Below are 40,952 nucleotides of genomic sequence, written 5' to 3' on the forward strand. Positions count from 1 at the left end.
TAACCAAATCTATTTTAGAGAACGATAGCTTACTGACCTTTTATGACTTTCCCGCTTCAATCCGAAGAAGCTTGTACTCCACTAATTTGATTGAGTCTTTTAACAAACAAATTAAAAAATACAGTCGGCGTAAAGAGCAATTTCAAAATGAAGAATCTATGGATCGCTTTTTAGTCTCAAATTTTGATCTGTACAACCAGAAATTTTTAACTCGAAGCCACCGCGGTTTTCAACAAGCTGAAGCAGAACTTTGGGAAATGTTTGGAGAACTAGAAGAAAGATAAGTTTTTTACAGAAGGAACTTTTTATTTACACAAACTTCTTGACGCTCTCAAGATTTTTCAGTTTATGCATAAATATATAGTATATTTATGCATCTGTTTATTCTTTAGTATACTCTACAATACGCTTAGATAAAAGTGATATGTTGATCAATCGCAATTATTTACTAAATGAAACAGCAAGAAAAGAATTGTATATTTAATTATTTTTCATTTTATATTCTTCGCTATTTAAAACCTTTTCAATTACAGCTGTATTTAACTCGGTTTGAGGTTGGGTATTTTTTAAGTAAGCCAAAAACTCTATATTCCCTTTTCCACCTGTAATAGGGGAAATTGTCAGTCCACATAATGTATATTGAAGATCGTATACAAAAGTAAGTATATCTTTCAATACTCGTTTGTGTACTGCACTATCAGTAATAATCCCATTTTTTCCTACTTCTTCTTTAAATGCTTCAAACTGAGGCTTAATCAATGCAACAACCTCGCCTTGAGGTTCCACTATTTTCTTTAAAACCGGCAATATGATTTTTAATGAGATGAAAGAAACATCTATCGTTGCAAATTGAGGTCTGCCTTTAGTGAAATCTTCCAATTTGCTGTGTCTGAAATTAGTTTGTTCCATCACCACTACACGCTCATCATTTCGCAATTTCCATGCTAACTGATTGGTTCCAACATCTAAAGCATAAACTTGTTTAGCTCTATTTTGCAAGGCAGCATCAGTAAATCCACCTGTCGAAGAACCAATATCTAATACTATTCTATCTGCTAAATCCAATTGATAAAGATTAATTGCTTTCTCTAATTTCAACCCGCCACGGCTAACATATTTTGACTGTTTCCCTTTAATATAAAGTTCCGTACCAACTGTTAGCTTTTCACCTGAAGTAAGCACTTGTACCTCGTCACGAGTATAGACTTTCCCGGACATAATGATTCTTTTTGCTTTTTCACCATCTTCTGCCCATCCCTGCTGAACCAGCAATTTATCAGCTCGTTGTTTCTTCAACAATATTCCTCCTTTCATTCAGAAATATTCGGCATTAATTTAACTCATTTATGAGTATCCATGGATAAAGAGTCAATAAACGTTAAAAGTATTTCCTCATCAAAGGATGGGGTTATTTTACTGATTTTGCGGACAGTCGCCTTCGCAGCTTCTAATTCCACACTTAATTTTTCAAAAGCTTGTTCTAATCCTAGCAAAGCAGGGTACGTACTTTTTCCTAATTTATTATCTGCACCAGTTGCTTTCCCTAATTCTTTCGCATCTCCTACAACATCTAGCAAGTCATCTCGTATTTGATAAGCTAAACCGATTTTTCTTGCTACCTCTTCCAATAAAATCAATGAGGGTTTATCTGATTCAGCGATCACTCCACCGGCAAACATAGAAAAACGTAATAATTCCCCCGTTTTTCTTGCATGAATGGATTCTAATTCATCAATAGTCAAACTATTATTTTCTCCATCTATATCAGCTTGCTGCCCCCCAATCATGCCTTCATAGCCAGAACAGATTGCGAGTTCTCTGATTAGCGTTACTTTTTTCTCAGCAGAGAGTTCTCCTATAGTCATCAAATCAAAAGCTTTCGTCAACAATGCATCCCCAGCTAGGATAGCTGTTGACTCAGAATATTTAATGTGGCTAGTAGGTTTACCTCTGCGTAAGTCATCATTATCCATCGCTGGAAGATCATCGTGTATTAATGAATAAGTATGAATATATTCCAGTGCTGCAGCTACAGGATACCCTTGTCTCAAATTTTTCCCGTATGCTTTGAGAACTGCAAGCAGCAACATCGGACGAAGTCTTTTCCCGCCTGCCATTAGCGAATATAACATAGCTTCTTCAATAATTGTTCCGCTTTTAGGTTCTATCAGATTAAGAGCATATTTTTCAAAACGATCAAATTGATTATGATAAAATTCTTGAAAATTCATTTATTCACTCCTGTTTATCCTGATTATTTATATCCTCTTCAAAAGGCTCCTCTTCGCCATTTTCATTCATAATCTTTGTCATTGTTTCTTCTGCTTCTAGCAACGTTTTTTTACATTGTCTGCTTAGTTTAATACCTTCTTGAAATTGATCTAACGCTTCTTCTAAAGGCACATCACCTTGTTCTAACTTAGAAACAATTTCTTCTAATTGCTTTAAAGCTGTATCAAAATTCACTTCTTTTTCCATACTGATCCTCACCTTCAAAAATTCGATTTATTCTTTTATATCACTAACCTCTGCTGTAAATGACCCTTCAGCCATCTGTACTGAAACTTGATCAGAAACTGATAATGAATCAGTTGATTTAATAACTTGATTGTCTTTTCTTACATACGAATAACCCCTGCCTAGAATCTTCAATGGAGACAGATGATCTAAAGATTGAATGTAGTAAGTCAATTGCTTGTCAGATTGCTGAATAAGTTGCTTTTGAGCTCTAATGAGTTGTTTTTCTAATTGATCTACATCTCTTTTATATATTCCAATTGAGTGTGTTGGATCCAGGGCTTTTAATCTTTGAGTCAATAAATTACTATCTTGATTGAATAAAAGGATTCTTTCTTTCAAGAATTGAATCAATTGTTGTTGGAGTTGGTCTACATTCTGGCTATACCCTTCATAAAGTCGCTGAGGCTGCCTAAATATATAGGAACGTTCTATTCTTTCAATTCGCTCTTTTAGCGCTACTATGTGATTCTTATAAGCCCGAAACAAGCGATGTTCTTGTTGCTCTATCTTTATTAACTCTTCTGATAAAACAGGAACCGCTAATTCTGCTGCTGCAGTAGGGGTAGCAGCTCTAATATCAGCAGCTAGGTCAGATAGGGTTGTATCTGTTTCATGTCCTACAGATGAAATAATTGGTGTCTCAGCTGCTTCTATAGCTCTTACTACAACTTCTTCATTGAATGGCCATAAATCTTCAAATGATCCTCCACCTCTAGCAACGATGAGAACATCCAAATTATTTTTTGCATCCGCAGCCTTAATATTTTCTGCAATAGATCTAGCTGCTTTTTCTCCTTGTACTAATGTCGGAAATAAAACGAGCTGAACAGAAGGGAATCTTCTATTGACTGTCGTAATAATATCTCTGATTACTGCACCGCTTTGGCTAGTAATCACTCCAATTCTTTTAGGAAATCTGGGTAAACTTTGCTTACGAGTCTGATCAAAGACACCTTCTGCCGAAAGTCTCTTTTTTGATTCTTCATAGGCTTGATATAAAGCCCCTATTCCATCAGGCTCCATATGCTCCACATATATTTGGTAGGATCCTGTTCTTTCGTAAACGGACACTCTCCCAATCACTAAAACACTCATACCTTCTTCAGGTTGGAATTTCAGTTTTTTAAAATCGCCGTAAAACATTACTGCTGATAGTTTTGATTGATCATCTTTCAGACTAAAATACTGATGACTATTTTTACGATTCCGATTAAAATTAGAAATTTCACCAGTCAGAAAAACTCTTTCCATATAAGGGTCATTATCAAATTTTCTTTTAATGTATTTAGTTAACTGCGAGATAGTTAGGTACTGTTCACTCATTTATTGCCCTCCTCTCTATAGTTGACATTTTAAAAATAGAAATAGAGCAAAGAAAAAGGAATGCTGATAGCTCATTGCACTCCTTTTTCTTCCCTCTTAATTTTGGCTTCTTTTTTAACTTACACAAAAGACTAAGCCGTAAATATTAGAAGTTAAGTTGATGTGTACATTTTGGAGTCACTACTCTTTTAGTTAGAAAATAGTTTTAAGATTGTGTATCAACAATGCTTTGAAGTACTCCATTAACAAATTTGCTTGCTTGCTGATCATTAAAGTCTTTTGTTAATTCAATGGCTTCATTCATTACAACGCGTTTATCTATCTCTTTTTGGTACAACAATTCATAAGCAGCTAATCTTAAAATCAGTAAATTTGTTCTTTCTAGTCTAGTCAGTGTCCAGCTTTTAAGATGCTTAGTGATTGTTTCATCTATAACACCTTCATTTTCTTTAACACCAGAGACCAGTATAGATAAATAACTGAGTGCATCTTTTACAATTTGGTTTCCATTTTTGTCTTGGGGTAATACTTGCTTCATCGCTTCTTCTAAGCTAAATTCTTTTTTCATATCCAGTTCACTCTCTAAAGCGAACTGAATAACTTCTTCAAATGTACAATCTATATCTGTGGACAATTGGAAAAGAGACTGAAAGGCTTTTTCCCGAATCACACGCCTAACCGTTCTCACTTTTCCTCATCTTCTTCCGATTCCAATTCAAATAGATCTTGGATATTTGTTTTTTCAGGGACAATCCCTACAATATGAATATTTATTTCTGACAGCTCAATTTCTGTCATATGATAGACTTGCTCTCTAATGCGTTGTTGGATATCAAGCGCAACTTTTGGTACATTAACGCCATATTTAAAATAGCAATAGACTTCTACTTTTAACCCTTCATCGTCAGATACAAGATGAACACCCTTATTATGGCTGGTTTTTCCAAATATAGATTTAAATTCTGTTGTAAACCTACCCTGCATAGCATAGACGCCATCCACTTCGTTAGCTGCTATACCCGAAATGACTTCCAGTACTTCAGGCGCAACTTCAATTTCACCATACGGATTAATATTATGTTTCGTTACATGTGTTTGTTCTACCACTTTTATTCCTCCTTCTTTATTTATCATTTACATTCAATCTACTAAGCACGTGATACATAAGTGCCTTCTGATGTATTCACAATTAATACATCATCTTTATTTACAAATAAAGGTACAGTTACGACTGCTCCCGTTTCCAAAGTTGCTGGTTTAGATCCACCTGAAGTGGTATCTCCACGAATTCCCGGTTCTGTTTCTACTACTTTAAGTTCTACTTTAGTAGGTAATTCTACTCCTAATACTTCATGACCAAACATCATGATATCCACAAGCATATTTTCTTTCATATATTTTAAAGCATCGGTAATCTGTTCTTGAGGAATTTCAAGTTGTTCATATGTTTCAGAGTCCATAAATACATGCGTTCCAGCGTTATCATACAAGTACTGCATTGTCTTGTTTTCAATATGCGCAGCTTCCATCTTTTCACCAGCACGGAAAGTTTTATCTTGGACTGCTCCAGTACGCAAATTTTTTAATTTAGATCGGACAAAAGCTGCTCCCTTACCTGGTTTCACATGCTGAAATTCGATTACTCTCCAGATATTTCCATCATATTGAATTGTTAGTCCTGTTTTAAATTCATTTGTTGAAATCATTATTTATGTTTCCTCCTAGGGTTCTTATCATTATCTATTATTGGATTGAATTTTAATATAGATTTCCTTAAAGTATATGGTTATTGTACCATGATTCTAGCAATATTGCTTAAATACACTGATTAAGTGTTGCTTTGTTTTAAGGTTTAGTAAAAGAAAAATCATTTATAAAATAATCAATTCTTTAGAAGACTGCATTAAATTCCGGTTACCTTCTTCAGTGATTAAAAGATCGTCTTCTATTCTAACTCCACCTAAACCCGGAATATAAATGCCAGGCTCGTTAGTAATCACATTGCCAACTACTAAAGGTTGATCATTCTTAAAGTTGATTCCCGGTCCTTCGTGTACTTCAAGCCCAATTCCGTGACCAGTCGAATGTCCGAATGCATCCCCATAACCCTGCTCAGTAATATAATTTCTTGCAATACTATCTAAGTATGCTCCGGTTACACCTGCTTTAGCTGCTTCTGTAACTTTTTGATTAGCTTCTAAAACGATTTGATGAATTCTTTTTAGTTTCTCCCCAGGATCACCTAATGCAAAAGTACGTGTCATATCTGAGACATAACCTTTATAATAACATCCGAAATCTATCGTAATCATATCTCCAGTTTCAATTAATTTATCGCTTGCGACACCATGAGGCATTGCTGAACGCACCCCACTTGCTACAATTGTATCGAAAGATACACCCGAAGCACCTTTTTCACGCATGAAAAAGTCAAGTTCATTTGCAACTTTAATCTCAGACATTCCCGGTTTTATATATGATAGGATATGTTCAAACGCTGCTTCTGTAATACTGATCGCTTTTTGGATCAAATCTATTTCATTTCTATCTTTAATTTCTCTTAGTTCTTCAATAAGTGTACTTACGGGCACAAGTGAACAGTTAAATAATTCTTTTACTGATTGATAAGTAGCATATGTTACATGATTTTCTTCAAAGCCTAATCGACTGATCTTCTCATTTTTAATGATTTTCGCCACTTCATCATAAATGGAGCCTATATTTTGAATAATTTCAAATCCTTCAGCTTGTTTAGCCGCTTGCTCTGTATAACGAAAATCTGTAACAAAAAATGCTTTATCTTCTGTTATCACACTTAAGCCTGTAGTGCCAGTGAACCCTGAAGCATATTCCAGATTATAGTTACTGGTGATAAGCAAAGCATCAATCTGTTTTTCTTTCAGTTTCTTTTGTATATTATCTACTCGTGACATCTAAACACCCTATCTATTAAATATCTCTTCTCCATATCAGCATGGATCATCCCTATACTTTCATCCGTTCGTTCCATAATAAAAATGAATAAATGCAGTGGACAGCAAGAGTTGTCTTTACCTCTTTCATTATAACAAACCATCGAAAAAAAAGAAACGTAACTATGCATTCACTATGCGTTTATCGTCCTTCTAAACTTTTTCACTTTTTAATTTTACTTTTTTATAGAGGGTTTCGGATTAAAGGATATAGTGTTTTGCTGATTATAATAAGTATATTGTCACAAACAACTATTTTCTATGTATTGAAGAGATTAGTCGGTTTTTTTATAAACTAATCCTCTTCAAAAGCTTTTTTTATAGTATTGAAGGTTCTTACTCTCTTTTATCTAAGACATACTCTTCTGTGAGTGTATATTTTATATCCGCCAATGATACTTCCAACAAGCACCTCTTATCTGATTGTTTACTAATCTTGACTTCTCCTTTATTAAATTTAATTTTACCATTTTTCAACTTCTGACTGTCTTCAAATTCTTTAGTCAAAATTGTCTCTGTCATAGAAATCATACTTCTGGCTTCATAACTATAGTGTATTTGATTTAGTTGAGTGACTTGCGTACTTATAACTCTAGAGATTCCCCCGATCAGCATGGCGGTTACTGAGACAAATAGCAAAGTTGAGATTAGAATACTTCCTTCTTCATTTTTCATTAGATACCTGCTCCTCATCTTCTTTCAAGGGTAACGCGAGTCCTGCAGTATAAGATTCTCCATTTTGAAATGTGGCGGATATCCATATTTGACCTGTGTTATTTTCCATGTGTATTTCTTTCAGCTGAGTCAAAACAGGTTGATGACCTGCTCCTCCTAGCCTTCTTCTAATCAACTTATAGTATCTTTCATATGTTATTCTTTCGGTTTTCCCGTCTTCACTGGGTCTTTCAACTACAATTCTCTCTGAACTCATATGAATAAGCTGACCTTCTCTAAGATCATATTCAATTTGATTCAAGAAAAGGTGCCATTCTATTTGCCGATCTGCCTTTATTTCCTGTTGTATTCTGGATGACTGCTCAACAAAATTGGAGAGGAGTAATACCCCTAAACTTAAAAGGCTTATGGCAACCATTACTTCAAGCAACGTAAATCCGTCGTCATTCGTTCCAATTGACAGATAAGATTTCCAGCTTTTTCTCTTCAATCTGGTCCCCCTCCACTTTAATGGCATTCTTGGTTTCTACTACCTCTAACGTTTGATGAAAAGATTGATAGGATTTGGAAAAGGTTGTCCTTCTTTGCCAAACTTTTGAAGCATCATATAAAGCCCTATCAAACTCTATCTCAATTCTCTCCATTTCTAGATAAGATACTAGGTTTACTGTCAGCGGAATAGAAAATAGCAGGATAAATGTCAACAAACTCATGCTTACTAGACTCTCCAACAATATAAATCCATTTTGTTTAATAAAAAGTTCAAATTTCTTCCGACAATTCAAATCGTCCACTTCCTAATTTGAAACTGAGTGTGTATACTTTATCTCCTACTTGAAACCTTGTTCTATTTAGATTCCCTTGGTTACCAGATTTTGATAAAAATCTATAGGATTTATAACCTCCTAAAATCTCAATCGTATCTGGTAAAGTTATAGACCGATTAGACGTATGATTTTGCTTCCCAATGACTTTAAAAACTATTTTTCGGCCTTGTGGACGCATCTGCACTTCTGTCCATTCATTATTCAGAATTGCTTCATTCTGCATCAGTGTTATATTCGATTGTAATTCTTCAAGAAATAAAGAAATTTCTATTTCTGATTCCATTTTATTAAATGGGATTACGGGAATGAGCAAGAATATACCTACTAAGCTTAATACAGTCAATGATTCGATCAAAGTGAATCCATTTTCTTCTTTCAGTTTCTTTACCAATTGGCTACTCCCCATTTAATTTAACTAGATTTCCACTCGAATCGATGGTAAACAATCTTTTCACTTCACTGTATTGTGATTCACTTAAAAACCCATCTCCATGCAGATCTTCTAAAGTTTTCGGAGTAGTATGCTTTTTCATTTCATAAAGATCTATTTGTGTTTGAACAACTGTCTCCAACGCACTATTTCCTGTTTCTTGAGCCGTTCCTTGATAAGATCCAATATTGGGAATAATCAGCAGAAGTAATACTGAAATAATGAAAAGTACCAGAGTCATTTCAATGAGGGTAAATCCTTCTTGCGCTCTGAGTAAACTTTTTATTTTATTTTTTATATGGTTTATCATTTTTTACAGTCCTTTCATAATTGAAAAAGTGGGTAATAACAACGCTGCATAAATCGCAATGATCATTAATGCAACAAATATAAAAACGATCGGCTGAATCCGTTCTATTATTCTTTCAATTTTCTGATTAAGTTCCTCCTCACAATCTGAAGAATAGAGCATCAATTCAATTCCTAGTCTCCCTGACAACTCACCATGAATCATAATTTCTTTAACTTCTGGTTTTAGAAAATCCAAATTAGAGATTGCTTCTTGAAAAGTGCAGCCTTTTCTCATTTTCTGTTCAATCACCTTTCCTACTTCACGAAATAAGGATGATGACTTATCTTCTTGCATCAAGTGAACAATTTGAATCAGTGTGCAGTCATTTTTAAGCAACTGACTCCATTCTAGAGTAAAGAAATATGTCCAATATAATTGGAGATAAGGTTGAATTACTTTATTTTTACTATAGAAATTCAATTTTTCGATAGCTGTTTTTTTATTCGTCATACTCGTTACTGCAAAGAATGCCGCTATAATCAACAAGATGGTTCCTAGAATCCAGTAAGGTGCAGTCTGCACAATCCCTATAATAAGTTTGGTTCCTATCCCTATAGAGGTTTCCTCTGGAGAGGCTATCCTGTTAATATGAGGCAGCAAGATATATCGCATCGAAAAAAGCATTATGATAATAAAAATAAGCAGCATTAATGGATATTGGATAATCGACTGTATTTTTTTCTTTCTTTTTGCTGACTCAATCAGCTGCTCCCCTACCATAAAAATCGTTTCAGAAAATTTGCCGTGTACAGTAGACAGATAAATTTGCGTACAGACAATGTCAGTGAATCCAACTAACCTTAACCCTTGATATAGCGATTCACCATTATTTACTTCTTTCTCAATTGTTTTTAACCACACAGCTTGTTTCTCGTCAGCAATCTTTAATAAAAAGCGAAGGGCATCTTTAAGTGAAAATCCTTCAGAGAGTAAGGTGCCCATTCTTTTCAAAAATAATCCTTGTTCTCTTGTCTCCTTCTGACTACGGTATATAATATTGTTCGTAAGTTTTTTTTGAAATGTACCCATATAGTTGCACCTTTCTTAATAGACGATTGAATTCTCTGTTTGCTGTTTTTTCATTCTCCAATTTCAATTCTAAAGAAGGATCAAACATAGCTTTCAATTGATTTCCAGACTTCACTTCATATAAAGCTGCTCTTTTTTGTCTTTGGTGAAGATGTGTACAATATGGACTGCATTCTTTTTTACACAGCGGACAATAAATCGGAAGTAGTTTCTGAAAGGTAATTCCAATAATCGTTTGTTTCAATAATTCAATTGATATACCCAATTCCATCAATCTTGAAATGACGCCTTCCGTATTTTTGGCATGGACAGATGCAATAATCAAATGTCCTGTTAATGCTCCTCTAACGACGATCTTTGCTGTTTCTTCATCTCTTATCTCACCTACGATCAAAACATCAGGATGATGCCTCAGACTTGATTTAAGAAGATGTTCATAGGTAATCCCGGCTTTTTCATTCACTTCGGTCTGCAAAAATTGTGCTTCATGAATCTCTACGGGATCTTCAACCGTCACTACTTGCTGTTTATCATCAAAAATTCTATTCTTGACTAACTGATAAATGGTCGTTGTTTTTCCTGAATCAACTGGTCCAGAAAAAATAATCAATCCACTTTTGAAAGTAAGCAGTGTTTTTAGTTGATCAAGTTCATATTTAAAGAATGAATTTCTATATAGATCTGTTTGCGTTTTGCTTTGAAGTAATCGTATGACTAAAGATTCTTTCGCATGGTAGTTAGTAATGGTTGAAAATCTTAAATCAATCAGTTTATTCTTCAGTTCATATGATAATGATCCACTTTGTGGTTTTCTGCGCTCCCCTACATCCATATTGGACACAAATTTAAAATAAGAGATCAATCTTGTTCCTTCTTCCATATCTAGAAAAAATTGTTTTTCCATTCTTCCATATAATCTAAAATAAGCAGCGTAATGACTTTCTTCAGGTAAAATATGAATATCACTAGTATCATATGAATCTGCTAGTGTAATTAAGTGTTTTGCAAATAATTCAATTTCCATTTTCCTTTATCCTCCTTTCCATATATAAACCTCTCCATTACTATTTGAGAATTATCTTCTCATCTATCTATACTGTTCAATTTTCGAAAACTTTATTTCATAAAAAAAAAGAATGACAAAATGTCATCCTTTAGTATTTCATTTATAGTTTGTCTATCAGTTTAAATCTCAGCGTTATGATAAACTTCGCTGACATCATCATCGTCTTCCAGTGCATCAATCATATTTTCAAATGTTTGTATTTTATCTTCTGGAACTGCAACTGTTGTCTGAGGAACCATAGTTAATTCTGCTTGATCTAGTGTGTAACCAGCTGCTGTCAATGCATCTCGTACATCTGTGAAATCTTGAGGCTCAGTATAAATTTCAAATACTTCATCTGAAGTCTCTAATTCTTCTCCACCTGCTTCTAATACACTCATCAGCATAGTATCTTCATCAACGTCCAGACCTTCTCTATCAATCGCAATATATCCTTTACGATCAAACATATAGTTTACTGAACCTTTTTCGCCTAAAGATCCACCATTTTTATTAAAGGCCACCTTGACATTTGTACTGGTACGATTCAAATTATCTGTCAGACCTTCTACTAAAACAGCAATTCCATTAGGACCATACCCTTCATACATGACTTCAACGAAGTTATCTCCTTGACCTGCATCGGTGGCCCGTTTGATTGCACGGTCTACATTATCATTAGGCATATTGTTGGATTTAGCCTTATCTACTGCTAAGCGCAGTGCGGCATTCGTTTCTGGATCTCCGCCTCCATCTTTAGCTGCTTTATAAATTTCTTTTGATAATTTCTGGAAAATTTTACCACGTTTGGCATCTTGCGCGCCTTTACGGTGTTGGATGTTACTCCATTTTGAATGTCCTGACATCACTATTCCTACTTTCTTATTTACATTATCATTCAGACTTTTAACCTATCTTATTATAGCAAAATTTTTGTTTTGTTCAAATATTTATTGACCGCTTCCATTACCTGTATATTATCTTTATCTAAATTTCAACTTCTTACGTTTACTTTTATTATTGAGAAAGTTCCTGCTCATAATCCATGAAATAGAAATCCCTGTCATTGCTCCTAACGAATCCAGAAATACATCTTCCATTAAAGCAGTGCGATTGGGATTGAAAGATTGTCTGAGTTCATCAAAGCTGGCATAACCAGCTGCTAATAATAAAGCAACTAGCGCAGCTAATACATAACTGCTGCTTTTATTTTTCAAGCCTAAAAACCAAAATGTGCCAAGTAAGAAGAAAGACCCAAAATGTGCAGCTTTTCGGATGAAAAATTCTATAAAGCCTGCATAACCAGATGCTTGTATACTGACTTCATTTCCTGCATAAGAAAATTGAACCCTTTCCAGTAGACCTTTCAATGGTTCCCCAGATAAAAACCTCGCTAAAAAAGGTTGAACATTTTGATCCTGATAAGACATACTAGAACTGAAATATAACAAAATCATCATACAAAAAGCTAACAAAATAAATATACTATCTTTCCATTCGGGCGTTTTCCGCATTTTGATTTCCTACTTTCTATCGAATATATATATTCTAGCTTATGTATCTGGATATGAAAAGGAAAAACTTGTAGAATAAAGACAGATATTAGTTATATAAAAGGAAGGTATAATCTACGTTCTCAATTCTATCAAGAAATACATTTGATTTTTATAGGGAGCAATCACCTTTGTGATCTAACGACTAGATAACACCAGCTTCTATATTGACCCGTATCTAGTAACACCTGCAGCATATATTCACAAAATACATTTAAAAAGGATTTGATAAAGTGAGTTATAGCATGAATTGGGATTTAGAATCCATTTATCCAAATATAGACTCAGTCGAGTTAGAAGCGGATTTATCAAAATGGGAAAAGCAAATCCCTGAGCTGGGAAAAGCAATACTTTCTTGGTACCCAGACCAAGATAAGCCAGATTATAATACGATGAAGCACTTACTAGATTCCTTGAATAAAATCCAACCTGAAATTACTGAAGCTAGTATGTTCATTAGTGGTACTTTGTCAGCCGATGTTAATAATGAGAAGGCCAAAGCGCTTATGGGAAGGCTTTCCGTATTATACAGTGAGTTATCTACTACCACCGTTCCATTTTATAAAAAATTCACTTTGATATCTGATGAAGAGTGGCAAGCTTTATTATCTTTACCTGAATTCGAAGTATTTGCTTTCAATTTAAACGAAGAACGTGAAGAAGCCAAACAATTATTAAGCGAAAAAGAAGAAGCACTTCTTTCTAAACTAGCAGTTGATGGATTCCAAGGATGGGAACAACATTATGATACTCTAGTATCTAAAATTGAACTATCTGTTTCTGACGAAGATGGAAATGAACACATACTATCAGCCGGTCAAGCAGAAAACCGTATGTACAATCATCCTGATCCAAAAGTGAGAGCTTCGTTATTTTCAAAATGGGAAAAGGCATGGAGAGAACAAGCAACTCTATATGCTGATACCTTGAATCATCTTGCTGGATTCAGATTAGCTGACTATAAGATTCATAATATTGACAACTTCTTGGAGAAACCGTTAAAAGCAAGCAGAATGCAAAGAGAAACATTGGATGCAATGTGGCAAGCTATTTCTGAAAATAAAAAACCTTTTACCGATTATCTATTTAGAAAAGCAGACTTAATGGGTAAAGATAAATTAGGTTGGGAAGATATCGAAGCTCCGGTCACAGTCGGTAATAGCGAACCAAAATCTTATCCTTTTAACGAAGGGGCAGCTTTTATTATTGATAATTTCAGAAAATTCAGTGATAAGATGGCAGACTTCGCAGAAATGGCTTTTGAGAAGCGCTGGATTGAAGCAGAGGATCGTGCAGGAAAAGCACCTGGAGGCTATTGTGCAGAACTACCTATATCAAAAGAATCACGTATCTTTATGACTTATTCTGATTCACCAGGCGAAGTTGCTACTTTAGCTCATGAATTAGGACACGCCTTTCATAATCATGTTATTTTTGACTTACCTTATCTAAAACAACACTTTGCAATGAATGTAGCTGAGACAGCTTCTACTTTTGCTGAATTGGTCGTATCAGATGCCACGGTTAAATCGGCAACTTCAGCTGAAGATAAAATTGCTTTACTGGATACTAAGATCCAAAACGCTCTGGCTATGTTTTTAAATATCCATGCACGTTTTATCTTTGAATCAAATTTCTATGAAGAACGTAAAAAAGGATTGGTATCAGCAGGGCGTCTAAATGAATTGATGGAAGAAGCTCAGAAAGAAGCTTATCAAGATAGCCTCACTTCTTATCATCCAAGCTTCTGGGCAAGCAAACTACACTTTTATATTAGTGATATTTCTTTCTACAACTTCCCTTATACATTTGGCTATTTATTTAGTTTAGGAATCTATGCTCAAGCGCTAGAGTCTGGATCTGACTTCGAAGATCAGTATATCGCATTACTACAAGATACTGGTTCAATGAATACAGAAGATCTTGCAAGAAAACATTTAGATGTCGATCTGACTACTACTGATTTTTGGGTAAAAGGGATTAATATTCTCAAAGAAGATATTCAAACTTTTATGGATCTAACAGAGCGTTACGTTACAAAATAATTCAATTACAAATTTTAAAAATCCATCAGTAACAGCTAAATACAATGGATTAGTCTCCAAAAAGGAAGTTTCTCTTGAATGTGCCTACTGCGCAATGAAGAACCTACCTTTTGTAGATGGAACAGTCTACTCAGTTAGATTATTATATTTATGCTCAAAAAAGCAGTGCTCGAAGAAATTCGAGCACTGCTTTTTAAATTAGTTTATTATTCTATTTGTTTAATAACGTCCGTATCCCATAAATTTTGGTCCCCAATAACTAGAATGAACACCAGTATAAGCAACACCAGTACTTGTTTGAGCTCCTACAAACTGACCACCACCAGCATATATACCTACGTGAGTTGCTCTTCCACCACTACCAAAGAACACTAAGTCTCCTGGTTGTGGATTTGAAACTCTGGCTGAATTCCTATACTGAGAATCAGCAGTTGCATGAAGTGATTTGCCTACTTGACGGAACACCCACATAGTGAATCCTGAACAATCAAAAGTGCTAGTCCCTCTTGAACCATATTCATAAGGTGTACCTAACATTGAATCCGCAGCAGCTTTTATTGCTCCCCAAGAAGCTCCACTTGGTTTTGGTTCAGGTTTTGGAGCTGCTGGTTTTGATGCAGCAGGTTTTGATTCTGCTGGCTTAGGTGCAGCTGGTCTAGATTCGTTAGTTTTATTTGAGTTGTTTCCAGAATTATTATTTGAGTTACCATTTGAAGCATTGTTACTTGGCGCTTTAGCAGCAGCGTCTTGATTACTTTCTGAAGATTCATCAGATTCTGAGCTGTTTTGATTAGCCGGTGTTGAAGAAGATGTAGAAACAGTTGCTTCATCTTCGACTGGAGCAGTTTCAGCTGCTGCTACTGTTTGCGCTTCTTCTTGTTCACGTTGCGCTTGTGCTTCTTGAGCTGCTTTGTTTGCTTCGTCTCTTGAAGCTAACAATTGAGTCACTTGTGCTTCTGCAGCGTCACGCTGTGCCAAAAACTCTGAACGATCTGATTCTACTGTTGATTTTTCGGCTGCTAATTGTGCCACTAATACTTCTTGTTCAAGTTGTTGTTGCTCAAGATCTGCTGCTGTAAGTTCTAATTCTTCAGCTAATGAATTTTGTTGTACAATGGTCTGTTTTGTTTTTTCTTGTTTAGCTGCAACTTCTTCTTTGTCTCTAACTTGTGCTTCTACTAATTTACTATTTGAATGCATCAAATTTGTTACAACTTCCATACGTCCGATGACATCGGAAATCGATTCAGAATCTAGAACAAATTCTATGTAATTTGCTGTTTGACCATCGACTTGAATTTTACGAGCTTGATCTTCAAGCTGTCCGTTACGCTTTTCAATTACTACTTCTAAGTTGGCAATATCCTCTTGTAAAGTAGTATACTCCGCTTGAGCCTTTTGAAGACGTTCGGCTGCATCTTGCATAAATGCTTTATTTTTGGATATTTCATCATTGATTGCAGTTAATTCTGCTTCTGTGTTAGCAGATTTACTTTCAAGTGAATTAATTGTTTCATCTAAAGAATCAACTTGATCCTTGTTCTCTTCTACTTGTTTTTTTGCTTCATCAATCTGTGTATCATACTCATTAGCGGATACCATTGGAGCTGCCATAACAGAGCTTAATAACATTGTTGTAGTTGCAGAAAATATGATTAATTTACTTTTCACTATTGTTTCCCTCCAAAGAAAATCTCTTAATAAGTTACGCTTAGTCTAAAATTAGTTAGTTATCGATTTATGAATTAGTCAATATTTTTTCACTGCCTCTTCTTTTTGAGGTCTAAAAATAGTATAACACTTATTTTCTTCTAAAAGATTTCAATCATATTACATATAAATTTCTTTTTTGATTCCAACTTTCAAGCACTCTACTGGATCTTGCTTTTCCTCTGATAATCTTGTATAATTCTAATGTTTAAGGATAGAAAACTTTGTAGATGAAAAATCAATCAAGGAGGAACATTACATGAGTGATTATCGTGTATTACTTTATTATAAATATGTAACGATTGAGAACCCTGAACAATTTAGAATTGACCATTTAAACTTATGCAGAGAATTAAACTTAAAAGGACGTATTCTAGTTTCCGATGAAGGCTTGAATGGTACTGTCTCTGGAACTGTCTCTGATACTGATCGATATATGGATGCTTTACGTTCTGATGACCGCTTTAGTGATATAATGTTCAAAATAGACGAAGCAGATGCACATGCATTCAAAAAAATGCACGTCCGTTACCGTCCAGAAATTGTTTCTTTAAAATTAGGTGAAGAAGATCTTAACCCAAATGAATTAACTGGAAATTATTTAAAACCAGAAGAGTTTCGAGAAGCCCTTGAAGATGAAAACACAATCGTTTTAGATGCTAGAAATGATTATGAGTATGATCTAGGCCATTTCCGAGGAGCTATCCGTCCAGAAATTCGCAGCTTCCGAGAATTACCTGAATGGATCAAAGAAAATAAAGAAAAATTCATGAATAAAAAAGTAGTGACTTATTGTACAGGTGGCGTTCGCTGCGAAAAATTCAGTGGTTGGCTATTAAAAGAAGGATTTAAAGATGTAGGACAGTTGCATGGTGGAATTCATAATTATGGAACTGACCCTGCAACACAAGGGGAACTATGGGATGGCAAAATGTACGTTTTTGATGAAAGAATCAGCGTAGATATTAATCGTAAAGAAAAAACCGTTATTGCAAGGGACTGGTACGATGGAACACCTTGTGAACGCTACGTAAACTGTGGTAACCCTTATTGTAATCGCCAATACATTACTTCTGAAGAGAATGAACATAAATATTTACGAGGATGCTCTCATGAATGCCGTATTTCTCCAGAAAATCGTTATGTTAAAGAACATCATTTAAGTCGTGAGGACGTAGCTGAACGATTAGAGATAATTGGAGAAAAACTACCCGAAACCGTTTAATATATTTTTCTGATAACCCTTCATTAAATAGAAATTGATTAAATCAATTATTTATTTAATGAAGGTATTTTTATCCCTTATAAAGGAACGTACATTCTGATATAATTTGTCAATCTGCTTAATAAACTGATCTTTTTTATAAATGGCTTTCATACTAGTTTTACTTTCAGTCCCTATTTGCTATAATATAGCAAGCTATATATTTTATATTAATGATAAATAACGAATAAAGGAGTCTAGAATGAATCGATCTGAACATGATAATAACCCAGAAGAAACTACCAAGACTTCTTCAAAAAGAGGATTCTTTTATTACTTTGATATTTTTTATCGAGTATCTAAAGCGCTTATTATCTTCTTTATTGTAACCCTCTTAGTTGGAGGTTCTCTTGGAGCAGGTGCTGCTATTGGCTATTTTGCTTCACTTGTTCATAGTAGCGAAATTCCTGAATACGAAGAAATGGAAGCACAAATCGATGATTTTGTATTAAAATCAACTATGTATTATGCTGGTGGTGAAGTAATCAGTGATGTCCGCAGTGACTTAATTAGAACCCCAGTTGATCTAGACAACATATCTCCTACTGTAGTAGACGCGATTGTTGCGACAGAAGATGAGTATTTTTTTGAACATAATGGAATTGTTCCAAAAGCTGTTGCTCGTGCACTCGTGCAAGATTTAACCAATAGTTCTTCCTCCAGTGGTGGTTCAACTTTGACCCAACAGTTGATTAAACAACAGTTAGTTGGAAACGAAGTCTCCCACTCGCGTAAAGCAAATGAGATTTTATTGGCAATGCGCCTTGAGAACTATATGTCGAAGGAAGATATTCTGCAAGCTTATCTAAATATCTCTCCATTTGGACGAAACAACAAAGGTCAAAATATTGCTGGCGTGCAAGAAGCTGCCCAAGGGATTTTTGGTGTAGCTGCTGCCGATCTATCGTTACCACAAGCAGCATTTATAGCTGGCCTTCCACAAAGTCCTATTGTCTATAGTCCTTACACTCAAACAGGTGAGGTTAAAGAAGATCAAAGTGCAGGACTAGAGCGAAAAAATGAAGTATTATTCCGAATGTACCGAGAAGGCTATATTGCAGAAAACAAATATAACGAAGCAGTTAATTACGATTTGAGTCAGGACTTTATTCCTAAAGCTGACAATCAACAAGATAGTCGCTCTTATGTCTATGATTTGGCACTTGAGGAATCAAGAGAGTTATTGATGCAACAATTTGCTGAAGCAGACGACCTTACAATGGAAGACTTAAATGGAGATACTGACTTATATAATCAATATTTCGAGCAAGCTGATTCCGCATTAATCAATGGCGGCTATAAAGTCTATACTACGATTGACCGCGATCTCCATAACTCTGTTGAACAAGTTGTAAAAGAACAGGCCGATTCTTTAGGCTCTGAACGCAGCTATACTTGGAAAGATGCTGACGGTGTTAGTCATACGGACACAATGCCCATTCAAGTAAGTGGGTCTGTGATTGATAATGCAACAGGTAAAGTCTTAGCTTTCATAGGTGGACGCGACTATAAAGATTCAAATTATAATAGAGCCTTTGACTCAGAAAGAAGTCCTGGATCTATCATCAAACCTTTAGCAACTTATGGTCCTGCTTTAGATACTGGTTTGATTACACCTGCAACTATCGTTCCTGATACTGACGTATCTATCACTTTACCCACGGGAAAAGTGTATGAACCTACCAACGCTATTCGAACAACTAATCGTTGGATGACAGCCAGGGAAGCTTTAACAGTCTCACAGAATATTCCTACTATCAAAATTTATAATGAGTTAGTAAAACAAGTTAATCCCGTAAGTTATATGACTAAAATGGGGATTGGTGAAGATGTAATCCCAGCTGAAGATTATGTGGCTAATCCGGCAACAGCAATTGGTGGTGTTAGTGGTGGTGCTGCTCCTGTAGATTTGATCAGTGCTTTCTCAACCATTGCGAATAACGGAACGCATGTGGATCCTTATGTAATCGAAAAAATTGAAAACTCCACTGGTGAAGCGATCTATCAGCATGAACAGGCTAAAACCCAAGTATGGAGCCCACAAACTAATTTTTTACTGTTAGACATTTTACGAGGTGTGCATACAGAAGGGACTGCTAGAGGAACCATTAGTCAATTGAATTTTAATTCAGACTGGATCTCTAAGACCGGAACTTCTGGAACATCAGATAAAGTTAATGATATTTGGTACGTTGGAAGCACCCCGAATATCACCTTTGGTACTTGGATTGGTTATGATAATCAAGTGATTAGTTTAGAGGATGAGTTCGGTCAGTCTCCTAGTCTGAGAAATCGTAATTTCTGGGCTAAAGTAGTGAATCAAATGTATACAGTTCGTCCAGAGCTGTTAGGCGCAGGAAAACAATTTCAACAACCTAGCAATATTGTTCAACGTTCTGTATTAACTCAAACAGGTATGCTGCCCGGTACAGTCAATTTGCCTAATGGTGGAACCAGCTCTGTTTCTGATGATACTTTTACAGAATATTTCAATACTGCTCACCTCCCAAAACCTACTGTTTATGACTTTGCTCTTGGAGCAACCGATGCAGAATTAAGTAAATTCTGGAATGCTGTAGAGACAAGTGATAGTAACGATGACCAAGAGAGTGAAAGTAGTGACGACGCTGAGGAACCTTCCCCTCCGTCTAATAGAGAAGAAACACCAGAAAACGATGAAAATGAGTCAAAACCGACAGATGATAGTAGTAATAATAACAATGGTAGCTCAAATAATAATTCCGATAAAGAAACAGAAAATGATGAAAAAGAAAAAAAACCAGACGAAGAAGAAACTAAGCCTCCTGATCCACCAGAAGAAAAGCCCGAAGATAAAGATCCTGAAGAAGAAGAACCTCCAAAAGATAATGATAACGAAGAAAAACCAGATGAAGAAATTCAAAAACCAGAGTCAGATTCTGGTAATAACGAATAAGAAAAAGCGCTTGAGGTTTCATCCTCAAACGCTTTTTTTAATAGATTAATTTTCTTTTGTTGTTCCTTTATCAAGAATATGAAATGGTAACTTAATTGTTTTTTCATCAATTTCTTCTTTATTCATCAGTTTAGTTAAAAGTCTCATTGAAACAGCACCGATATCGTACAAAGGTTGAACTATCGTACTCAATTGTGGACGCGTCATATCTGTTAACTTAGAGTTATTTGATGTAATCAATGCGAATTCTTCGGGTACGCTAATTCCTCTATCAAGAGCAGCATTTAAGATTCCCACCGCTAATTCATCATCTGCAACTACAGCAGCTGTTGCCCCTGCTTTAGAAATTTGCTCAAATACGGCTTCCCCTACTTTATAAGTGTATTCAGACTGCACAACTAATTCTTCATCATAGTCAATACCAGCCTTTTTCAAAGCAGATTTGTATCCTTCTAAACGATACATCCCATTGATAGGTTCTTCATGACTTTCAGAAATAAAGGCAATTTTTTTGTTTCCAGCTTCAATTAATGAAGTTACACTATCTTCTGTAGCAGCTTTATAGTCAATGTTGACACTTCCCACTTGTCCATCTGGATCAACCGTACCCGCTAGAACAACTGGTGTGCGAGAACGGGAGAATTCTGCGCGAAGTTCTTCTGTAATTTTATTACCCATAAAAATCACACCATCTACTTGTTTAGCAAGTAAAGTATTCAATACTTGAACTTCTTTATGCTCATTCTCATCTGAGTTTGCTAATATTATGTTATATTTATACATTGTAGCAATATCATCAATGCCTCGGGCTAAAGATGAGAAGTATAAGTTTGTAACATCAGGAATAATTACACCAACAGTTGTGGTTTTTTTACTTGCTAACCCTCTTGCTACAGCATTTGGTCTATAGTCTAAACGGTCGATTACATCTAATACTTTTTTTCTAGTTGTTGGTTTTACATTTGGATTTCCATTAACTACTCTAGAAACAGTAGCCATAGATACCCCAGCTTCTCTTGCTACATCATAAATTGTAATTGTTTGTTTATCCATTTTTTTCTCCTTTAATTTATAATTTGAGTGTCTGACACTCCTATAATCAAATTTCATTTTTTAATTTAAAGTATTACTGCTTACTTTATTAACTTTAGCAAAGCATGTAAGAGATTTCAATAGTTAATTCTTGTTTTCATGAAAATTTCTTTATTTTTTTCAGAAAAGGCTTACTTTATTTAATCTGTTCTCTTATTATAATCGTGTTACAATAGAAATATCAACTATTATGTAGGAAATGAGGAATTTGATGAATCAAGCTTTAGAAAGACTTAAACAGACCATTCATGAGCACAACCTAGACCTTCTCTATATAGATGATCCCAGTTTAATTGGTTATTTTACCGATTTTGAAAGTGACCCTCACGAAAGACTTCTGGCATTATTTGTTTTAAAAGATAGAGCATTTTTATTTACGCCTTTTTTAGAAGAAAATGATGCACGCGCTGTCTCTTCAGTCCCAGATATTCTCAGTTATAAAGATGAAGAAAATCCTTGGGAAATTATTCAGACCAAATTAATAAGCTTTAATCAGTCTTATCAAAAAATCGGTATTATGGAAAACAACTTAACTGTTGACCGTTATAACCAATTACTTTCTATTACAGATAATCCTAAAACTTTAGATATTTCTAACATCATACAATCTATTCAATTAATAAAGTCAAAAACAGAATTCAATAAAATGGTTATTGCCGGAAAAATGGCTGATAAAGCTTTGGAGATTGGTATTAATACTCTTAAAGTTGGAATTAGTGAACAAGAAGTTGTGGCTGAAATCGAATTCCAATTAAAGAGATTGGGCATTTCAGAAATGAGTTTTCAAACAATGGTCCTTTTTGGAGATCATGCTGGCAGCCCTCATGGCACTCCCGGAGCACGTAAACTTAAAGATAATGAACTGGTATTGTTTGATCTAGGGGTTGTAGCAGAAGGGTATACAAGCGACGTAACTCGTACCTTTGCATTTGGAGAGATTTCTTCAGAGGCTGCATCCATTTATGATGTGGTTTTAAAAGCCCAAGAAAAAGCTCAAGCTGCTGTAAAACCAGGTATTACAACTGGAGAATTAGATAATATAGCACGCACTGTTATCGAAGAAGCAGGTTATGGAGATTACTTTACCCACCGTTTAGGGCATGGCCTAGGCAAAACGGTTCATGAATATCCTAGTTTATCCAAGGGTAGTACTATGGAAATTAAAGAAGGTATGTGTTTCTCGCTTGAACCTGGAATTTATATTGAAAATAAAATTGGCGTAAGAATTGAGGACTGTGTCTACGTTACATCCGATGGGTGCATCCCCTTTACTCATACACCAAAAAAATTAACAAGTATTACAAAAAAATAATATTTCCTATTTAAAGAAGACTTTTTATGAAACAAAATAATTTCATAAAAAGTCTTCTTTATTTATTTATCTATATTTTCTAATGTGTTTTCATCCGTATTATCTGGTTGTTTTTTTAAAACAGAAATTTTCCCATCCGTTTCCAGTACAACTGCAGAAACAGAATCTGTAGAAACAATTCCTTGTGAGCGAATAGCTTGGGTAATCTCATTTTTGGATATCCGCTCTTTCTTCATATGCTTATAGTAATAATTCCCATCATAATACAATAAGGATGGCTTTGATTTCAATAGTGAATTAACTGTAGGGGAATGTACTGATAACCAGCTCGATAGAAACTGTAAAAATACCAGTAAACAAAATGATACTATTCCTTCCATTAATAACGTTTCGTTATTAATCAAGATATTTGATAACACTGAACCAAGTGCTACAGTAACCACAAAGTCAAAGGCATTCATTTTTGATAACGTTCGTTTTCCTGAAACTCTTAGTACCAATACAATCAAAAAGTAACAGATAAACCCTACAATTAATAATCTAATAAATGACGAAAGTGCCATAGTGCTTTTCTCCTTTCTTTTCATCGATCTAACAAAAAAAAGACACACTAATTAAAGTGCATCTCTTTTGAAAAAGCTAACAGGTATTACTTAAATTCCAACATTCGTATTTGTGGTACCTTTATCGTCCTTGCCGTCTTCAGTAGTCTGTTCTGTACTAGTATTTTCAGTCTTTTGACTTTTGCTTTCACTCTCAGTCATTTTCTTTTCATCATAATCAAATGACATAGTACGAGATTTCGCTTCTTCCGTTCCGATACCAGTATGATTATTTAAATTACTTTCTTTTTTCGTTCCACCATTAACAGCATTTTTAGCTTCTTCCGCCATTGATGCAGCCTCTTTTTTGATGTCATTTAACGTATTCTTCTGTTCATCTTTACTATTGTTCAAAGATTCTGCCATTTGACCGTATGTCTTTTTAGCAGTATCCACATATTCAGAGCTAGCTTTTTGAGCAGTCTCTTTTAACTCTACACCTTTTTCTTTAGCAAGGTCCGCATAATCTTTTAATTGGTCTTTTGTACGATCTGAGTGTTGAGTAATATCTTCACGTAATTCCTTACCTGATTTTGGCGCAAATAGCAATGCACTAACCCCTGCAATCGCAGCTCCGACAATCGTACCTAGTAAGAATCCTTCTGATTTACTTTGTTTACTCATAACTATCCGCTCTCCTTTTTTACTATTCTAGTTCACTTACCATTTCTTGTTTAAATGGAAAAATTTAATCTATTACTTAGCAATTTTATTACTGATTTTTCTAGATACACCCAGTTTTGCTCCGCGTCTAGAAGCGCTACCTAAAGATGTAGTAAGATTTCTGGTTGAATCATTTAAGCTTGATACTGAAACACCTAAGTCTCCAACAGCTTTAAATAATGGATCCGTTAGTACAAGTTTACCATTCACATCATTCAAGGTTGTATTTGTTTTATTTAACAATCCTTCGACCTCAATCAATAAATGATCTGCATCTTTTGTAATTGTCCCTATACTTTTGTTGGCTTCATTGATTGTTGTATTTAATTGTGATACTACACTTGCTACTTTGAATAATACGTAACATAGTCCTAATACCAAAACAGCAAATGCAATAGCTGCAATTAATGCTGCAATTTCTCCACCTGTCATATTAAATCCCTCTTTCATAAGTTTATTTATACTTTTAGAATACCATTCTCTAAAACAAAAAAGCAAATAGTAAGATTGTGTATTCATTAGTATTTTAATAAATCCTTAAATTCTTTGATACTTATCTCCTCTTCCAATTTAGCTTTATATCCTTTAATCACTAGCTTTAATCTGAAATTTCCTCTTATTTAAATGTCAGCCTTATTCTATGTTCTAAATTATTCAATAGAAAAATTATAAAAATCAATACTTTTATAGTATGATCTATAAATAGATAAGTTTAGTTCATTCACAAATTAGAATGAAAATTTTTCCTTTTTTTGATACAATTTATCAAATGATTCTTAGTTACAAATAGATTATTAAAATTCACTTTTCATTATACAAAGGAGTTATAAAATATGTATTTAGCAACAGAAGATGGCAGTGTAGATGAAGTCATAGGAGAAGTGACTAAGCAGAAAAATTTACTGACTCAGTTTTGGGAGTCCATTGAATGGCAGACCATCTTAATTTCTGCTATTATTTCCGTTCTGCAAATTTTACTATCATTCATTATTTTTTTTATTTTAAAAAAAGTTGGTCGCTACGTAATCGAAACAATCTTCAGGAAATATATAAAAGAGAAGCATACCGTTCCAAATAGATACAATACTTTATACAAGTTAAGTCAAAATATATATAACTCTGTGCTTTACTTCTTTTTGGTTTATACGATTCTAGGAATTATGGGTATACCTGTTGGTACACTAATAGCAGGTGCCGGTGTTATTGGTTTAACGCTTTCTCTTGGTGCTCAAGGTTTCGTTTCTGATATCGTTAATGGGTTTATGATATTACTTGAGAAACAGCTTGATGTCGGAGACGTCGTAGAAATTAATAGTATATTAGGTGTTGTGGAAGATGTAAATTTGAAAACCACAAAACTCAAGGATTTTGATGGGACCATTCACTTTATACCTAATCGTGCTATATCCGTTATTAGTAATCGTTCTAGAGCTGATATGCGTGTTATGATACAGATTAGGTTATTCCCAAATACTGACTTAGATAAAGTCCGTAGAGTGCTTGATAGAGTTAATCAGAACCTTATTCCCCAATACGATGAAATAACTATTGAACCTTCTGAAATTGCTTTTGTTCCTATCGGCGCTGGGCAAACAGCTGCTCAAATTATCATGTATACTAAAGCAGGTAAAGAGTTTGGTGTACGGAATGCTTTTTATGAACACTATGTTGAGGCTCTTGCTAAAGAGGGGATTGAATTACCTACCATTAATTTTGATGCATCGGTTTAGAAAAACATAAAAGGCTCTAAATCAATAAACGATTTAGAGCCTTTTTTCTATTTTACTGAATCGGTTGTTACTTTTTCTTTAACATCGTATAACCGTTCAAATTCATGAGCAATCCTATTAGTTCCTTTTAAAATTTCACTTCTTGTTATAATCCCTTTAAAAGTACGCTCTTCATCTATTACTGTAATAAAAGCGTGATTTACTAACATATGCAATACATTTTCAAGTTCAAAGTCCTCATAGACAAACGGATAGTCTTTGTCCATAATATCCTCAACATTAATTTCTCCAAGCTTCTCAAAGTGTACATCTTCTATATCCATAATTGCCTGCATGATTGAAGGCATAGAAATCAGTCCTTGCATTCTTGATTTCTCATCCAATACAGGAACCAACGAATATTTGTCTGTAGTCAATATGAGAAGTGCATGGTCCAAGCGGTTCTTCGTTCCTACTACCGCCACTTCATCTGCGGATTTGACTAGCTGATTGTCTTTGTCAATTAGTAAGGATTTAATTTTCTCACCAATCATGGTTTCACTCCTTGTAAACGTTATCACTCCATTATTATTCTACTATCATTTTACCTTTTGCCCAAACTTTTTTTCGTAATAAGTGAAAATTCTTAGATAACTCTTATATAAAATGAACTTTATTAACAATTAAACTGTTAATATTTTCGAAATATTCTACAATATATATGATTTCACATTATTTATTTACCCTATAAAAAGAGCAGACTTAAACACACATACAAGTAAGTGATTTCCAGATTATATGTATGCTTTCTACTCTTTTACACAGTTGATATAACGTTTGACATTTTTGTGTTTTATAATTCTATTTTTTCATTTAATTGAGGTACCGGATTATGATCTTCATCATAATAACGGATAATTCCACTATTATCTTCTAATTCTAATATAGCATAGGTCCCCTTATGAATAGGTCCTCGAGGTTGAGCAATGCTCCCAGGATTAATAAAATAAATATTATCCTCTTTATCCACTCTTGGAATATGAGTGTGTCCGTAAAATACAATTTGTATCCCTTCTTGTTCTGCTTCTTTTTTTAAAGTAGAGAAAGAAGACTTCACATTATGAAGATGTCCATGTACTATTAAAAAAGCATTCTCATAATATTTAACGACACTGCTTTCAGGAAAAGCATTTGTAGTATCCATATTCCCTTTTACAGTATGATAGTTCTGCCACAAAGGATTCTCTTCAGTAAATTCAGAATCCCCACAATGAATCCATAGGTCAATTTCTTTCTCATATATAGAAAAAATTTCTTCCATATGATACGTATCCCCATGATTATCACTAATTATTAATGCTTTCATCCAATCATCCTTTTTTAATTATTAATCCAATTTTCTAGAACTTTTTCTAAGTTCCGGACTGCTATTGCTCTATGGCTAATGTTATTTTTCTCTTCATGAGTTAATTCAGCTAGTGTTTTGTCTTTTTCAGAAACATAAAATAATGGATCATATCCAAATCCGTTTTGTCCTCTTGGAACGCCTAATATATAACCATCTAGCTCCCCTTCAATTGTCATACTCTCTTTATCCGGAGCAGCTAGCGCAAGTGTACAATGGAAATGAGCCGTCCTTTCTTCAAATGGTAATTCTGACAGCTCTCCTAAAAGTTTGGCATTATTTTTTGCATCGTTTTTTTCTTCTCCTGCAAATCTTGCTGAGTAGATACCCGGTTGACCTTGCAGCGCATCAACTTTCAGACCGGAATCATCTGCTAAAACAATTGTATTTAAAGCTTTGGATACACCTTCTGCTTTGAGTAATGCATTCTCAGCAAAAGTGTCTCCTGTTTCATCAATTTCGTCTAATTCTGGATAATCAAGAAGCGTCTGAATTTCAAATCCAAATTTTTCAAAAATAGATTTAAATTCTGCAGCTTTTCCTTTATTTCCTGTTGCAATAACAATTTTATTTTTTGGCGTCATTTTACTTTTAGTCCTTTCAATCTATCTATCGATACCTGTTCAACTTCTATTTCATTCATTTCTAACCAGCTAGAAGCAATTTCTTTAAACATATTGACAGAGCCAGTTGTGTAAAATTTTCTTTCATTAATTTCATCTGTTTTTACTTCAGCCATATCATAATAATCAAGCAACATACTCACTTCATTAACCGTCTCTGCTCCAGAATCAATTAAGGTTACTTCTTTTCCCATAACGTTTTGTATTAGAGGTCTTAGCAATGGATAATGCGTACAGCCTAATACGAGCGTATCTACTTTTTGTTTTTTCAAATTTTGTAAACTTTCAGTTACCACTTTTTTTGCAATAGAACTATTTAATTGATTACTTTCTACTAGCGGCACAAATTTAGGACAGGCCTGACTGAATACATTCGCAGTTGCTTGTTTTTTGGTAATTGCTCGTCGGTATTCCCCTGATAAAATTGTTCCATCCGTTCCAATGACTCCTATACGATTATCTTTAGTCGTCTTTATTGCAGCACGACTTCCAGGTAGAATTACACCAACTACTGGAATATCTAACTGTTTTTTCAATTCTGGCAATGCTGCAGCCGTTGCGGTATTGCATGCTATAACTAGCATTTTAATATTCTTTTCTAATAAAAAATTGGTAAGATCCCACGTAAACTCTTTTACCTGCTCTTTTGGTCTAGGACCATAAGGGCAGCGGGCGGTATCCCCAATATAATAAAAAGATTCATTCGGCAGCTGTTTCATTGCTTCTTTCATCACAGTTAAACCGCCTACACCAGAATCAAGTAAGCCAATTGCTCTTTTACTCATCTTATAACAACCTTCTTCATTGCATTAAGCCGGACACACATTATAGTGTAAAATCGACTATAATTCTACTTTTTAATATTTACTCCCCTATTTTCTCTTTTTTTTATCAAATGCGCAAGTAGAACGTGATTAGAACTATTCGAAAATGTAGAATTCATTTTATATTCTTTATAAAAATTGACTGCTAATAAAATTTAATTAGAAAAGCAAAGTCAAATACGTTATACTATAAAATATTAGGTGAAATCACGAGGTGAAAAGTTTGTCAGAGCAAAATACAGAAATTCAACAGTTTGATTCTATTATCTTATTAAGAGATCATTTGTTATCTAACCTTTTAGGTGAAGATATTGATGCTATTTTATATTGGGCAGGAAAAGATCTGGCCCGAAATCATCCTGTAGAAACCGAACTTGAAGTGCTCAGACTTTTTGAACAATATTCATTCGGAATGCTTACCCAAATTGAAGAGAAAAAGAACAGAAAAATTTATAGGTTATCTGGTGAAGTTATTGAACAGCGATTAGAAAATGATCAATTCCCTTCTTTCTCATTAGAAACAGGCTACTTATCCCAACAATTACAAAGACTTATTAATATTTATTCAGAAGGAATTTATGAGATAAAACCTAAGAAAAAAGAAGTTCATTTAACAATACAAATGGACCCAAAAGAACCACTACCTATAGATCAAAATTAAAAAAGACACTCTAAGGAATGAACAGATTTTCTGTTTTCCAATAGAGTGTCTTTTATGTATAAAACAAAAAAAGCGCTAAGAAAAGAAACTATGTTTTTACACATACTTAAATCTTTTCATAAACACTTTACGAAAATTAATTCAATTATATACTCGTCAATCTGTTTACAGATTTACATCTAGCGAAAAACTATTTAAGATCGTTTCATTACCATCAATGATTTGGATAAATCTAATTTCTCTTGCATCCCAATTCATCAGATCCTGAAGAGTATAATTATTTTTTCTTAACACTACATCTAAGGGACAGTCAATTTCATCATCCGCATTGTAAAAAACATCTCTAGCATCTACTAGTAAATGAACTTGTTTATCTATGCAATCGACAATATAACTATACTTGGTAGTATTTTTAACTTTGTTGTCAAGACTATTTCTTTGAGCCATTGTAGCACACTCCATTCATTCCTATAAGTAGTCCTATCAGAATGCTTTAGGCAGTTTAAAAATTTAAACTGAATTAAATTTTTAAAATTCAGTCATACATAACAGATAAATCGTTCAGACAGTTCCATAATGTTAGTATTTTCACTATTTATTACGTTGGATATATTTTAGCTCAAATAATTACATAATGATACCCGAATACCTATTTCTCTTTGATATCTGCACTAATTGTTAAAAAATAGACACATTTATCTGATTTTACTTATAGTCATTTAAGCATAAAATAACATTCTTCCAAAACAAACTAAGTTCAATCTAAAACAATTATAACAATTCATAACCGTTTTAAATCTGTAGTTGAATTAGAAGAATGTTATATAATTAAATCACTTAGTTTTCATAAAAATTATTTATGTTTAGAAAGTGTTTCTTCAATTTGTTCTTTACTGTGATATCCAATTAATTTTTCTACGACTTCTCCGTCTTTTTTTACTAATAAAGTAGGAATACTCATAATTCCAAATTTTCCAGGTGTTTCTGGATTTGCATCTACATCCATTTTATAGTAATTAACATCGCCATTAGATTCTTCATCTAATTGATCAATTACTGGAGATTGCATACGACAAGGCCCACACCAAGTTGCCCAGAAGTCGACTAACGTTAATCCTGAATCTGTTTGTTCATCAAATGTATTATCTGTAAGTTCTTTAACCATTATAAATTCCTCCTATAACTTTACTATTAAAAAGTAAGTTCCTATCATTGTTTTTAGTATACCAAAGATTATTTAAAAAATCCATTATTGGGTTTGTTTATTAGACTTTTTTTATAATCTACTTAAATAGTACAATCGTTGCACCATTTCCTCCTTGATTGGCTGGCGCATCATTATAAGATTTAACCTGAGGGTGTTTTTTCAAATAATCTTGTACAGCTTTTCTAACTGCGCCAGTCCCCATCCCATGAATCACTGTTACTTGAGGGTAATTGGACAGTATTGCCTGGTCAATATACTGATCTAATTGATTCAAAGCTGCCTCCACTCTTTCTCCTCTTAAATCTATTTCTGTGGATACAGACCCCATAGAAGTTGATTTCAAAGAAGTCCGATTGTAAGACGGTTCTTTTTCTTGTTGAGCAGGTGTAAGATCACTCTCATTAAGCTTCATTTTAAGCATACCCATCTGAACTACCCATTGTTTATTACCGGATTTTTCAACTATTGTCCCTTTTTGACCTAATGACTCTACCTGGACAAAATCCCCTGGTTTAAGTTCTTTCTTACGCTTCTGTTTTTGTAATATTTTATTTTTCTTCAGACTTTCTTCTTCTAATTTCAAATTAGATAATCTAGACTGTGCTTCTATAAATTCGTGCTCTTTAACTGCAGAACCTTGTGCCCCTTGCAACTGGCGTGCTCTAAGGTCTTCAATAATTTTCTCTGTATCTTTTTGAGCTTTTTCTATGATCTGATTGGCTTCTTTTTCTGCTTTTTTCTTTAATTGTTCTTTTTCTGCTTCATATTCTTTAAAAGCATTTTTCAATTCTCTATGCAATGCTTGAGCATTCTGTAATTCTTCACGAACTTTACCCGTTTCTTGACTCGCCTGTTTTCTTTTATTTTCAAGGTCTTGAATCATTTCATCCACACTCTGACTTTCTCCACTCATCAGTTGTCTGGCAGATTCAATAACCATATCGTTTAGACCAAGTCTTTTAGCAATCTCAAAAGCATTACTACGACCTGGTATGCCAATTAAAAGCTTGTATGTCGGACTTAAAGTTTCTACGTCAAATTCCATACTCGCATTAATTGTTTGAGGTCGATTGTATCCATATGCTTTTAATTCAGGATAATGGGAAGTTATCAGAGCATAGCTTCCTTTTGCTGCAATAGCATCTAATAGTGCAATTGCCAAAGCAGCTCCTTCCTGAGGATCAGTCCCAGCCCCTAATTCATCCAGTAAAACTAAACTCTGATCATCAATTTTATTTAAAATTTCTACAATATTTGTCATATGAGAAGAAAAAGTTGATAAACTTTGTTCGATTGACTGCTCGTCTCCGATATCAGCAAATACACTAGAAAAAATCCCCATCACACTTTGCTCTGCTACTGGAATCTGTAACCCTGACTGTGCCATTAGTTGAAGCAATCCTAATGTTTTAAGAGCGACAGTTTTCCCACCAGTATTTGGTCCCGTTATGATCATTGTCTGATATTCTTCGCCTAAAATGATATCATTTGCAACTACTTCGCTTTCTTCTAATAAAGGATGTCTAGCCCGCATAAATGAAACTGCATTATTTTCGCTAATCAACGGCTTGATTCCTTTGATTTCTTGTGCATATTTTGCTTTTGCATTGATGAAATCAAGTAAAACTAAGACAGTCATATTCTGATCAATTTCTGCCGTATGAGGCATGATCACATTTGTAACCTCAGCTAGTATTCTCTCAATCTCACTACGTTCTTCACTTTGGTACTGTTTTAAGCGATTATTGAGATCAACAACACTTTGTGGTTCGATAAATAGTGTCTGTCCCGTAGAGCTCTGATCGTGTACTACACCGCCGAATGTTGTTCTGTTTTCCTGCTTAACCGGAATAACATATCGATCATTTCTCATTGTAATAATTGCATCAGTCAAAAATTTTGCTTGGCTTCCCCTTACAATACTTTCTAATTTTTGGCGTACTCTACTTTCTGTCTGCTTAATTCCAGTTCGTATGCCTCTTAGAGCAGTACTTGCATCATCCAGCACATATCCATCTTCATCTACGACAGTAAAAATGGCTCTTTCAAGCGGTCTTAGAGCTACAAACTGATCACTAATTTTATATAGTTGCTTTAACTCAATTTCGTCTTCCTTTAATTTTACAAAAAACTGGTCAATCTCACGTACACTCTTAATTACTTTTCCAATTTGTGCAACTTCTTTTCCATTCAATGCTGCTCCGATATTTGCTCTCTTCAAATGAGGTCTGATATCAATAAATGGAGATAAAGGAATTCCACCTTTCATACGTAAGATTCTTACTCCATCCTCTGTTTCCTCTTGTTTATCTTTAACTTCAATATAGTCTGAAGAAGGAGAAAGAGCGTGAATCTTTTCTTTTCCTAACTCTGAAACTGCATGCTTAGAAAGTTGATTGATTACTTTAGGAAAATCTAATGTTTTAAATGACTTTTCAATTTTCATCTTCATTCTATCAAGCCTCTCTATTTTTTCTATTCATCCGTTCTTCATAAAAAAAGGTGTTGCTAGAAAAAAGCATCCTTGCTTTTTCTTTCTAGAGCAACACCTATTTATATTTAACCCTGATGTTTAACATTTTTTAAACGACCATAAGTTTTATTCTTCAATAGTATCTTCTTGAAGGCCTTCTTCGATCCACCAGTTATACAAATCAGTAGATAGCTCCGGTGTATCGGAAACGATCGTTCTTGCAAGGGCACTCGACTCAAATTGACTTTGAATCATTTTAATCGGAATCATTGATAATAAAAATAAAATCAGAAAAATTCCAATATACTGCACAATAAATCCTACAATTGCTCCACCAATTCCATTTATTTGTTTCACTACTGGAATTTCGGTAAGAAAGTTTAGTAGCCCTCCAATAAATCTTGTAACGATCCATCCTAGTACAAGAATACCAATAAATGCTACACCATTATAGAATCCCTGATCTAAATTAAAAATGAATTCTTGTCCGTAAAGTACAAATGGATTCGAATTTGATGATACTGGGCTCGGATAAGGAACCATCATTTCCACTAAGTTACTTACCTCTTGGTAGTATTCTAAAGCAAAATAAAAAGATATTGCATAGCCGATTGTTAAAACCAACTGTAGGATCAGCCCTCTTTTAAACCCACTATATAAAGACAATAACAATAATAATAGAATGATCAACGATAATAACATTTTGTACTCCTTAATGGCTATTTATTTAATTCAAGAAAGTTTTTCTTCCAATTCTTTGATTCGTTCTTCAAGTTTAATAACTTTTTTCTTCATTTCTAACTGATCCGAAACTGCATTGATAGCCATCAACATTGCTCGTTTTTCTGAATCTAGTCCTTTAGTCATTTGTTGCAGTTGAGTCATTTGTTCATCTACTGTTTGTGCTACTACATGCATATGTTTTTCTGAACGAGGGCCTACTATAGTATAAGTTTCCCCTGCTATTTTTGCTTTAAATCTTCTTTTTTTCTCAGGCATACATCAGCCTCCTAGATATGCAAATTCTATATTATAATAACATGAAAAACGAATTCTTGCATCACTTGGTGACCGTTTTCTAATGTTTAACGCGAACAAATGTAGCTATAGGAGAATTGTTTTTATACTATACGATCATTTAAACTAGTTCAACACAAAAAAAGACTCCCCAGCAGGAGCCTTTTCTTGCGTAAATTAAATCATTACATTTACCTATCTTATTTCTGCATTGAGCTCTTGTTTTAAAGCCTTTTTCACTTTCTCAAAATCTTTATTTACTTCTTCTTCTTTCAAAGTTGCTTCTGGGTTTAAATAAGCTAATGAATAAGCAATTGATTTTTTACCTGCTTCAATGTGTTCTCCCTGATATAAATCGAACAAACGCACTTGTTGTAACCACTTTCCACCATTTGCTTCAATTACATCCATTACCTCGTTGTGACTAATTGTTTCTTCAACTAATAAGGCGATATCACGTGACGTACCTGGATATTTTGGAATAGCTGCATAAAGTACTGAATTTTTTTCTGCTGCAACAAGCGCATCAACACTTAATTCAAAAACATACGTTTCTTCAAGGTCAAATACGCCGGCAATTTCTGGATGAATCTGACCAATCACCCCAATTTTTTCCTCACCTAGATAGATTTCAGCTGTACGACCTGGATGTAGATCGTTAAATGAACTGTCTGCTGCAAACTTGATGGTCTCTTTGATTCCTATGGTTTCAAGTAATTCTTCAACAATTCCTTTTAACGTGTAGAAATCAACTGGTTGAGCAGTGTTAGACCAAGTGTTTTCTGTTAATGATCCTGATAGTAACCCAGCAACATGTTCCTCTTCCAATGGCAAGTTACCTGATTCATTTTCATAAAACACATGCCCAACTTCATAAAGAGCAATATTTTTCATTTGTCTAGCCGCATTATAGGCTGCATTATCGACTAAACCACTGATTAAACTTAACCTTAGTGTTTTATGTTCTTCACTCATTGGCCAGTCAAGGTTAGTTGTTTTTGAAGGTTTCATACTAAATCTTTCTGCTTTCTCCGGTGTTGTTAGAGCATAACTAATTGTTTGAGCTAACCCACTTCCCTCTAAATACCTATGAATAAAGCGTGTTAATCGCTGTTTATCATTTAATTCACCTGGAGTTGATTCCATCATAGGCAATGTTGATGGAATTTTATTATACCCATACACTCTAGCGACTTCTTCAAGTAAGTCTGCTTCAATTGAAATATCCCATCTTCTAAGTGGAACTGAAATAATAAATTCATCTTCAACCAATGTATATTCAAATTGTAATCGGATAAATATAGAAGCTACTTCTTCTAAAGAAAGTTCTGTTCCCAGCACATGGTTAATCCTTTGAAGTGTAATCGAAACCTTTTTTTCTAAAGGTTTAGTCACTTCTATTTCAGCTATACCTGATACTATCTGACCTCCATTGATCTCTGCAATCAATGCAGTTGCATGGTCTAAGGCTGCTTGTACAGTTCCTAGATTCAAACCGCGTTCAAATCTTGAACTTGACTCACTTCTTAAATTTAAAGACTGCGCTGTCTTTCGTACTAAGGAAGATGCAAATACAGCTGATTCTATAGCAACCGTTCTAGTTTTTTCTGTTACATGGGAATTTTGTCCACCCATAACACCTGCCAGTGCTACCGGCTGATCCCCATTTGTGACAACTAGATTATCTTGATTTAATGTTCTCTCTTGCCCATCCAGTGTGATGATCTTTTCATCTTGTTTAGCTCTTCTGACATAAATTTCTTTTGAATTTAGTGCATCATAATCAAAAGCATGAAGAGGCTGACCATACTCAAGCATAATGTAATTTGTCACGTCAACTACTGAATCAATCGGTCTGATTCCAGCATTCATTAATTTACGCTGCAGCCACAATGGGCTTTCTTTAACTATTACATCTTTTACTATACGTAGTTTGTAATCTGGTGTGTCTTCTTTAGCTTGTACGGATACAGTCATATAGTTTTCAATAAGATCCTCTGCATTTTCAGATAAAGAAACTTTTTCAAACTCAGGGTTCTGTGATAAAATCGTTCCTGCTTCGTAGGCAACTCCGCGCATACTCATCGCATCTGCTCGATTTGGTGTAATATCTAAATCAATAATGATATCATCCAGTCCTAAATAAGATAAAGCGTCTGCTCCCACTATAGCTTCTTCTGGCAAAACGTAGATTCCGTCTTCTATACGCTTAGGAATTACCGAGTCCGAGAATCCTAATTCTTCTAGTGAACAAATCATTCCATTTGATACATGTCCTCTTAATTTACTTTTTTTAATTTTAAAATTTCCTGGTAACCTTGCTCCAGGCAAGGCAACAACCACCTTCTGATTCTCAGCTACATTGGGTGCACCACAAACGATCTGATAGAGTTCTTCTGCTCCTACATCCACTTGTGTAACGTTTAAATGGTCAGATCCTTCCATTTTTTCGACTGTACGCACTTCTCCAACGACTAATTTTTTAAGTCCTTCCCCTGGTACGATCAAACTATCTACTTCAATTCCTGTTAACGTTATCTGATCAGCTAACTGTTCAGGCGTTATATTTTCTAAGTTTAAATATTCTTTTAACCAATTATATGATACTTTCATTATATCCTACCCTCTCACCTTGAATTGTTTTAAGAAACGCTGATCGTTTAAGTAGAAGTTTCTGATGTCATCTACTCCATATTTCAACATCGCAATCCGGTCTGGTCCCATTCCAAAGGCAAAACCACCATAGATTTCCGGATCTACTCCAGACATCTTTAAAACTTCAGGGTGCGTCATTCCAGCTCCAAGGATTTCTATCCAACCTGTATGTTTACAAACATTACAGCCTTTTCCTCCACACTTGAAACAGCTCACATCTACTTCAACAGAAGGTTCAGTGAATGGAAAATAGCTTGGACGTAATCGAATTTCCCGATTCTCACCAAACATTTTTTTAGCCAATGTTTCTAATGTTCCTTTTAAATCAGCCATTGTAATATGCTTATCAATTACCATTCCTTCGATCTGATGAAATTGATGAGAATGTGTCGCATCATCCGTATCACGGCGATACACTTTCCCCGGACTAATCATTTTAAGAGGTCCTTTTGAAAAATCGTGTGTTTCTAAAGTTCGTGCCTGTAAGGGCGACGTATGCGTACGCATTAAAACTTTCGAAGTAATATAGAATGTATCCTGCATATCTCGAGCCGGGTGGTTCTGCGGTAAATTCACTCGCTCAAAATTATAATAATCCTCTTCAACTTCATTTCCTTCAACAATTTGATACCCCATTCCTAAAAATAAGTCCTCAATTTCTTCTATGATCTGGGTGATCACATGGCTTTGTCCTTTTATTGGTTTAACTCCCGGCAGCGTTACATCTAAAGTTTCTTCTGCCAAGCGCTTATTCAATACTTGTTTTTGAATGGTCTCTCTAGTCATTGACATTTGATTCGTCAGATCATCTCGCACTTGGTTAGCTAACTGTCCAATAACTGGACGTTCGTCAGCTGATAGATCTTTCATGCCTTTTAATACTTGTGTTAATTCTCCTTTTTTTCCTAAATAAGACACCCGTAAAGTCTCAAGTTCTTCTACTGTCGATACAGATTTCATTTCCTGTGTTGCTTTATCAGCTAATATAGCTAGTTTTTCTTTTAAGTCCATTTATTTACTCCTTTTAATTTTTATGTAACTAATTTAGTTTGATTCCAAAAAATATACAAAAAGACCCCATCCCAATATAGGGACGAGGTCAACACGCGGTACCACCCTTGTTTAGAATTAGACAAATATAATTCTACACTTTTGCATAACGGCGCATACCGAGATTTCTTTTATTAGGAAATCTACTTTAATAGAGAGTCTATATTTATAACGACTCATCTAAGCGATGAAAGTGAACTTCATTCAGTTTCCTATCCAAATATTTTCAGCCTTTGATATTCGGTCTCTTAATATTTCACTGAACTACTCTTTTTCACCATAGTATTTATGGATTAAGTTACCTTTTAAAAAACGAATTAAGCTTGATGACACTCTTCTTCGCTGATCCATTCATCAGCCCAGGATTGAACTTCTTTCATTACACTTTCCAATGCATGACCTTTAGTTGTCAAACAATATCCTGATCTAAGTTCGCAGTTTTCATCCAATTCCTTAGTAACGATACCTGTTTGCTCCAGTTCTTTTAATCTTTCAACAAGGACACGATCGCTTACTTCTGGAATAGATTGAGAAAGGTCTTTGAAGCGATGAGGTCCTTCCAGTAAAACATCGATTATAAGCCCAGTCCATTTTTTCCCTAGAATAGAAAAAGTTTGCTCAAATTTAGGACAAATGATTTTATTTTGTGTTATTTCAATCACGTATGTTCACCTCTACTTTCAGACAGATATAGTATACCATCATTTGTTACTTATTGTAAGAACATATAATTATTTTCCATATATTTTATCTATTTTGTTCAAAATTTGCAAGTTTATATCATTTACAGGTAATTAATAAGAGAAGTCGCTATTGTAAAATAGACAACTAAACCCATAGTATCATTTAAGGTAGTTATAAATGGTCCGGATGCTACGGCGGGATCTATATTAAATTTATTGATAATTACCGGAATAACAGATCCGGTAACAGAAGCCAAACTGACTGACAAAAAAATTGAAGCCCCGATAATAATTCCCAAGACAGGGTTGCCATAGATAACCATTACAATCCCAATCATTACAACAGCTGCTAAAATCCCGATCATCATGCCTGCCGTAAATTCTTGTTTGACAGTTTTAAAGAAACTATCTTTATCTTTATCATCAATCGACAAATTTCTAACGGCCACTGCTAATGACTGCGTTCCTACATTCCCGGCGGTTCCCATAATCATAGGAATGAACGCTGCTAATATCACTACAGACTCTAAAGTATCTTCAAAATAACTAATTAGACTACTTGTAAGCAATCCTAAGAACAATAAAATAATAATCCAAGGTGCTCTAGATTTTGCAGCTTTAAATGGAGACATTTTTTTATCATCCGTGCCTCTTCGAATACCAGCAAACTCGTTGAAATCCTCTGTGACCTCGTCTTGAATAACATCCATTACGTCATCTACTGTTACGATTCCTAACATAGATCCATCATAAGCTAAAACAGGTAAGGCAAGTAAATCATAATCTTGTATAATCTGTGCGACTTTTTCTTGGTCTTCATCTACCCTTACAGAAACCACTTGAGAGTACATTAAGGACTCTACTGTCTCATCTTCTGAAGACAATAAGAGATCTCTTAATGAAAGTACACCTAGTAAATGCCCTTTTTCATCAACTACATATAAATAATAAATTGTTTCAGCATGATGTCCAATCTGACGTAGTCTGCTGATAACTTCTTTAGTGGTTGACTTATAATTAATCGAAATAAACTCTTTCGTCATAATTGATCCGGCAGTTTCCGGAGCATAAGAAAGTAATTCTTGTACTCTATCGCTTTCTCGTTTATCCATCATAGACAACAATAACTGATTATCTGTTTCTTCGCTATTGGTCAAAAAATGAGCAACATCATCAGCTGCCATATGATTGAATACTTTTGCCATATACTCATCAGGTAAGTATTGAACTGCATCTTCTTGATCTTCTGTATCCATCCATTCGAAAATTTCTGAAAATTCTTCTGGAGTAAGGAAGTCAGCTATTTTAGCTTTTTTATCTGGATAAAGTAAATGAAATATTGCATGTTGATCTCTATCATGCAATTGTAAAAATAATTTTCTGAATTTTTCACGATCATTTTTTTTTGCTGCTTGAAATATTTTATTGTAATGTTTTTGTTCAGTTGTTTTGACTATTTTCATTATTGGTCACCCGTTTCATGATTAAATTTTAGAGAAGACATACTATAAGGATGTCCATTGAACAAATTTGCTTTTAACTCAAAGAATACTCTCGAACTGGGAGCACTATCCATATGCCTCACCTCCAAAATTTTCATTACTAAAATGACTAACTTTTTTCTTATTCTTTAAAACTAGAGAGAGTTCTCTCCTCATTAATTCACTCCATAAAAAAAACACGCCTGAGCATGTGAATAAAATGATCTGATGGTCACTACCCCTGCATCTGTAGACTGAAAATCATGAAGAGTTCTTCTTTTGAAACTTTTGGTCTAAACTATTCCAATTACATTATAGTTATCATTGGATTGATGAACTTTAAGAGAGCTGTAATAATACTACTTTCATTCTCCCCACTACCATCACAATTTAAGTTTATTTGTCTTTCATTGTTGTACTTATACATTCACTTTACCCTAATGTTCTTGTTTTATCAATAAAAAAAACTCATTAGTTATAGCCGGTTTTATTGTGTATGGCAGAATAAATATGTAGAATAGTGCAAGAAAAAATCCATAACTCGGGCCAAATAAAATAGCCCATTGCTTCCACCCATACCATTCGCCTAAAATGGAGTTTGACTAAGAACTTCAGAAAGGCGTGGGAAAGGATGCTCACAATGGACCAAATTTATTCTATCAAAAAAATGAGAAATGAAGAAGGCTATTCTTTAAATAAAATTGTCACGGAAACCGGTTATGATTGGCGTACAGTTAGAAAATACGCAGATCACGATGTTCTTCCAAAAGAAAAAAACAGTAAAAAGCGCGGAATGATGTATACGAAAGGGTTTG

Annotated in this window: 42 protein-coding genes; 7 read left to right on the top strand and 35 right to left on the bottom strand. The window is 34.5% G+C overall.

The window, feature by feature from the left end; translation table 11 throughout:
* The coding region (locus BLT22_RS09830; RefSeq protein ID WP_143020651.1) for a transposase at nucleotides 1–284 on the top strand (284 nt) is incomplete at its 5' end.
* Between the two features lie 196 nt (nucleotides 285–480).
* Here the strand turns inward: BLT22_RS09830 and BLT22_RS09835 are convergent.
* The 17 genes from BLT22_RS09835 to BLT22_RS09910 all read right to left on the bottom strand — a co-directional run bounded on the left by BLT22_RS09835 (nucleotide 481) and on the right by BLT22_RS09910 (nucleotide 12,687).
* Entirely contained in the window at nucleotides 481–1,296 is an 816-nt protein-coding gene (locus BLT22_RS09835; protein ID WP_283957904.1) for a TlyA family RNA methyltransferase, read from the bottom strand.
* Nucleotides 1,297–1,340: 44 nt separating this feature from the next.
* Nucleotides 1,341–2,231, bottom strand: coding sequence for a polyprenyl synthetase family protein (locus BLT22_RS09840; protein ID WP_087056971.1), 891 nt, complete (start codon nucleotides 2,229–2,231; stop codon nucleotides 1,341–1,343).
* 4 nt (nucleotides 2,232–2,235) lie between these two features.
* Nucleotides 2,236–2,478: an exodeoxyribonuclease VII small subunit gene (locus BLT22_RS09845; RefSeq protein WP_091762890.1), complete on the bottom strand. Its 243-nt coding sequence runs from the start codon at nucleotides 2,476–2,478 to the stop codon at nucleotides 2,236–2,238.
* Nucleotides 2,479–2,505: 27 nt separating this feature from the next.
* Nucleotides 2,506–3,843 carry an exodeoxyribonuclease VII large subunit gene (gene xseA / locus BLT22_RS09850; RefSeq protein ID WP_091762892.1) on the bottom strand — a complete coding sequence of 446 codons (1,338 nt, stop codon included), beginning with the start codon at nucleotides 3,841–3,843 and terminating at the stop codon, nucleotides 2,506–2,508.
* Between the two features lie 205 nt (nucleotides 3,844–4,048).
* Nucleotides 4,049–4,531, bottom strand: a complete 483-nt coding sequence (gene nusB / locus BLT22_RS09855) for a transcription antitermination factor NusB (RefSeq protein ID WP_087056968.1) — start codon at nucleotides 4,529–4,531, stop codon at nucleotides 4,049–4,051.
* Entirely contained in the window at nucleotides 4,528–4,950 is a 423-nt protein-coding gene (locus BLT22_RS09860) for an Asp23/Gls24 family envelope stress response protein (protein ID WP_236048936.1), read from the bottom strand. Before BLT22_RS09860 ends, nusB begins: the two co-directional genes overlap by 4 nt.
* Before the next feature lie 41 nt (nucleotides 4,951–4,991).
* Nucleotides 4,992–5,549 carry an elongation factor P gene (efp, locus tag BLT22_RS09865; RefSeq protein ID WP_087056966.1) on the bottom strand — a complete coding sequence of 186 codons (558 nt, stop codon included), beginning with the start codon at nucleotides 5,547–5,549 and terminating at the stop codon, nucleotides 4,992–4,994.
* Between the two features lie 165 nt (nucleotides 5,550–5,714).
* On the bottom strand, nucleotides 5,715–6,776 hold the full coding sequence (locus BLT22_RS09870; RefSeq protein WP_091762894.1) for a M24 family metallopeptidase: 1,062 nt from the start codon (nucleotides 6,774–6,776) through the stop codon (nucleotides 5,715–5,717).
* Nucleotides 6,777–7,151: 375 nt separating this feature from the next.
* Complete coding sequence (locus BLT22_RS09875; protein WP_091762896.1) at nucleotides 7,152–7,490, bottom strand: hypothetical protein; 339 nt, start codon at nucleotides 7,488–7,490, stop codon at nucleotides 7,152–7,154.
* Nucleotides 7,480–7,980, bottom strand: coding sequence for a competence type IV pilus minor pilin ComGF (comGF, locus tag BLT22_RS09880; RefSeq protein WP_171034322.1), 501 nt, complete (start codon nucleotides 7,978–7,980; stop codon nucleotides 7,480–7,482). The genes BLT22_RS09875 and comGF overlap by 11 nt, the downstream gene beginning before the upstream one ends.
* Entirely contained in the window at nucleotides 7,934–8,203 is a 270-nt protein-coding gene (locus BLT22_RS12380; protein ID WP_143746348.1) for a hypothetical protein, read from the bottom strand. The genes comGF and BLT22_RS12380 overlap by 47 nt, the downstream gene beginning before the upstream one ends.
* A gap of 49 nt (nucleotides 8,204–8,252) precedes the next feature.
* The gene (comGD, locus tag BLT22_RS09885) at nucleotides 8,253–8,708 is read right to left on the bottom strand and encodes a competence type IV pilus minor pilin ComGD (protein ID WP_171034324.1); all 456 of its coding nucleotides are present in this window, start codon (nucleotides 8,706–8,708) and stop codon (nucleotides 8,253–8,255) included.
* Nucleotides 8,709–8,712: 4 nt separating this feature from the next.
* Nucleotides 8,713–9,057, bottom strand: coding sequence for a competence type IV pilus major pilin ComGC (comGC, locus tag BLT22_RS09890; RefSeq protein ID WP_091762900.1), 345 nt, complete (start codon nucleotides 9,055–9,057; stop codon nucleotides 8,713–8,715).
* Between the two features lie 3 nt (nucleotides 9,058–9,060).
* Complete coding sequence (gene comGB, locus BLT22_RS09895; RefSeq protein ID WP_091762902.1) at nucleotides 9,061–10,128, bottom strand: competence type IV pilus assembly protein ComGB; 1,068 nt, start codon at nucleotides 10,126–10,128, stop codon at nucleotides 9,061–9,063.
* Entirely contained in the window at nucleotides 10,082–11,152 is a 1,071-nt protein-coding gene (gene comGA, locus BLT22_RS09900) for a competence type IV pilus ATPase ComGA (protein ID WP_087056960.1), read from the bottom strand. The genes comGB and comGA overlap by 47 nt, the downstream gene beginning before the upstream one ends.
* A gap of 161 nt (nucleotides 11,153–11,313) precedes the next feature.
* The gene (locus tag BLT22_RS09905) at nucleotides 11,314–12,039 is read right to left on the bottom strand and encodes a YebC/PmpR family DNA-binding transcriptional regulator (RefSeq protein WP_087056959.1); all 726 of its coding nucleotides are present in this window, start codon (nucleotides 12,037–12,039) and stop codon (nucleotides 11,314–11,316) included.
* Nucleotides 12,040–12,156: 117 nt separating this feature from the next.
* A complete protein-coding gene (locus BLT22_RS09910; RefSeq protein WP_087056958.1) occupies nucleotides 12,157–12,687 on the bottom strand; it encodes a VanZ family protein in 531 nt (176 codons plus the stop codon).
* A gap of 272 nt (nucleotides 12,688–12,959) precedes the next feature.
* Between BLT22_RS09910 and BLT22_RS09915 the strand changes: the two genes are divergently transcribed.
* Nucleotides 12,960–14,771, top strand: a complete 1,812-nt coding sequence (locus BLT22_RS09915) for a M3 family oligoendopeptidase (RefSeq protein ID WP_091762904.1) — start codon at nucleotides 12,960–12,962, stop codon at nucleotides 14,769–14,771.
* 219 nt (nucleotides 14,772–14,990) lie between these two features.
* Here the strand turns inward: BLT22_RS09915 and BLT22_RS09920 are convergent, their stop codons facing one another.
* A complete protein-coding gene (locus BLT22_RS09920; RefSeq protein ID WP_091762906.1) occupies nucleotides 14,991–16,442 on the bottom strand; it encodes a C40 family peptidase in 1,452 nt (483 codons plus the stop codon).
* 298 nt (nucleotides 16,443–16,740) lie between these two features.
* On the opposite strand from BLT22_RS09920, the gene trhO reads away from it, so the two are divergent.
* Nucleotides 16,741–17,706 (top strand): oxygen-dependent tRNA uridine(34) hydroxylase TrhO, encoded by a 966-nt coding sequence (trhO, locus tag BLT22_RS09925; protein WP_091762908.1) that lies wholly within the window; start codon nucleotides 16,741–16,743, stop codon nucleotides 17,704–17,706.
* A 241-nt stretch (nucleotides 17,707–17,947) separates the two neighbouring features.
* Nucleotides 17,948–20,680, top strand: a complete 2,733-nt coding sequence (locus BLT22_RS09930) for a transglycosylase domain-containing protein (RefSeq protein ID WP_091762910.1) — start codon at nucleotides 17,948–17,950, stop codon at nucleotides 20,678–20,680.
* Between the two features lie 45 nt (nucleotides 20,681–20,725).
* Here the strand turns inward: BLT22_RS09930 and ccpA are convergent, their stop codons facing one another.
* Nucleotides 20,726–21,733, bottom strand: coding sequence for a catabolite control protein A (gene ccpA / locus BLT22_RS09935; protein WP_091762912.1), 1,008 nt, complete (start codon nucleotides 21,731–21,733; stop codon nucleotides 20,726–20,728).
* 250 nt (nucleotides 21,734–21,983) lie between these two features.
* Here ccpA and BLT22_RS09940 point away from each other — a divergent pair, with 250 nt between their 5' ends.
* Nucleotides 21,984–23,084, top strand: coding sequence for a M24 family metallopeptidase (locus BLT22_RS09940; protein WP_091762916.1), 1,101 nt, complete (start codon nucleotides 21,984–21,986; stop codon nucleotides 23,082–23,084).
* 62 nt (nucleotides 23,085–23,146) lie between these two features.
* Here the strand turns inward: BLT22_RS09940 and BLT22_RS09945 are convergent, their stop codons facing one another.
* From BLT22_RS09945 to BLT22_RS09955, 3 genes are all read right to left on the bottom strand, one after another.
* Nucleotides 23,147–23,647, bottom strand: a complete 501-nt coding sequence (locus tag BLT22_RS09945) for a DUF421 domain-containing protein (protein ID WP_091762920.1) — start codon at nucleotides 23,645–23,647, stop codon at nucleotides 23,147–23,149.
* Between the two features lie 90 nt (nucleotides 23,648–23,737).
* Nucleotides 23,738–24,310 carry a YtxH domain-containing protein gene (locus tag BLT22_RS09950; RefSeq protein ID WP_091762924.1) on the bottom strand — a complete coding sequence of 191 codons (573 nt, stop codon included), beginning with the start codon at nucleotides 24,308–24,310 and terminating at the stop codon, nucleotides 23,738–23,740.
* Between the two features lie 72 nt (nucleotides 24,311–24,382).
* The gene (locus tag BLT22_RS09955; protein ID WP_091762927.1) at nucleotides 24,383–24,781 is read right to left on the bottom strand and encodes a DUF948 domain-containing protein; all 399 of its coding nucleotides are present in this window, start codon (nucleotides 24,779–24,781) and stop codon (nucleotides 24,383–24,385) included.
* A gap of 401 nt (nucleotides 24,782–25,182) precedes the next feature.
* Here BLT22_RS09955 and BLT22_RS09960 point away from each other — a divergent pair, with 401 nt between their 5' ends.
* The gene (locus BLT22_RS09960; protein WP_091762931.1) at nucleotides 25,183–26,079 is read left to right on the top strand and encodes a mechanosensitive ion channel family protein; all 897 of its coding nucleotides are present in this window, start codon (nucleotides 25,183–25,185) and stop codon (nucleotides 26,077–26,079) included.
* A gap of 47 nt (nucleotides 26,080–26,126) precedes the next feature.
* Here the strand turns inward: BLT22_RS09960 and cbpB are convergent, their stop codons facing one another.
* The 4 genes from cbpB to racE form a co-directional block, all read right to left on the bottom strand.
* On the bottom strand, nucleotides 26,127–26,612 hold the full coding sequence (cbpB, locus tag BLT22_RS09965) for a cyclic-di-AMP-binding protein CbpB (protein ID WP_091762934.1): 486 nt from the start codon (nucleotides 26,610–26,612) through the stop codon (nucleotides 26,127–26,129).
* A gap of 299 nt (nucleotides 26,613–26,911) precedes the next feature.
* Complete coding sequence (locus tag BLT22_RS09970; protein WP_091762938.1) at nucleotides 26,912–27,424, bottom strand: YfcE family phosphodiesterase; 513 nt, start codon at nucleotides 27,422–27,424, stop codon at nucleotides 26,912–26,914.
* A gap of 14 nt (nucleotides 27,425–27,438) precedes the next feature.
* Entirely contained in the window at nucleotides 27,439–28,047 is a 609-nt protein-coding gene (locus tag BLT22_RS09975) for an XTP/dITP diphosphatase (protein ID WP_091762941.1), read from the bottom strand.
* On the bottom strand, nucleotides 28,044–28,871 hold the full coding sequence (gene racE / locus BLT22_RS09980) for a glutamate racemase (protein ID WP_091762946.1): 828 nt from the start codon (nucleotides 28,869–28,871) through the stop codon (nucleotides 28,044–28,046). Before racE ends, BLT22_RS09975 begins: the two co-directional genes overlap by 4 nt.
* Before the next feature lie 262 nt (nucleotides 28,872–29,133).
* On the opposite strand from racE, the gene BLT22_RS09985 reads away from it, so the two are divergent.
* Entirely contained in the window at nucleotides 29,134–29,571 is a 438-nt protein-coding gene (locus BLT22_RS09985) for a DUF2507 domain-containing protein (protein ID WP_176935448.1), read from the top strand.
* 165 nt (nucleotides 29,572–29,736) lie between these two features.
* Here BLT22_RS09985 and BLT22_RS09990 read toward each other — a convergent pair whose 3' ends face one another.
* From BLT22_RS09990 to mgtE, 9 genes are all read right to left on the bottom strand, one after another.
* On the bottom strand, nucleotides 29,737–30,018 hold the full coding sequence (locus BLT22_RS09990) for a hypothetical protein (RefSeq protein ID WP_091762953.1): 282 nt from the start codon (nucleotides 30,016–30,018) through the stop codon (nucleotides 29,737–29,739).
* A gap of 406 nt (nucleotides 30,019–30,424) precedes the next feature.
* Nucleotides 30,425–30,736: a thioredoxin gene (gene trxA, locus BLT22_RS09995; protein WP_072695478.1), complete on the bottom strand. Its 312-nt coding sequence runs from the start codon at nucleotides 30,734–30,736 to the stop codon at nucleotides 30,425–30,427.
* Between the two features lie 118 nt (nucleotides 30,737–30,854).
* Nucleotides 30,855–33,230 carry an endonuclease MutS2 gene (locus BLT22_RS10000; RefSeq protein ID WP_091762955.1) on the bottom strand — a complete coding sequence of 792 codons (2,376 nt, stop codon included), beginning with the start codon at nucleotides 33,228–33,230 and terminating at the stop codon, nucleotides 30,855–30,857.
* A gap of 147 nt (nucleotides 33,231–33,377) precedes the next feature.
* Nucleotides 33,378–33,953: a CvpA family protein gene (locus BLT22_RS10005; RefSeq protein WP_091762957.1), complete on the bottom strand. Its 576-nt coding sequence runs from the start codon at nucleotides 33,951–33,953 to the stop codon at nucleotides 33,378–33,380.
* Nucleotides 33,954–33,983: 30 nt separating this feature from the next.
* A complete protein-coding gene (locus tag BLT22_RS10010; protein WP_091762959.1) occupies nucleotides 33,984–34,250 on the bottom strand; it encodes a cell division protein ZapA in 267 nt (88 codons plus the stop codon).
* Between the two features lie 213 nt (nucleotides 34,251–34,463).
* Complete coding sequence (gene pheT, locus BLT22_RS10015) at nucleotides 34,464–36,881, bottom strand: phenylalanine--tRNA ligase subunit beta (protein WP_091762961.1); 2,418 nt, start codon at nucleotides 36,879–36,881, stop codon at nucleotides 34,464–34,466.
* Between the two features lie 6 nt (nucleotides 36,882–36,887).
* Nucleotides 36,888–37,883, bottom strand: a complete 996-nt coding sequence (pheS, locus tag BLT22_RS10020) for a phenylalanine--tRNA ligase subunit alpha (protein ID WP_371861802.1) — start codon at nucleotides 37,881–37,883, stop codon at nucleotides 36,888–36,890.
* A 407-nt stretch (nucleotides 37,884–38,290) separates the two neighbouring features.
* Nucleotides 38,291–38,632, bottom strand: a complete 342-nt coding sequence (locus BLT22_RS10025) for a winged helix-turn-helix transcriptional regulator (protein WP_087057000.1) — start codon at nucleotides 38,630–38,632, stop codon at nucleotides 38,291–38,293.
* A gap of 125 nt (nucleotides 38,633–38,757) precedes the next feature.
* Nucleotides 38,758–40,119 carry a magnesium transporter gene (gene mgtE / locus BLT22_RS10030; protein WP_091762965.1) on the bottom strand — a complete coding sequence of 454 codons (1,362 nt, stop codon included), beginning with the start codon at nucleotides 40,117–40,119 and terminating at the stop codon, nucleotides 38,758–38,760.
* Nucleotides 40,120–40,952: the final 833 nt, after the last annotated feature.

It is taken from the genome of Marinilactibacillus psychrotolerans (genome assembly GCF_900101525.1).
GTDB lineage: Bacteria > Bacillota > Bacilli > Lactobacillales > Carnobacteriaceae_A > Marinilactibacillus > Marinilactibacillus psychrotolerans.

Excerpts from the sequence above, each read along its gene's own strand:
- BLT22_RS12380 (WP_143746348.1), bottom strand. The coding sequence starts at position 8,203 with ATGAGTTTGTTGACATTTATCCTGCTATTTTCTATTCCGCTGACAGTA.
- BLT22_RS09910 (WP_087056958.1), bottom strand. The coding sequence starts at position 12,687 with ATGCGGAAAACGCCCGAATGGAAAGATAGTATATTTATTTTGTTAGCT.
- BLT22_RS09975 (WP_091762941.1), bottom strand. The coding sequence starts at position 28,047 with ATGACGCCAAAAAATAAAATTGTTATTGCAACAGGAAATAAAGGAAAA.
- comGC (WP_091762900.1), bottom strand. The coding sequence starts at position 9,057 with ATGATAAACCATATAAAAAATAAAATAAAAAGTTTACTCAGAGCGCAA.
- efp (WP_087056966.1), bottom strand. The coding sequence starts at position 5,549 with ATGATTTCAACAAATGAATTTAAAACAGGACTAACAATTCAATATGAT.
- BLT22_RS09955 (WP_091762927.1), bottom strand. The coding sequence starts at position 24,781 with ATGACAGGTGGAGAAATTGCAGCATTAATTGCAGCTATTGCATTTGCT.
- BLT22_RS10000 (WP_091762955.1), bottom strand. The coding sequence starts at position 33,230 with ATGAAGATGAAAATTGAAAAGTCATTTAAAACATTAGATTTTCCTAAA.
- BLT22_RS09960 (WP_091762931.1), top strand. The coding sequence starts at position 25,183 with ATGTATTTAGCAACAGAAGATGGCAGTGTAGATGAAGTCATAGGAGAA.
- BLT22_RS09905 (WP_087056959.1), bottom strand. The coding sequence starts at position 12,039 with ATGTCAGGACATTCAAAATGGAGTAACATCCAACACCGTAAAGGCGCG.
- BLT22_RS09875 (WP_091762896.1), bottom strand. The coding sequence starts at position 7,490 with ATGAAAAATGAAGAAGGAAGTATTCTAATCTCAACTTTGCTATTTGTC.
- BLT22_RS10005 (WP_091762957.1), bottom strand. The coding sequence starts at position 33,953 with ATGTTATTATCGTTGATCATTCTATTATTATTGTTATTGTCTTTATAT.
- BLT22_RS09870 (WP_091762894.1), bottom strand. The coding sequence starts at position 6,776 with ATGTCACGAGTAGATAATATACAAAAGAAACTGAAAGAAAAACAGATT.
- BLT22_RS09840 (WP_087056971.1), bottom strand. The coding sequence starts at position 2,231 with ATGAATTTTCAAGAATTTTATCATAATCAATTTGATCGTTTTGAAAAA.
- BLT22_RS10010 (WP_091762959.1), bottom strand. The coding sequence starts at position 34,250 with ATGCCTGAGAAAAAAAGAAGATTTAAAGCAAAAATAGCAGGGGAAACT.
- comGB (WP_091762902.1), bottom strand. The coding sequence starts at position 10,128 with ATGGGTACATTTCAAAAAAAACTTACGAACAATATTATATACCGTAGT.
- ccpA (WP_091762912.1), bottom strand. The coding sequence starts at position 21,733 with ATGGATAAACAAACAATTACAATTTATGATGTAGCAAGAGAAGCTGGG.
- trxA (WP_072695478.1), bottom strand. The coding sequence starts at position 30,736 with ATGGTTAAAGAACTTACAGATAATACATTTGATGAACAAACAGATTCA.
- BLT22_RS09940 (WP_091762916.1), top strand. The coding sequence starts at position 21,984 with ATGAATCAAGCTTTAGAAAGACTTAAACAGACCATTCATGAGCACAAC.
- BLT22_RS09950 (WP_091762924.1), bottom strand. The coding sequence starts at position 24,310 with ATGAGTAAACAAAGTAAATCAGAAGGATTCTTACTAGGTACGATTGTC.
- BLT22_RS09990 (WP_091762953.1), bottom strand. The coding sequence starts at position 30,018 with ATGGCTCAAAGAAATAGTCTTGACAACAAAGTTAAAAATACTACCAAG.
- cbpB (WP_091762934.1), bottom strand. The coding sequence starts at position 26,612 with ATGATTGGTGAGAAAATTAAATCCTTACTAATTGACAAAGACAATCAG.
- trhO (WP_091762908.1), top strand. The coding sequence starts at position 16,741 with ATGAGTGATTATCGTGTATTACTTTATTATAAATATGTAACGATTGAG.
- pheS (WP_371861802.1), bottom strand. The coding sequence starts at position 37,883 with ATGAAATCTGTATCGACAGTAGAAGAACTTGAGACTTTACGGGTGTCT.
- BLT22_RS09930 (WP_091762910.1), top strand. The coding sequence starts at position 17,948 with ATGAATCGATCTGAACATGATAATAACCCAGAAGAAACTACCAAGACT.
- racE (WP_091762946.1), bottom strand. The coding sequence starts at position 28,871 with ATGAGTAAAAGAGCAATTGGCTTACTTGATTCTGGTGTAGGCGGTTTA.
- BLT22_RS09970 (WP_091762938.1), bottom strand. The coding sequence starts at position 27,424 with ATGAAAGCATTAATAATTAGTGATAATCATGGGGATACGTATCATATG.
- pheT (WP_091762961.1), bottom strand. The coding sequence starts at position 36,881 with ATGAAAGTATCATATAATTGGTTAAAAGAATATTTAAACTTAGAAAAT.
- BLT22_RS09945 (WP_091762920.1), bottom strand. The coding sequence starts at position 23,647 with ATGGCACTTTCGTCATTTATTAGATTATTAATTGTAGGGTTTATCTGT.
- comGA (WP_087056960.1), bottom strand. The coding sequence starts at position 11,152 with ATGGAAATTGAATTATTTGCAAAACACTTAATTACACTAGCAGATTCA.
- BLT22_RS09845 (WP_091762890.1), bottom strand. The coding sequence starts at position 2,478 with ATGGAAAAAGAAGTGAATTTTGATACAGCTTTAAAGCAATTAGAAGAA.
- mgtE (WP_091762965.1), bottom strand. The coding sequence starts at position 40,119 with ATGAAAATAGTCAAAACAACTGAACAAAAACATTACAATAAAATATTT.
- xseA (WP_091762892.1), bottom strand. The coding sequence starts at position 3,843 with ATGAGTGAACAGTACCTAACTATCTCGCAGTTAACTAAATACATTAAA.